Raw genomic sequence first — 56273 nt, forward strand, 5'->3', positions numbered from 1 at the left:
GTCGGTTGAAACGACCGCAGCGCCGATGCCGTCGAGCCTCGGTCCGAATTCCGTCTTCCGCATGACGGGCGGACAAAGCGTCGATACCGGCAATACGCCGCCGCAGACAGGCGACTTCAGCCAGACCGGACCGGGGACGATCGATACAGACGAGGTCGATCCCGTTGCCGAAGCCGACGTCTATATGGCCTACGGGCGCGATACCCAGGCCGAGGAAATCCTGCTCGAGGCATTGCAGAAGGATCCCCAGCGCACGGCGATCCACGCCAAGCTCCTGGAAATCTATGCCAACCGGCGCAGCCTGAAGCAATTCGAGACGCTCGCCAGCGAACTCTATGCGCAGACCGCCGGCGTCGGACCGGATTGGGAGAAGGTGGCCCTGCTCGGCGCCGCACTCGATCCCGGCAATCCGCTTTACGGCGGCTCCCCGTCGCCGGCTGCGGCTGTCGACAGCCTGCTGTCCGAACCCGAGGCCGTTCCCGAAATCCCCTCCCTGCCGGAGAGCTTTGCCGCCGAGCCGGTTGTCGAAGCGGTGCCGCCGTCCGAGGACTTGCCGGATGCGCCCGTTGACGAGCCGTCCGCTGCGCTTCACGAGATCGGATTCGCCGACGGCGTCGAGCGGGATACCATGGTCATCGCCAAGGAACCGCTCCAGCCCGGCCTGGCGAGCGAGCCGACCCCGGTCGTCGACAATCCGGCCGACAACGTGGATGGCATGACCCTCGACTTCGATCTGGGCGAGGCCACGGTTGCTCCGGAATTCAGCGAATCCAAGGAGGCTTCGGCGGAAGAGGCTGCGCTGCAGGGCGGCGATGCGCTCGATTTCGATCTGGCTGCCGAGTTTGGCGAGCCGGAGCCGCAAGTGCAGCCGCTTGCGGAACCCGAGCCGGTCGCGCTGGCCCGGGACGAATCGCCGGCGGATTCCGACGCCATCGATTTCGATCTGAACATGCCGGAAGAGTCCTTGCTGGAGCAGTCGTCCGCCGATGTGCCGGCGCCTGATTTCTCGCCGGAGGGAACGCTGGTGATGCCGTCGGCTTCGGTCTCCGAGGACTTCGATGTCGGCCTGGGAACCTGGGTCGGCGTCGAGGGGCAGGGGGTTTCCGTGGATACCACGGAAAGCGCCGATGCAGCCACGGATCCTTCGCTGACGCGCACGGTGGTCAATTCGCTGGCCGGCACGGATACCTTCGTCGGCGGCGAGGATCTGCTGAATTTCGGTCGCGAGAGCTCGCCCGAGAATCTGACCAGCACGGTCGTCAATACGGGCATGGTGGATAGCGATGCGCTGGAGTTCGACGTCAAGCTGAGCGAGTCCGTCTTCCTGGGCGAGCCGATGACGCCTCCGGAGTTCGATATCGGCTCGATCAATCTCGACCTCTCTGCCCAGCCGGAGCCGGTACCCGAAGCGCCGGCCGCTCCGCTCGCCGAACCGGCGGCGCCGTCGGCCGCTGCGGCACCGGTGCAGGATGCGCAGTGGGAGGAAGTCAATACCAAGCTCGACCTGGCCAAGGCCTACGAAGAGATGGGTGACCTCGAAGGGGCGCGCGAGTTGTTGCAGGAGGTCGTCAGCGAGGGGCCGGTGGATCTGGTCGAACAGGCGAAAACCATCCTCGGCCGCATAGCCGGGTAGAATCCGGGTTTGCGAATGGCACATGGCCCCGCGAGGGGCCATGTGCATTTGGGGAGCCTGAGTTTGCATCCATCCTGTGCCTTGATCGTCTGGCTGGCCGCTGTCGTCGGTGCGCAGTTCGTCGGCTATGCCGGCCTGGCGCTGCTGGCCGTGGCGGCGCTGGCCCTGGCGCCGCGCAGTGCGTATCGCTGGCTGGGCTATGTGCGCCGGGCCAGATGGTTGCTGCTGACGCTGTGGCTGATCCTGGCCTACAACGCGCCGGGCGAGGCCTGGCTGGACAAGCCCTGGGCGCCGACCTACGAAGGCATGGCCGAAGCCGGCTTGCAGGCGGTTCGCCTGCTGGTCATGCTGCTCTGGCTGGCCTGGCTGTTCACCGTCCAGGGGCGGGACGGGATGGTCAGCGGTTTGTGGGGGCTGCTTCGTCCCTGGGGCAGGTTCGGCGGCAAGGCCGAGCGCCTGGTCGTTCGCCTGTCGCTGGTTCTCGACAACCTGCAGGCGCCCCAGGAAAAAGGGGCATGGCGGCGCATGCTGCTGGCCGGCGCGCACCATGCCGAGGGGCCGTCCAGCCTCGGTTTTCTTGTCGTGCCATGGGCGCCCCGGGACAGCCTGGCGGTGCTGGGGTGTATTGCGGGGCTAGTCGGAGTATGGATGTGGTGAGAGTTGCGCTTGGGGTTGAATACTGCGGCACGAATTTTCGCGGCTGGCAGAGCCAGGCCGGTGGCGGGACGGTGCAGGATGCGCTGGAGCATGCCCTGCGCCAGATCGCCGGCGTGCCGGTCGGGGTGCTTTGCGCCGGACGCACCGATGCCGGGGTGCACGCCACGCAGCAGGTTGTCCATTTCGATACCGATGTCGAACGGCCGCTGAGCGCCTGGGTGCGCGGCGTCAATTCCAACCTGCCGGACGGGGTGGCGGTGCGCTGGGCCATGCCGGTGAGAGATGAATTCCACGCTCGTTTCAGCGCCCGTGGCCGGCGTTACCGCTACCTGCTGCTCAACCGGGCGCAGCGCCCGGGCTTGTGGCAGGGCCGGCTGGGCTGGTTCCATCTGCCGCTCGATGTCGCCGCCATGCAGCAGGCGGCCGCCCGCCTGCTCGGCGAGCACGATTTTTCGGCCTTCCGGGCGGCCGAGTGCCAGGCCAAGTCGCCGGTCAAGACGATGACCCACGCGTCGGTGCGCCAGTTCGGCAGCATGCTCGTCTTCGACTTCGAGGCCAGCGCCTTCCTGCACCACATGGTGCGCAACCTGGTCGGCACCCTGGTCCACATCGGCAAAGGCGCCCAGGCGCCCGGCTGGGTCGACGAATTGCTGGGCATGAAGGACCGCAAGCTGGCGGCGCCGACCTTTTCGCCGGACGGGCTGTATTTCCGCGGCCCGGTCTATGAGGCGCACTGGGGCCTGCCGGACCCGGCGGACGATTTTCTCGATGGGATACTGACATGAGAACCCGTATCAAGATCTGCGGACTGACCCGCGAGGCGGATGTCGATGCGGCCGTGGCGGCGGGCGCCGACGCCATCGGCTTCGTGCTCTATCCGCCCAGCCCGCGCTATGTGACGCCGCAACGGGCGGCCGAACTGGCACGGCGCATTCCGCCCTTCGTCGATGTCGTCGGGCTGTTCGTCAACGAGGCGCCCGACGTCGTCAGGGCTGCCTGCGATGCCCTGCCGATCAACCTCCTGCAGTTCCATGGCGACGAAGACGCAGCCTATTGCCGCCAGTTTTCAAGACCTTGGCTGCGGGCGGCACGGGTGAGGCCGGGCCTCGATCTGGTAGAATTCGCCCGCTCGTTTCCCGAAGCCCGGGGCTTGCTGCTCGATGCCTTCGTCGAAGGCTATGGCGGCGGTGGCCACGTCTTCGACTGGACGCTGATTCCGCCCGGTTTGCCCGGTTACCTGGTGCTCTCCGGCGGTCTGAACGCGGACAACGTCGGCGAAGCCATCCGGCGCGTCAGGCCGGTGGCGGTCGATGTGTCGTCGGGAGTGGAAATGGGCAAGGGCATCAAGGATCACGCAAAAATCGCTGCCTTCGTGGCGGCCGTACGGAAAGCCGATGAGTCAATATAACTTCCCCGACGCCAAGGGCCATTTCGGCCCCTATGGCGGTGTATTTGTCGCCGAGACGCTGTTTGGCGCGCTCGACGAACTGAAGGCCGCCTATGCCGCCGCCCAGGCCGATCCGGCTTTCCGCGCCGAATACGAATACGAGTTGAAGCACTTCGTCGGCCGCCCGTCGCCGATCTACCACGCCAAGCGCTGGTCCGACCTGCTCGGCGGCGCGCAGATCTACCTCAAGCGCGAGGACCTGAACCACACCGGCGCCCACAAGGTGAACAACTGCATCGGCCAGGCCATGCTCGCCAAGCGCATGGGCAAGCCGCGCGTCATCGCCGAAACAGGCGCCGGCCAGCACGGCGTCGCCACGGCCACGGTCGCCGCCCGCTACGGCATGGAATGCGTGGTGTACATGGGCAGCGAGGACGTCAAGCGCCAGGCCGCCAACGTCTATCGAATGAAGCTGCTCGGCGCCACCGTCGTGCCCGTGGAAAGCGGCTCGAAGACCCTGAAGGACGCGCTGAACGAAGCGATGCGCGACTGGGTCACCAACATCCACAACACCTTCTACATCATCGGCACGGTCGCCGGGCCGCACCCGTACCCGATGCTGGTCCGCGATTTCCAGAAGATCATCGGCGAGGAATGCCTGACGCAGATGCCGGAAATGGCCGGGCGCCAGCCGGATGCGGTGATCGCCGCGGTCGGTGGCGGTTCCAACGCGATGGGCATCTTCTACCCCTACATCGATGTCGAGGGCGTCCGCCTGATCGGCGTCGAAGCCGCCGGTTCCGGTCTCGCGACGGGCAAGCACTCCGCCTCGCTGACCGCCGGCGTGCCGGGCGTGCTGCACGGCAACCGCACCTACCTGCTGCAGGACGAGGACGGCCAGATCATCGAGACGCATTCGATTTCGGCCGGCCTCGATTACCCGGGCGTCGGTCCGGAACATGCATGGCTCAAGGACATCGGGCGTGCCGAGTACCAATTGATCGACGATGCCGAGGCTCTGGAAGCCTTCCACAACCTGTGCCGCCTCGAAGGCATCATCCCGGCGCTCGAATCCAGCCACGCCCTGGCCTATGCCGCCAAGCTGGCGCCTCAGCTTTCCAAGGACAAGATTCTGCTGGTCAACCTCTCCGGCCGGGGTGACAAGGACATGCACACCGTGGCCGAGAAGTCGGGGATCGTATTTTGATGCCCCCACGCTCATTTCATTCGCTGCCCCCCGCGGGGGCGCCGGCCTCCTTTGGGGCGGCCCGGCAGGAGTCCGTTTGATGTCGCGCATCCAAAAAGCTTTCGAACGCCTGAATGGCGAGGGCCGCAAGGCGCTGATTCCCTTCATCACCGCCGGCGACCCGAATGCCGACCTGACCGTGCCGCTGATGCACGCCCTGGTCGAAGCCGGCGCCGACGTCATCGAACTGGGCGTGCCGTTCTCCGATCCGATGGCCGACGGCCCGACCATCCAGCGCGCGTCCGAGCGCGCCCTGGCGCGCGGCATGACGCTGCGCAAGGTGCTGCAGCTGGTGAGCACTTTCCGCACGGTCGATGACAAGACGCCGGTGGTGCTGATGGGCTACGCCAACCCGATCGAAGCCATGGGGCTGGAGCGTTTCGCCGAAAAGGCCGCCCAGTCCGGCGTTGACGGCGTTCTGGTGGTCGATTACCCGCCCGAGGAAGCCGAGGATTTCGGCGCCGCGATGAGGGCGCACGGCCTCGATCCGATCTTCCTGATCGCGCCGACCTCCAGCCCGGAGCGTATCGCCCACGTGGCGACCATCGCCAGCGGCTATGTCTATTACGTGTCGCTGGCCGGGGTGACCGGTTCCGGCGCCCTGAATGTCGATGCCGTGGCCGAGCGCCTGCCGGCCATTCGCGAGAAGACCGGCCTGCCGGTCGGCGTCGGTTTCGGCATCCGCGATGCCGCCACGGCCTCGCGCATCGCCGCCTTTGCCGATGCCGTCGTCGTCGGCAGCCGGATTATCGAAGAAATTGAAAAATCCACGCCGGAAACCGCATGTGCCAACGTCAAGGCACTGGTTGCGGATATCCGGCGCGGTGTGGATGAGGTGAAAAAATGAGCTGGCTGACCAAACTGCTGCCCCCGAAGATCAAGCGCGAGCAAGGCCCGCAGCGCCGCGGCAATCTGCCGGAAGGCCTGTGGAGCAAGTGCCCGTCGTGCGAGGCGGTGCTCTACGCGACCGATCTTGAAAACAACATGCAGGTCTGCCCCAAGTGCGGCCATCACAACCGCCTGAATTCGCGCCAGCGCCTCGACATGCTGCTCGATGCCGAAGGCCGTTTCGAGATCGGCGCCGAAGTGGTGCCGGTGGACAGCCTGAAGTTCAAGGATTCCAAGAAGTACCCGGATCGCCTGATGGAAGCCAACGTGGCGACCGGCGAGAGCGATTCCCTGGTCGTCCTGCAGGGCGCCATCAAGACCATCCCGGTCGTCGCCGCCGCCTTCGAGTTCGAATTCATGGGCGGCTCGATGGGCTCCGTGCTCGGCGAGCGCTTCGTGCGCGGCGTGCAGAATGCCGTCGAACAGAAGATGCCCTTCATCTGCATCACCGCTTCCGGCGGCGCCCGCATGCAGGAAGGCCTGTTCTCGCTGATGCAGATGGCCAAGACGACGGCCGCCCTGACCAAACTGTCGGAAGCCGGCCTGCCCTTCATCTCCATCCTGACCGACCCGACCATGGGCGGCGTTTCGGCCTCCTTCGCCTTCGTCGGCGACGTGGTGATCGCCGAGCCCAAGGCCCTGATCGGCTTCGCCGGCCCGCGCGTCATCGAGCAGACGGTGCGCGAGAAACTGCCGGAAGGCTTCCAGCGTTCCGAGTTCATCCTCGAAAAGGGCGCCATCGACATGATCGTCGACCGTCGCGACATGCGCGAGCAGGTCGCCCGCGCGCTGGCGCTGCTGCTCAAACTGCCGGCGGCAGCTTGAGCAAGTTGTTAGTAGTTAGTCGCTAGTTGTTAGCTAGCAACTAACGACTGGCAACTAACGACTGGCAACTGATGACTAAAGAAGACTGGCTGCAACACCTCGAAGGCCTGCATCCGAAAGGGCAGGCCGGCATCGAACTGGGGCTGGACCGCATCCGCCTCGTCAAGGACACGCTCGGGCAGACGCAGCACTGCCCGGTGATCATCGTCGGCGGCACCAACGGCAAGGGCTCGACCTGCGCCTACCTCGAAAGCATCATCGCCCGGGCCGGCTACAAGGTCGGCTGCTACACCTCGCCGCATCTGCTGGCCTATAACGAGCGGGTCCGCCTCGATGGCCGCCCGGTGAGCGACGCGGCCCTGTGCGCCGCCTTCGCGCGTGTCGAGGCGGCGAGGCAGAAGGCCGGCGATGTGGCGCTGACCTATTTCGAATTCGGCACGCTGGCCGCCTGGGAAGTGTTTGCCGAGGCCGGTGTCGAGGCGGCGGTTCTCGAGGTCGGGCTGGGCGGGCGCCTGGATGCCGTCAATGCCTACGAACCGGACGTTTCCGTCGTCACCACGGTGGCCCTCGACCACACCGACTGGCTGGGGCCGGATCGCGAGGCTATCGGCTTCGAGAAAGCCGGCATCTATCGCGCCGGCAAGCCGGCTTTGTACGCCGATCCCAATCCGCCGCAACGCCTGCTCGATCACGCGGCAGCCATCGGCGCCGACCTGCGCCTGATCGGCCGCGACTTCGGTTTCGAACGCCCGGCGGCGGAAAGCAACGAAAACCGCCTGCAATGGCGCTGGTGGTGCCGTTCCGGCGACCAGCTGATCAAGCGGGCGCTGGCCTATCCCGGCCTGCGCGGGCCGACCCAGCTGTTCAACGCCGCCGTCGTGCTGGCCGCGCTGGATGCCATTGCCGACAAGCTGCCGGTGACCATGCAGGCCATCCGTCCTGGCCTGATCGAGACCGAACTGGCCGGCCGCTTCCAGGTCGTTCCGGGCAAGCCGGCGATCGTGCTCGATGTCGGGCACAACCCGCAGGCGGTCAAGGTGCTGGCCGACAACCTGTCGGGCATGGGCTTCTTCGACCGCACGCTGGCCGTCGTCGGCATGCTCGGCGACAAGGATATCGCCGGGGCGCTGGCGCCGCTCAAGGGCAAGGTCGATGTGTGGCATGTCGCCACCCTCGGCGGCCTGCGCGGAACGCCGGCCGACAAGCTGGCCGGGATCATCCTCGCCTCGGGGCTGGGCGGCGAGATCTGCTGTCATGCCTCGGCGCAGGAGGCAATGCAGGCGGCCAAGGGGCAAGCCTCCGAAAGTGATAGAATCCTGGCCTTTGGATCCTTCCACACGGTAGCCGGTGCGCTCGAGGCGCTCGGGAAAACAGTCTGATCATGGACGACAACGACGCTCAGCTGCACCTCAAGAAACGCGCCCGCCGACGTCTGGTCGGGGCGATTTTCTTCGTTTCGGTCGTGGCCATGGTCTTGCCCATGGTGATGGACCACGAGCCGCGCCAGGCCGTGCAGGACGTGGAAATCCGCATTCCGGGGCAGGACGAGAAGCCCTTCGCGCCCAAGTTCGCGGTTGCGCCGGTCGAAAAGGCGCCGGAAAAAGCACCTGAAAAACCGGTTGTCATGCCGTCGGACAAGGCGACGCCTGCCGTGCCGCCCGTGCCCGAGGCGAAGGCGCCCGTCGACCAGGCGGCCAAGCCGACAGCCCGTGTGCTGGAGGTCGTGAAGGAAGCCAAGGCGCCGGAGAAGCCGGCCGAAAAACCGGCCCCGAAACCGGAGAAGGCGTCCGAGAAACCGGCTGCCAAGCCGACCGAAAAACCGGCCGACAAGCCCAAGGCCGACGACGCCAAGCGCGCCGCCGCCATCCTGGCCGGCCAGTCGGCTGCCGACGGCAAGCCGGCGGCCAAGGGCGGAGAATTTCTGGTGCTGATTGGCGCATTTTCCAACGAAGGCAATGTCAAAAACCTGAAGGACAAGTTGTCGGAGCAGGGCATCAAGACTTTCAGCGAGCCGCTGGACACGCCGCAGGGCCGGAAAACCCGCGTGCGTGCCGGTCCCTTCCCGAATCGCGAAGCGGCCGAGAAGGCGCTGGAGAAGATGCATCGCATCGGCGTTTCCGGAGTCGTGTCGGCCAGGCCATGACCGGATTCGACTACGTTGCCCTCGGCATCGTCGGCGTCTCCTTGGTCTTCGGTCTGTGGCGGGGCGTGGTCGGCGAGATCATTGCGCTGGTCGCCTGGGGCCTGGCGATCGTCGCGGCGGTGGAGTTCGGCGCGCTGGTTGGAACCTCCGTGTTCGCCGGCTTGTCTGACCCGGCGCTGCGCACGCTGGCCGGGTGCGTGGTGATTTTTGTTGGGGTGCTGGTGGTCATGTCGCTGTTCAGGATGCTGGTTGGCAGCATGGTCAAGGCCCTGGGGCTGTCCGTTTCGGACCGCATCCTGGGCATGCTCTTCGGTCTGGCGCGCGGCGTGCTGGTGTGCATGGTGCTGGTCGGTCTCGGCGGCATGACATCGGCGCCGACCCAGCCCTGGTGGCGGCAGGCAACCCTGTCGGCGCCTCTGGAAACAGCTGTCTTGGCAACCAGGTCCTGGTTGCCGGACGATTTGGCAAAACGAATTCGATTTAGCTAGGCAGGAAAAAATATGTGCGGGATTCTCGGTGTAATGGCGACAACGCCGGTCAACCAGTTGCTTTACGACGGCCTGATGGTGCTCCAGCACCGCGGCCAGGACGCCGCCGGCATTGCCACGGCGGAAGGCAATACCTTCCACCTGCACAAGGGGCCGGGGCTGGTGCGCGACGTTTTCCGCACCCGCAACATGCGCGCCCTGCCGGGTAACTGGGGCATCGGCCACGTCCGCTACCCGACCGCCGGCTCGGCCTACAACTTTGCCGAGGCGCAGCCCTTCTACGTCAATTCGCCGTTCGGCATCGTGCTCGGTCACAACGGCAACCTGACCAACGCCGAGCAGCTCAAGGAGGAGATGTTCCGGATGGATCGCCGGCACATCAACACCAATTCCGATTCGGAAGTCCTGCTCAACGTGCTGGCGCACGAGCTGCAGTCGGCAGCGCACGGCTACGAACTGGACGTCGACAGCATCTTCCAGGCGGTGGCCGGCGTGCATCGTCGCTGCCGCGGCGCCTACGCCGTGGTCGTGCTGATCGCCGGCTACGGGCTGCTCGCCTTCCGCGACCCGCACGGCATCCGCCCGCTGGTCTACGGCCAGAACGAAACGCCGGAAGGCATGGAGTATCTGGTGTCCTCCGAGTCGGTCGCCCTCGATACCCTGGGCTTCCAGATGGTTCGCGACATCGAGCCGGGCGAGGCCATCTTCATCGACCTCAACCACCAGCTGCATGCCCGCCAGTGCGCGCAACAGCCGATGTACGCCCCGTGCATCTTCGAATACGTCTATCTGGCCCGTCCGGATACCGTGATCGACGGCGTTTCCGTCTACGAAGCCCGCCTGGCCATGGGCGAGCTGCTGGCCGAGAAGGTCAGGAAGCAGATTCCGGTCGAGGAAATCGACGTCGTCATCCCGATTCCCGATTCCAGCCGGCCGTCCGCCATGCAGCTGGCGCAGGCGCTGGGCATCCCGTTCCGCGAGGGCTTCGTCAAGAACCGCTACGTCGGCCGCACCTTCATCATGCCGGGCCAGGCCATGCGCAAGAAGTCGGTGCGCCAGAAGCTGAATACCGTTGGCCAGGAGTTCAAGGGCAAGCGCGTGCTGCTGGTCGATGACTCCATCGTGCGCGGCACGACCAGCCACGAGATCGTCGAGATGGCGCGGGCCGCCGGCGCGGTCAAGGTCTATTTCGCTTCCGCCGCGCCCCCGGTGCGCTTCCCGAACGTGTACGGCATCGACATGCCGACCCGTGCCGAACTGATCGCCACCGGCCGTACCGACGAGCAGATCGCCGCCGAGATCGGCGCCGACGCGCTGGTCTACCAGGACATCGAGGCGCTGAAGCAGTCGATCACCACCCTGCGTTCCGACCTGACGGTGTTCGACGCGTCGTGCTTCGACGGTTGCTACATCACCGGCGACATCGACAGCTATTACCTCGATGCCGTCGAGGGCAAGCGCGGCGGCAAGCCGGCGAAGAGCAGCGACGACGACGGCGACAGCCGTTCGTCCGAGCAGATGGTGCTCGGCCTGGCCAACGGCGGGCAGGAATAATGGCCAAGTTCGACGCCGCGTCGGGATACCGCCCGGAAACCCTGTCCGTGCGCGCCGGCCAGGAGCGCAGCCAGTTCGGCGAGCATGCCGAGGCGCTGTACCTGACCTCCAGCTTCGTCTTCGAGAGCGCGGCGCAGGCCGCCAGGCGCTTCTCCGGCGAGGAGGAGGGCAACGTCTACGCCCGCTTCTCCAACCCGACCGTGAGCATGTTCGAGGAGCGCCTCGCCGCCCTCGAAGGCGCCGAGGACTGCGTGGCCACGGCCAGCGGCATGGCGGCGATCATGGCCGCGGTGCTGGCGCACCTCAAGCAGGGCGATCACATCGTCGCCTCGAACAGCCTGTTCGGCGCCACCGTGCAGCTGTTCAACAACATCCTGTCGCGCACCGGCATCACCACCACCTTCGTGTCGCACACCGATCCGGCGGCCTGGGAAGCGGCGATCCGCCCGGAAACCAGGCTCTTCTTCCTGGAAACGCCGTCCAACCCGCTGACCGAGATCGCCGACATCCGCACGCTGGCCGCCATCGCCCACGCCAAGGGCATCCTGGTCGCCGTCGACAACTGCTTCTGCACGCCCATCCTGCAAAAGCCGCTGGAAATGGGCGCCGACCTGGTGATCCACTCGGCGACCAAGTACATCGACGGCCAGGGCCGCGTGCTGGGCGGTGCCGTGTGCGGCCCGAAGAAGCTGACCGATGAAGTCTTCAAGTACCTGCGCACCGCCGGTCCGACGTTGTCGGCCTTCAACGCCTGGGTGCTGCTCAAGGGGCTGGAAACCCTGAAGCTGCGCGTCGAGGCGCAGGCCGCCAACGCCGCCCGGCTGGCCGCCTGGCTGGAGGCGCACCCGAAAGTGGCGCGCGTTTTCTATCCCGGCCTGCCGTCGCATCCGCAACACGAACTGGCCAAGGCGCAGCAGAAGAACGGCGGCGGCATCGTCTCCTTCGAGGTCAAGGGCGGCCGCGAGCAGGCATGGACCGTCGTCGATCATTGCCAACTGCTGTCCATCACCGCCAATCTCGGCGACACCAAGACCACCATCACCCATCCCGCCTCCACCACGCACGGCCGCATCACCCCGGAAGCCCGGGCCGCCGCCGGCATCAACGAAGGCCTGCTGCGCATCGCGGTCGGCCTCGAAGCGGTGGAAGACCTGCAGGCCGACCTCGAGCGCGGCTTCTCACTGATCTGATTCTTGCGTGGCGCCCGGCTCCGGCCGGGCGCTTCGCTTTGGAGTACTCCCCATGCATTTTTCCGACCTCGGCCTGAAGGCCGAAATCCAGCGCGCCGTTGCCGAACAGGGCTACGACACGCCGACCCCCATCCAGCAGCAGGCGATTCCCGCCGTCCTCGCCGGCCACGACCTGATGGCCACGGCCCAGACCGGTACCGGCAAGACGGCCGGCTTCACGCTGCCCATCCTGCATCGCCTGGCCTCCGGGTCGAACGACCGCCTCACCCGCGTCGCCCGCACGCCGCGCGTGCTGGTCCTGACGCCGACCCGCGAACTGGCCATCCAGGTCGAGGAAAGCGTGCGCACCTACGGCAAGCACTTGCCGATCAATTCGCTGGCCGTCTTCGGTGGCGTCGGTATCAATCCGCAGATCGCCAACCTGCGCCGCGGTGTCGACATCCTGGTCGCCACGCCGGGCCGTCTGCTCGACCACGTCCAGCAGCGCACCGTCGACCTGTCGGCGATCGAGATTTTCGTTCTCGACGAAGCCGACCGCATGCTCGACATGGGCTTCATCCGCGACATCCGCAAGGTCATCGCGCTGCTGCCCAAGGAGCGCCAGAACCTGATGTTCTCGGCCACCTTCTCGCCGGAAATCCGCGAGCTGGCCTCCGGCCTGCTGAACAACCCGGTGTCGGTCGATGTCGCGCCGCGCAACACGGCGGCCGAGACGGTGACGCAGAAGGTCATCGAGACCGACCGTGAGCGGAAGAAGGAACTGCTCTGCCACCTGTTCGCCACGCGCGGCTGGCACCAGGTGCTGGTCTTCGCCCGCACCAAGCACGGTGCCGACGCGCTGGCCCGGACGCTGGAAAAGGCCGGCATCAAGTCGGCGGCGATCCACGGCGACAAGTCGCAGGGCGCCCGCACCCGCGCCCTGAGCGAATTCAAGGACGGCAAGCTGGTGGCCCTGGTCGCCACCGATATCGCGGCGCGCGGCATCGACATCGACGCGCTGCCCTACGTCATCAACTACGAACTGCCCAACGTCCCCGAGGACTACGTGCACCGCATCGGCCGCACCGGCCGGGCCGGCATGGAGGGCGAGGCGATTTCGCTGGTCTGCCACGACGAGCGCAGCAACCTTAAGGACATCGAAAAGCTGATCAAGCGCAACCTGGAGCGCGTGGTGATCGAGGGCTTCGAACAGTCGGCCGTTGCCGCGCCGCGCCCGCCGCAGCAACCGCGCGGCCCGCGCAAGCCGCAGCACGGTGCGGCACAGCCGAAAACCCAGGCCCAGAAAGCCGGCAAGGGCTCCGGACGCCCGGCGCAACATCACAACGGCAACCGCCATCGCTGATTTGCAATTGTTTACCCCGCCGCTTTGAATGGCGGGCTTGTCGCAGCCTCCAAAAACGTCTACTGTGGAAACTATTTCATTAACTTCATATTGTTAGTGAGTTTTCTTAAGGCGTTTTGGAGGTTGGGATGCCCCCCCCGCAAAAAATCCGGCTTGGCGACCTGCTGATCCAGCAGGGCCTGCTGACCGATGAACAACTGAAGATCGCGCTCGACGAGCAAAAGCGCACCGGCCGCAAGCTCGGGCGCGTGTTCGTCGAGAGCGGCTATGTCACCGAGGCCGGCATCTCGCAGGCGCTGGCCCGGCAGTTGCAGATTCCCTTCGTCGACCTCAAGAGCTTCACCCCCAAACCCGACCTGATCAAGCTGCTGCCCGAGGCGCCGGCGCGGCGTTTCCGCGCGCTCGTCCTGGCCCAGTTGGCGGACGGCCGCCTGCAGATCGGCATGTCCGATCCGACCGACCTCCAGGCCTACGACGAGATCACCCGCCTGGTGCGCCGCGAGATCGACCTTGCCGTGGTCACCGAGAGCGAACTGCTGGCCATGGTCGACCGCGTCTACCATCGCGGCGAGCAGATCACCGGCCTGGCCAAGGAACTGACGGCCGAACTGGGCGACGTGCCGATCGAATTCGGCGACCTGCTCGGCCTCAACCCCGGCGCCGAGGATGCGCCGGTCGTCAAGCTGCTGCAGACGGTGTTCGAGGAAGCGATGCGCCTGCGCGCCTCCGACATCCACTTCGAGCCGCAGGAAAGGTCGCTGCGCATCCGTTTCCGCATCGACGGCGTGCTGCACATCCAGACCGAGGCCGACGCCAAGATTTCCTCGGCCGTGGCCCTACGCCTGAAGCTGATGTCCGGCCTCGACATTTCCGAGAAGCGCCTGCCGCAGGACGGCCGCTTCAACATCAAGGTGCGCGGCAACCCGGTCGACGTGCGTATCTCCACCTTGCCGACGCAATTCGGCGAGTCGGTGGTCATGCGTCTGCTCAACCAGAACACCGGCCTGCTCGAACTCGACAAGATCGGCATGCCGCCGCGCGTGCTCGAGCGTTTCCGCCATGCGCTGAAACGGCCGAGCGGCATGGTCCTGGTCACCGGCCCGACCGGCTCCGGCAAGACGACGACGCTGTATGCCGCGCTGAACGAGCTGAACAGCCCGGAAAAGAAGGTCATCACCGTCGAAGACCCGGTCGAATACCGGCTCGGCGGCCTGAACCAGGTGCAGGTGCACGAGAAGATCGACCTGTCGTTCTCGCGCGTGCTGCGCACCGTGCTGCGCCAGGATCCGGACATCGTGCTGATCGGCGAAATGCGCGACCAGGAAACCGCCGAGATCGGCATGCGCGCCGCCATGACCGGCCACCTGGTGCTATCCACGCTGCACACCAACGATGCCATCTCGACGCCGATCCGCCTGCTCGACATGGGCGTGCCGCGCTACATGGTGGCGCTGTCGGTGCACATGGTGGTGGCGCAACGGCTGGTCCGCGTCATCTGCGGCAACTGTCGCGAACCCTACACGCCGACGCCCAGCGAACACGAGTGGCTGCGCTTCGAGCTGGCCGACCAGGTCGACAGCCATGCCTACCACCACGGCCGGGGCTGTGCCCATTGCGCCAATACCGGCTACCAGGGGCGGACCGGGGTGTACGAGTTCCTCGAAATGAGCGACAGCGTGGTCGAGGCCATCAACCACGAAGACCCGGGCGAATTCATGCGCGTCGCACGCCAGCAGATGGCGGGCGAAACCCTGCGCCGGGACGCGGTGCGCCTCGCCCTGGCCGGCCGGACCAGCATCGCCGAAGCCATGCGCATCAGCAACCAGTTCGAGGAATAAGGGGCAGTGGCCAACTTTGCCTACAAGGGGCGGGATGCCGGCGGCAAGCTGATCGAAGGCGTGCTCGAAGCGGCTTCGTCCGGCGGTGTCGCCGACCTGCTCCTCGGGCGCGGGATCACGCCGGTTTCCATCAGCGAGGCAAAATCCCAAAAGGCGGCGATTGCGGTCGATTGGTCGCTCTTCAAACCGAAGGTCGAGCACGTCGACATCCTGCTTTTTTCGCGGCAACTCCACACCTTGCTCAAATCCGGCGTGCCGATCATGCGCGCCCTCAGCGGCTTGCAGGAGTCGGCCACCAATCCGTCGATGAAGGAAGTCATTCGCGACGTGCGCGAAAGCCTCGAGGCGGGGCGCGAGCTGTCGGTGTCGCTGGCCCGCCATCCCAAGGTATTCAATCCTTTCTACATTTCGATGGTGCGCGTCGGCGAGGCCACCGGCCTGCTTGACGAAATCTTCCTGCGCCTGTTCGAGCACATGGAATTCGAGCGCTTCATGCGCGAGCAGGTGAAATCGGCGCTGCGCTACCCGATGTTCGTCGTGCTGGCCATGGCGGTTGCCATCGTGGTCGTTAACCTCTTCGTCATACCGGCCTTCGCCAAGGTGTTCGAGGGTTTCGGTGCAGAGCTTCCGTTCATGACGCGGCTCCTGCTCGGCTTCTCCAATTTCATGGTGGCCTGGTGGCCGGTGCTGCTCGGCGGCCTGGTCGCCGCCATCGTCGCTTTCCGCTCCTGGGTCGCTACGCCAGCCGGGCGGATGCAGTGGGAAGCGATCGCCCTGCGTTTCCCGATTGCCGGCAAGATAGTGCGCAAGGCGGCGATGGCCCGTTTCGCGCGCAGCTTCGCCCTCGGCATGCGCAGCGGGGTGCCGGTCATGCAGGCGCTGACCAATTCATCGCAGACCGTTGACAACAGCTATATCGCCGCCAAGATCGAAGGCATGCGCGACACCGTCGAGCGTGGCGAGAGCGTCTTGCGCGCGGCCATCGCTTCCGGATTCTTCACGCCGGTCGTGTTGCAGATGGTCGCTGTCGGCGAGGAATCGGGCGCCCTCGACGACATGCTCGAAGAAGTCGGCCAGATGTACCAGCGCGAAGTCGAATACGAACTCAAGACCCTCGGCCAGCAGATCGAACCGATCCTGATCGTGTCGCTCGGCGTGCTGGTCATGATCCTGGCGCTGGGGATCTTCCTGCCGATGTGGGACCTCGGCAAAGTGGCCATCAAGCGATGAGCGGCGATGCGACGCTATTACGAATTCGCCATCGCCATTGCCCTGATCGGCGTGGTGTCGCTGTTCCTGCTCGCATCGCTGGACTCGGTTCGCAGCGACATGGAGGAGGCCCTGGTGCAGTCCGAGGCGGCGAGCATGCGCCTGGAACTCGCCGAGGCCGTGGTGCATCGCGTGGCATCCAGTGGCGGCTTGCCGCAAAGCGACAACCCGGTGGATTGGGTGGCGAGCAAGCCGGCCAATTACCGCGGCGCGCTGGATGCGCCGCCGGAGGAGCGCTCGGTCTGGTATTTCGACCGCCACGCCGGCGAGCTGGTTTATCGCTTTCACGACGGTCATGGCGCCCGCTTTCGTCTGGGACGGGGTGACGGCAGTGACGGACGGCTTGTTATTTCCGGTATTTCCTTGCAGCGCCTGGATAAACGGTAGGAATAAATGTTGAGGAGGAAGGCTGATATGGCTAAAGTAATAAAATTCCCGGTCGATATTGGATGCATGGACATCAAACCAATACGGCGGTCGGCGTCGCAGCGTGGTTTTACCCTGATCGAACTGATCGTGGTCATCATCATTCTCGGCCTGCTGGCGTCGATAGCCCTGCCGCGCTTCGTCAATCTGCAGCGCGACGCACGCATTGCCAAGCTGCAGGCCGCTCGCGGCAGCGTCGGTGCGGCATCCGCGCTGGCGCATGCCACGGTACTGGCGCGCAGCGGAGTGGTCGATGTTACGGCATGCACCGGCGGCGCCACGGCCTCGAACGCGACGGGCGCCACCGGCACCTTGTGCACCGAAAACGGCCTGGTCAACCTGGTCTTCGGCTACCCCGAGGCAACCGCCATCGGTACGCCCGGAATCCTCTCGATGGCCGGCCTGACCGGGGTGTTCAATCCCTCCGCCGCCAACCTGCAGGATGAAGGCTATACCTACACCGTCGCCGGGGGCGTAGCCACTTTCAGCATTAGCGGCGCCACCACCCCGGCTACTTGCACCTTTACCTATACCCAACCCACTGCGGCCAACCAGGCAGCCCTGATCGGTCCAGTGACCACCACCGGATGCTGATTTTTAATATTTTTAGGAGCACACCATGAAAGCAATGCAAAAAGGTTTCACCCTGATCGAGCTGGTTGTTGTCATCGTCATCCTGGGCATTCTTGCGGCTACCGCGCTGCCGAAGTTCGTCGATTTGTCGAGCGATGCACGCAAGTCGGTCATCAAGGGCGTATCCGGTTCGATGACTTCTGCCAACGCGATGATCTACGCCAAAGCCCAGGCGGCGGGTACTCTTGGGGCCGCAGGCTCTCCCGCCACGGTAACGATCAGCGGCGCAAGCGTATCTGTCGAATATGGCTTTGCCAACAGCGCGGCTGAACTGGCAAAGGTGATGGACCTGACCCCGCCGGGTGACTTCGACAGCGCAGCTGTTCCGGCCGAAATTCAAATGAAAAAGGCCCCGACGCCGGCTAGCTGTAAGGTTGCATACACCAAGGCTACTGCTTCAGCCGCACCGAGCTACGTGATTACCGACGGAGGTTGCTGACAGCCGGTTTGGTTGATGTGTGCGACAACCAAGGGCCTGGTCTTGCAGCCGGGCCTTTTATTTTGCTGCGGTCCATGAATCGTATGTCAGCCGGCCGCGATGGCGGTTTCAGCCTGGTCGAACTGATCGTCGTCATCGTCCTGCTTGGCATCGTTGCCGCCGTCGCGGTGCCGCGCTGGCGTGGTGGCAGCGGCTTCGAGGAGCGCGGCGTGCGCGATCAGGTCGTCGCGGCCCTGCGCTATGCCCAGAAGTCGGCAGTCGCGGCCCGGCGGACGGTGTGCGTCACTTTTTCCTCCTCGCCGTCGCGGGTTGATTTCAATATTTCCAGCGCTTACCCGTCGGCCAACTGTACTGGCGGTTCCGTGTTGGTCGGACCGGATGGCACGGCCCTGAGCGTGCTGGCACCGGGTTCGATCAGCTTCGCCAGTTCGACGGCCAGCCTGAGCTTCGATGCGGCGGGGCGGGCGAGCACCGCCGCCACTGTCACGGTGGCCGGCCTGGCGATTACCGTCGAAAACGAGACCGGCTATGTTCATTGAGCGGTCGACCAGGCTGCAGCGCGGATTGTCGCTGATCGAAGTGCTCATCTTCATCGTTATCGTCGGTGTCGGGGTGGCCGGGCTGGTGTCGGTGATGAATCCCACGCTCCGCCACAGTGCCGACCCGATGCGCACCAAGCAGATGCTGGCGATTGCCGAGGCGCTGCTCAACGAAATCCTGCATCAGCCCTTTACCTGGTGCGATCCGGACGATCCGGCGGTATCGACGGCGCAATCCTATGCCGGATGCGCAACGCCGCAGAATACGGGCACTTTCACGGCCGGTGAAAGCCGCCTGGGCGGGACCTTCGATAACGTGGACGACTACGGCGCCTATTCGATGGCCAACGTGACCGACGTGTCGGGAGGCAACGCAATGACCGGCTATACCGCGTCGGTTCTCATCGCGCGCGCCGGTACCACCCTGGGGCTGGCCGACAATACGGCGGCGCTCAGCGTGACGGTGACTGTCTCATTCGCTGGCGCCGACAATTTTTCCCTGACCGGTTACCGTTTCCGCTATGCGCCGCGCTACTGACCGCTCTTTCCACGGCTGGCGCCAGCGGGGATTCACGCTGGTCGAGATCATCGTCGTCATCGTCATCACCGGGGTGTTGCTGGGCATCGTCGGCATGTTCGGGCGCCGGCAGATCGACGCCTACATCGATACCGGCATTCGTGCGGAATTGACCGATGCGGCCGATACCGCCGTGCGCCGCATCGCGCGCGACCTGCAGGGCGCCCTGCCCAACAGCGTGCGGCAGTCCGGCAATTTCCTCGAGTACGTTCCGATCAACGATGCGGGGCGTTACCGGGCGGAGCTGACCGGCACCGGGACCGGCAATCCGCTCGACTTCACCAGCAATACCGACAACAGCTTCGACGTGCTCGGCCCCACCGTGAATATCGCGGCGGGCGACCAGCTGGTCGTTTTCAACCTCGGGCAGACCGGTTCCGATGTGTATGCGGGAACCAGCCGGCGGGCGGCGACGGCCGGCAACGCATTGTCCACGGTGACCTTTGCGCCTGCCGGCACGCAATTCCCGCTGGCCTCGCCGCAAAACCGCTTCCAGATCGTCGGCGCCCCGGTGACTTACGAATGCGCGGCAAATGCCGCCTCGCCGCAGTCCGGTACGGTCATCCGGCGCACCGGCTATGGTTTTCAGTCATCCGTGGCGAGCGCTCCCTGGTCGCAGGGTGGCACTTCCGCCGTTCTGGTTTCCGATGTGGCCTTCTGCTCGTTCATCTACCTCCCCGCTGTGCTGCAGCGCAACGGGCTCGTCGTCCTGCGCCTGACGCTGAGCCGCAACGGCGAGTCGGTGGAGATCATGCACCAGATCGATGTGCTGAATACGCCATGAACCGTCATTCGTTTTCTCTGGCCTGTCGTTCGCGTCAGCGCGGACTGTCGATCATCACCGGGATTTTCCTGCTGCTGCTGATGGCGACATTGGCGGCGGGTATGGTCAGCCTGACGTCCACGTCGCATGTGAATATCGCCGCCGACATCGGCGGGGCGCGGGCCTACCAGGCGGCGCGGGCCGGCGCGGAGTGGGGGATGTACCAGCTCGACCCGGATGCCCAGTTTGCTGCCTTGCCGCCCTGCGTGAGCGGCAACCCGCCGATCCCCGGCCATCAGGTCAATGTCGCTTGCCAAAGCTGGGATACCACCGAGGGCGGGCGGCAGGTTCGCATCTACCGGATCAGTTCGCGGGCCACGGCCAATGGCGCCAAGGCGCCGGGCATCGAGCGGCTGGTCGAGGTGACGGTCGAGAAATGCCGCGATGCGACGATAGTCGCTGCCCCTTATGACTGCTGAAAAGGCTACCCATGACCTGGATTGACGGGATGAAACGCCTCGGCTCACCGTGCGGCCTGTCCGCCCGTTTTTTCCGGACTGTCGGGGTGGGCGCATTGCTCGGCGTGGCGGCGAGTTTTGGTGCCAGCGCGGCGGTCGTGCAGTTGAATTCCTCCGGTGGCACGAGCACCACGGACGGGTTGCGCATCTATATCGAAGACACCACGAAGATGCAGGTCATCCGGCGCAACAGCAGTGGAACCTCGGCCGGTCAGCTGTACAGCCCTTCGGCTACGCCGCCGAGCAACAGCCTGGACAACGGCATATTCCTGCGCGCCAACGGCACGATATATGGCCCTTCCCATAGCGTGGGCAACGGTATTTCGCCGACCAACTACAGTACGCGCAGCGTGAGCGGCCCGACCCCGGCCAATCCCATCGCCAACGGAACGACTCAGACGGCAACGGCGAACTACGGGATTACCAACGGGCCACAGATGTCGATCGAGTATCGCTACCTGCGGCCTTATGACTTCGTGACCATCAGCGTCACGCTGGTGATTCCCAGCGGGTATGCCGTCAATGCCGGCAACCCGGTGCGCTACTACCACGCGATCGATACCTATCTCGGGGGGAGCGACAACGGCTGTGGCGTGACCTATGTGGATGCCGCGGGGAGCCGGGTGGTCGGCACCTATCCGCCGGCATCCGGGACGAGCTGCCCGTCGAGCACCAGCATTCCGTCCGGGGTCAGTATCGTCGAGTCTTTCCGCGAGCGTAGCGGCGGGGCGTTTTCCCGCTACTGCACGTCGCTGTGGAGCGATTTCTGGGATACCTCGAATCCGTATGCGGCCTGTTCGATCTTCAACCCGACCAGCCTGCCCAATACGGTTTCCACCTCGTACCAGGATACCGGGGTGGCCATCGAGTACGATTTCACCGCGGCCGGTACCTACACCTTCTCGTATGACTTCGTGATCGGCTCGCCGGCTGTTCCGCCTTACGACCACATCGAACTGCAATACACCCCGGGCGGCAATCTGTGCACCTTTCCCGTGAAGGTGCTCGGGTGCACCTCGGGGACTGTCCCGTGTCCGGCCGGCAGCGAAGTCAATGCCAACCTGACGGGGACGCTCACTGCCAGCGGCGGCGGTGGCGTCACCTGGACGCCGTCGGCCAATTTCACGATCGTTTCGGGAACGCCGACGGCAACCGTCAATGCCCAGCCGCTGGCGCCGGGCGGAACGATCACCCTAGGGGCGACCGGGCTCAGCTCGGTGCCGCTGAATGGCGTCAAATGCTGGGATGGGAGCGGCACGAGCTGTACCTTCACCTTGCCCAATATCGGCTGCTTCGCCTCGGACCTCGATGCCTGCAGCAACCTGACGGGCAGCCCGGCGCGTTGCGCGGCGACCGGGAACCGCCTCTACACCAAGGTGGTCGGGCAGGCGATGAGCTTTGATCTGGTCGCGCTGACCGGTTCGCCGAAAGCGGTCGATAGCAGTTTCAACAGCGGGTCGGGGAATCCGGTCAGCGTCGACCTGGTCAGCAGCAGCGGGACGGCGATCAACGCGACGACCCGCTGCCCGACCGCCTCGCCGACCACGGTAGCCGGGGTGGCGGGGCAGACCATCGCTTTCACGTCGGGGCGTCCGGCAACGGCGACTACCTACACGGTGCCGGCGGGGCAGAACACCCAGGCCCTGCGCAATGTGTGGGTCCGCTTCAATCAGGGGGCGGGCGGCACCTTCTGCTCGAACGACCGCTTCGCCATCCGGCCGGCCGACTTCACGTCGATTACGTCGTCCAATGCCAATGCCGACGGCACCGGGGCCAGCGCCACGGCCACCCCCATCGTCAAGGCGGGCGCCGCTTTCTCGCTCACCGCGAATACCGGGGCGCCCGGCTACGACGGTACGCCGGGGGTCTCGCCGAGCCTGATCGAATGGATAGGCATGCCGGTGCGGGTCGGTACGCTGGCCGGCTCCTTCACGAGCGCCGCCAGTGTTTCTACGGGCGACGGGGCGTCCGGCTCGGCCTTTACCTACGACGAGGTCGGCTATTTCCGCTTCCAGCCCTACGGCGTGTACGACGCGACCTTCACCAGCGCCTACCAGGACGCGTTGGATACGGTGTGCGTCAACACGGCGCCCAACGATTTTGCCAATACGCCCAATGCCGCCGGCAAGGTCGGGTGCAAGTTCGGCAATACGGCGGCCAGCGGCTATGTCGGCCGTTTCTATCCGGATCATTTCGACACGACGGTGACCCAGGCCTGCGTGGCGGGGGCCTTCACCTATTCAGGCCAGCCCTTCACCGTGCAGGTGGCGGCCCGCAATGCGGCCGGGGCGACCACCATGAACTACCACGGCACGACGGCAACGGCGTTCTCCAAGGCCACCACCCTGTCGGCTCGGGATGCGGGCGATAGCGCGGCCAATCCGGGGCCGGGCAGCTTCACGGCGGGGAGCAGTATGGCGGCAACCCTGTTCGCCAACGGCGTGGCGACGACGACCTTGCCGACTTATCAATTCACCGCGGCGAACACGGTCCCGACGGTTGTCCGGGTGCGCGCCATTGATGCAGAGGGCGTGAGCTCGCTGCGCACGGCGCCGGCCACGACTGTCGAGGGAACGACGAGCGTGCGTAGCGGCCGCCTGCTGTTGAGCAACGCCTACGGCAGCGAACTGCTGCCCCTCGCCGTGCCGGCAAGGGTGCAGTATTGGTCGAGCAATGGCTGGATGGTCAATGCCGCCGACAGCTGCACGACCTTGACCGTGCCGACATCGGCCAATAACGGCCTGACCAACACCTTGCGCACCAAGACCACGGCCACCCTCTCTTCGCCGCTGGTGGCCGGCGATTCGCGCCTTCGCCTGTCGGCGCCGGGTGCCGGAAATGCCGGTCTGGTCGATGTTTCCGGCAATATCCTGCGGGGTGCCAGCACCTGGCTGACCCTGCCGGCACCGACGGCGCGTGCGTGTTTCGGTTCCTGTGGTCCGCGCTCCACGGTGATCTATTTTCGCGAAAGCTATTGAGCAAAAAAACCATTGAAAAATAATGCGTTGCTGGCTATCCTTCTGAAAAAACTTAAGGTATTTGGAGCATGTGGCCGAATTTAGGGGCAAAACGTGTGGAAGGATGGATGTCGGTTGTCCGCACGGGCGATCGCATCGATCTTGCGCATGTCATTTTTCCCGTCGGCAAGCGCCCGGAAATCCGTTTGTGCGAATCCTTCAGGGTCGAAGGCGCCGAGGGCGATGCGCTGGCGCGCCTGGCGCAGAGCCGGGGCTTGAAGCGCTATCGTTGCGCTTCGCTGCTCGGCGAAAACCAGTACCGCATGGCGCAGCTGGAGTCTCCTGCCGTGCCGCTTGAGGAGCGGGTTCAAGCCCTGCGCTGGCGCTTGAAGGACATGGTCGACTTCCCGGTCGACGGCGCCGCCATCGCGGTTGCCGATATCCCTACCGAGGGCGGGCGGCAGGCCAACGTATTCGCCGTTATCGCCCCCCAATCGGTGGTTGCCGGGAAAATGGCCGCTTTCCATGCGGCCCGCGTGCCCCTGGAGGCGATCGACATCCCGGAAATGGCCGTGCGCAACGTGGCGGCACTGTTCGAGGAGCCCAACCGGGGCCTGGCGTTTTTGGTCATGCAGGCTGGCGAAAGCCTGTTGACCATCAGTTTTGGCGGCGAACTCTACCTTTCCAGGCAAATCGAGGTCTCGGCCCAGGGGCTGGCCGATGCGGACACCGAACGCCGGCAGCAGATGCTCGAGCGCCTGGCACTCGAGCTGCAGCGCACGCTCGACAATTTCGACCGCCAGTACGGTTTCATTTCCGTGTCGCGCCTGCTGGTCTGTTCGGAATTCGATACCGATGGCACGGTGGCCGCGCTGGCGCAGAATCTCTATTTGCCGGTCCAGGCCGCCAATCTGTCCATGGTGGCCGCCTTCGACGGCATTCCCGAACTGCGTTCGAGCGAGCGACAGGCGCAAAGCCTGCTGGCCATCGGTGCGGCCCTGAGGGGCGACGCGTGAGCCAGCAGATCAACCTGCTGCTCCCCGAGCTGAAGCCGCGCTTTGACTGGCTCGCCTTGCCGGTCGTGGCGGGCGCCGGATTGCTGGGTTTGCTGGCCGTCGTGGTGCTGGCGAGTGCGGCGGCGTGGCGGCTCGATGCCCTGAAGGCGCGCGAGGGAGCCTTGCGCGGCGAGTTGGCGACGCTGCAGCAACAGGTTCAATCGCTCGGCCAGCGTCTGGGCGAGCGCAAGGGCGATGCCCTGCTCGACCAGCAGCTGGAGTCGGCCAGGACGGGCGTTGCCCAGCGCCAGCAGGTGTTGACTATCGTGGCCGAGGGCGACCTGCCGGCCAGCCAGGCGTACTCCGGCCTGTTCCAGGGCTTTTCCCGCCAGGTGGTCGAGGGCGCCTGGCTGACCGGCTTCGGCTTTGCCGAAAAAGACATCGAGATTCGGGGGCGTTTGAGCGATCCGGCCCTGCTGCCCGCCTACATCGGCCGTCTGAATGGCGAACCGGCTTTTGCCGGGCGGCGTTTCGCAACGCTCGACATGAAAGCGGTTGATCCGGCCGCCGAACGGCGCGATGCCGCGCCCGGAATCCCGCCGGCGGCGAACGCGCCCGTTCGCCCGGCGTTGCCGCGTTACACCGAGTTTGTGTTGCGTACCGCAGCGGAGAAGTCGCCATGAGCTTGCGCCAGTCCTGGTCGCGCCTGAACGATCGCTACGTCGCCATGACGCAGCGCGAACGCCTGCTGGTTGCATTGGCGATCGTCTTCGGTCCGTTGCTGATCGGCTACACCCTCTTCGTCGATCCCCCGAGGGCGCGGGCCAGGGGGCTGGAAACGACGCTGGCCGGCGAAAGCGCCAGCGCGGCGCGCCTGCAGGCCGAGGTGGCGGGCATGCAACAGCAGTTGGCCATCGACCCCGACGCCGGTCGCAAGGCCGACCTCGCTGCCTTGACGGCCGAGCGCGGCAAGCTGGACGAGCAGCTGCGCCAGTTCAGTTCGGTTCTCGTCCGTCCCGAGCAAATGAACGGTCTGCTGGAAAGCCTGCTGTCCCGCCATGCCGGCTTGCGCCTGGTCAGCCTGAAGACACTGGCGCCGCAAAGCGTCCTGCCGGTCGCGGCGCCGAAGGAAGGCGAAGCCAGGCCGGCCGAACGCAGTTTCGACCTGTTCCGGCACGGCGTCGAAATCCGGCTGGAAGGAAACTACGGGCAGTTGCAGGCCTATCTGGGCCAGCTCGAGAAGCTGCAGCAGAAGCTGCTCTGGGGACCGCTCAGCTATCGCGTGATCGACTATCCGCGTGCCGAAATGACCCTGGTTGTCTATACCCTGAGTCCCGACAAGACATGGCTGGCCTTATGAGACTGTTCGCCCTGGCCTGCATCGCCTTCTGCTCGGCGGCTCATGCCCAGTCGGCCGACCCGACGCGCCCGCCGGCCAACTGGCTGGCTCCGCAGGAGGGGGCGGCCGGCGACGGCGACGGCAATGCCGGCGGCCTTCGCCTGCAGTCGGTGCTGATGCCGCAGGGCGGCAGGCCCGTGGCGGTAATCGGCGGCAAGACGGTGCCCTTGGGCGGCAAGCTGGGCGGCGCGACCCTGATCCGCCTGAACGAACGCGAAGCGGTGTTGCAGGGAGTGGATGGCGTGACCCATCTGTATCTGACGCCCGATGTCCAAAAACAGATGATTGTGATGCCTGCTGCCGGCAAGGCGGCCAAGTCAGGGCAAGTAAAGGGGCTCCCATGAGCAAGATATTGATTGTGGTCATGTCGGCATTGCTGCTGGCCGCGTGCAGCAACCAGCATGCGCGGCGCGGTGACGTTTTCGACCGGGCTGGCCAGGATGTGGGAGCGGCGGTCAACGGCAAGTCGGCGCGTGCCCCGAGCGATGCGGTCGGGCAGGCGATGGTGCCGCCCCTGCAGATCGAGCAGCCGGTGCCCGCCAAGCCGGAGCCGCGCTTCAACCTGGCGGTCAACAATGCGCCGGTTGCCCAGGTGCTGAATGCCCTGGTCTCGGGAACGCAATACAGCGTGCTCTTCCCGCCCGATCTGTCGGGCACGGTCAGCCTCAACCTGAAGAACACCACGGTGCGCGAGGCGCTCGATACCCTGCGCGATGTCTACGGCTATGCCTACCGCGTCCAGGGCAATCGTATCTTCGTGCAGCCGAATACGGTCCAGACACGGATGTTCAAGATCAATTACCTGGCCAACCGTCGGGTGGGTTCCAGCGACATGCGCGTGACCGGCAGTTCGCCGACGACCTCGAATCCGATGGCGAACCAGACGGGGACGAGCACGGCGCCGGTGGTGCCGGGCGGCACGACCGGCGGCATGACGCAGCGCGCCGTGGATAGCGCACGGGTGCAGACGACCTCGGATTACGATTTCTGGAAGGAACTCGGCCTGGCGCTGAATACCATCGTCGGCAACCTGGATGGTCGCAACGTGATCATCAACCCGACTTCCGGCGTCGTCCTGGTCAAGGCCTCGCCGGCCGAACTGAAGGGCGTCGAGGATTACCTGAAGGCCACCCAGCTGGTGGTCGAGCGCCAGGTGATGCTGGAAGCCAAGATCATCGAGGTTTCGCTCAACGATTCGTACCAGACCGGCATCAACTGGAGCCAGTTCGGCGGTGTCGCCAATCGCTTCTCGCTGGGCGTCTCGGCGCCCAACGCGGTGCTGGCCGGCTCGGGGACCATCGGTGCCTCGGCCACCGGCATCACCGCCGGGACCGCGGTGGCGGCCCGTCCCGGCAGCAATGGCGCGCTGGCCACCGGGACGACGGGCAACGGCTTCTTCGGCCTGACCTTCCAGTCGAACAATTTCGCCGCCCTGCTGTCCTTCCTCGAAGGGCAGGGCGACGTGCAGGTACTGTCCAGCCCGCGTATTGCGACGACCAACAACCAGAAGGCCGTGCTGAAAGTGGGCACCGACGATTATTTCGTCACCGGCATCAGCACCAACGTGACCACCGGCACGGCCGGCGGCAGCAACGTCGTGACGCCGAACATCACGCTGCAACCCTTCTTCTCGGGCATCGCGCTGGACGTGACGCCGCAGATCGACGACGACGGCAACATCATCCTGCATGTCCATCCGCAGGTCAGCGTCGTCGCGGAAAAGACCAAGAACGTGAACCTCGGCGACCTGGGGACCTATACCTTGCCGCTGGCCTCGAGCACCATCAACGAGACCGACAGCATCGTCCGCGTCCAGGATGGCAGCATCGTCGCCATCGGCGGCCTGATGAGCCAGGAGCAGACCACCAGCCGCAACGGCCTGCCGGGGATCAGCGGCGTGCCGGGGGTTGGCGCGCTGTTCGGCCAGAAGAGCGTGGTGAACCGCAAGCGCGAACTGGTCATCCTGATGCGCTCGACCGTCATCAAGGGCGAGGAATCCTGGCGGACCGCCGCGGGCGACGCCCAGGAACGCATGCAGGCGCTCGATCCGCGCCAGCAACGGAATTTCGAATGGCAGTAAGCGTCAGCGGGGGCGGTCAGCGTTGTATCTCGATCATTTCGGGCTGACCGAGCTGCCCTTCAGCATCACGCCGGATACCAGCTTCACGGTCATCACGCGCAGTCATCAGGAAGCGCTCAATACGCTACTCGTCGCGCTGAACAGCGGCGAGGGCTTCATCAAGATCACCGGCGAGGTCGGCACCGGCAAGTCGCTGCTGTGCCGGCGCCTGCTGCAGGCCCTGCCGGAAGGCAGCGTTTCCGCCTACCTGCCCAATCCCTACCTGGCGCCGCGCACCCTGCTGCTGGCCCTGGCCGAGGAACTGGGGGTCGCGGTCGATGCCCAGGCCGACGACTACCATCTGCTGAAGAGCGTCAACCTCGCCCTGCTCGGCCATGCCGCAGCCGAGCGGCAGGTCGTCGTCTGCATCGACGAGGCGCAGGCCATGCCGCTGGAGACGCTGGAGTCCCTGCGCCTGCTCTCCAACCTGGAGACGGAAAAGCGCAAGCTGCTGCAAATCATTCTTTTCGGTCAGCCCGAACTCGACCGCAAGCTGGCCGAACCCTCGGTACGCCAGCTGCTTCAGCGCATCGCCTTTCATTACCGGCTGGGCGGGCTCGCCCGCGAGGAAGTGGCGAATTATCTGGCGCACCGGATGCGGGTGGCCGGCTATCGCGGCGAAAGCCTGTTCGGCCCGCGCGCCGTCCGCAGCCTGCACCGGGCCAGTCGCGGCACGCCGCGCCTGCTCAACATCCTGGCGCACAAGGCGCTGCTGGCGGTCTATGGCGAAGGCAAGCATGCCGTCGGCGCCAGGCACGTACGGCAGGCGGCCGGCGATACCGAGGGTGCCGCGTCGACCGGATGGTGGTGAAATGAGCCTGATCAACGACATGCTGCGCAATCTCGAGGCCAAGCGCCCCGACGACCTGGCGCGCCAGAGCCTGCAGCGGGAAATCCGCTCGCTGCCCCCGGAAAAAAAGGGGCAAGGCAAAAAACTTCTGCTGCTCTCCGTGGGCGGGCTGGCGGTGGCGGGGGCCGTTGCCGTCCATCAGGCCGGGCTGCTGGACACCGCGCCGCCGGCGGTCGCACCACCGCCGCCGCCACCGGCCGTGCTGGTCGCGCCGCCGCCGCTTGTCGCACCGACGCCTGCGCCGCAAGCCACGCCGGGCGATGCCGCCATGCCGGCCGACGAGAATCTTAGGCTTTCCTCCAACCTGGCCGTCGTCCCGCTGCCCGCGGCGCCCGTGCTGGGCGTGCCCGATCCCGTCGCCCCGTCGCCTCCCGCCGCACCGGCCAAGGCCGAACCGGCTCCGGCCTCAGCGCCGGCCGGTCCGGTCCGGATCGAGAAAAGCCCGGTTGCGGCCACGCCGCGCGATCGGGCCGATGCCGAATACCGCAAGGCCGAAACGGCGCTCGCCTCCGGGCGCAGCGGCGAAGTGCTCGACGGCATGCGGGCCGCGCTGAAGATCGACCCGGCCTATGTCCAGGTACGCCAGGCATTGCTCCGCCAATTGCTCGACATGCGACGCATGGACGACGCGATGGCCGTTCTGCAGGAGGGCGTCGATCTGATGCCGGCGCAGACCGGCTGGGCGATGTCGCTGGCTCGCCTGCAACTGGAGCATGGCGATCTGGCGGCGGCCGACCGTACCCTGGCCCGCTCCCAGGCCTATGCCGAGGCCAATGCCGACTACGCCGGTTTCCAGGGGCATCTGAAATCCCGTCTTGGGGCGCATCGGCAGGCTGCCGCGCATTACCAGCGAGCCTCCCGCCTGGTGCCCAACGAAGGGCGCTGGTGGCTGGGCCTTGGCCTGGCGCTCGAGGCCGACGGCCGGGTGCCCGAGGCCCGGGACGCGCTGCGCCGGGCATTGGCCGCCGGGTCGCTGAATGCCGAGCTGTCGGCCGTCGCCGAGCAGCATTTGCGCTAGGCCGGGCCGGTCGGCCGTGCGCCATGACGGCGGTTTTTTCCGGTTGCCGTGAATTTGCTCACGGACTGACATTGTCATTTTTTGCTATAACGTCGGAAGTTCAGGACCGATGCATCGCCGCCGGGTGGCGTGTCGATCCGTGACATTCCTTGCAACCCAACCTGGCTGCCGGATTGTCGCTTCCGCCAGGCGGAACCGACGGATCGCGGCGGCGCAAACCAGCGAAACGACAACATGACCCAACTTCCCTTCAAGCTGCGCTCGACCATGCTGGGCCTTGCCCTGGCCACGGCATCGATCGCCGCGCAAGCCGCATTGATCACCTACGAGGTGCGCGGCATCAGCAACGCCTCCTTCGGCGACTATCGTGCCGGATGGTCGGCGCAGGGTTCGAGCATCGCCAGTACCACGCCGGGCAATTTCTCCGGCCTGGTCGGCGCCAACAACAGCTACGACCACCTGCGCGTCGATTTCTCTGTCGGCAGCGCCTTCGCCGGCGGTGCGCTGGCCTTCCAGCTGGCGCCTGATGCCGCTTACGGCGGCGCCTTGTACTTCGACGGCGTACTGCTCGGCGCCAACGCCACCGACCTGTGGTGGGGCGGCAACTGGAATGCCTTGTCCGAACTCCTGGTGGGCAGCGTGACCAATCTGTCGGCGGGCAATCACACGCTGGACGCATATTGGGCCGAGGGCTGCTGCAATGGCGGGCAGGCCGGTCGTTTCAGCGTGAATGGCGGCGCCTGGCAGAACCTGTCGGTCGCCAACCTCGACCGTCTCGCGGTGCCGGAACCGGGTTCGCTGGCCTTGTTCGGTCTGGGCATTGCCGGACTGATGGCCGGGCGCCGGGCTCGTCGCCAGGCGTAAGCGCCGGGTATGGCGGCGGCCGCTCTGCCGTCGCCGCAGCCTGCGTCATACCCCTTGAAGTGCCCGCAAGTGAAAGCTTGCGGGCATTTTGCCGTTTGTCCGGACGATCAGTCGCGGGCGGTAAGGCGGGCCAGTTGCCGGTCGTGCATGCCGCTCAGCAGGGCGATGGCGCTTGTCGAGCCGATCAGGGCCATGAACATGTCGGACTGGGTGTCCCACGGGTCGCCCTGGGTGCCGAGAAACTCGTCGGCGCCCTGGCCCATGATCAGGGCCGCGGCCCATTCGATCAGTTCGTAGCTGGCGCTGATCGCCATGGCGATGCAGACGCACAGGAATGCCGTCATCCGGCGGCCGGCCACGTGCTGCCCGCGTATCAGTATTTCCCGGGCGATCAGTGCCGGCACGAAGCCCTGCATGAAGTGGCCGATCTTGTCGTACGGGTTGCGCGCGGTCCCCAGGAGATCCTGCAGCCAGAAGCCGAACGGCACGTGGGCGTAGGTGTAGGCGCCGCCGGCAATCAGGACCAGCGCGTGGAGGGCGATCAGGACGGCGAGCAGCATGGTCAGCGGGTAGCTGCGCCGGGTCAGGATCAGCAGGGGCAGGGCGATGATGACCGGGGCCACCTCCATCAGCCAGGTCGGCCGGTCGTGGGGGGCGATGCCCGAAACCAGCAGCGCGGCGACGACGAGGGCGGCGAGCGCGGCGTTGAGCGTATCGCGCCGCATCGTATCAGCCTTCGTTGCGGATCAGGTCGAGCAGTTCCGCGCCGTAATGCTCGATCTTGGCGCTGCCCATGCCGGTGATGCTGGCCAGCAGGCCGTGGCTGGTCGGGCGTACCTCGGCCAGCTCGCGCAGGGTCTTGTCGTGCAGGATGACGTAGGCGGGAACGCTTTGTTCGCGGGCCGTATCGGCGCGCCAGCGGCGCAGCAGCTGGAACAGGGCGTCATCGGCCGCCGACAGGTCGCTGACCGCGGTGCGGCTGGTTTTCGAGGAGGTCGCCTTGCGTCGCAGCGGACGGCGCAACTGCACGCTGCGTCCTCCCTTGAGGACTTCGCGGGCGGCCTCGGTGAGTTGCAGGGCGCCATGCTCGGCCATGTCGACATGGACCAGTCCGGCGGCCGCCAGCTGGCGGAAGACGCTCTTCCAGGCGTGGTCGTCGAGGTCGCCGCCGACGCCGAAGGTCGGCAGCTGGTCGTGGTTCCACTGCTTGACCTTGTCGGTTGCCTTGCCGCGCAGGATGTCGGTCAGATGGGCGACGCCGAAACGCATGCCGGTGCGGAAGATGGCCGACAGCGCCTTCTGCGCGGCTTGCGTGCCGTCCCACAGTTCGGGCGGGTTGTCGCAGACGTCGCAATTGGCGCAGGGCTGGCGCTCCTCGCCGAAGTAGTTGAGCAGCACCTGGCGGCGGCAGCGCGGCGCTTCGCAGTAGGCGAGCAGGGCGGTCAGGCGCTGCGATTCGAGGATCTTCTGGCCTTCCGCGGCGGCGGATTCGGCGATGCGCGCGTGCTGCAGGGCGACATCCTGCATGCCGTAGGCCATCCAGGCTTCCGAGGCCTCGCCGTCACGGCCGGCACGACCGGTTTCCTGGTAGTAGGCTTCGATGCTCTTGGGCAGGTCGAGGTGGGCGACGAAGCGGACGTCCGGCTTGTCGATGCCCATGCCGAAGGCGATGGTGGCGCACATGATCAGCCCCTCCTCGCGCAGGAAGCGGCGCTGGTTGGCGGCGCGCTCGGGGGCCGGCAGGCCGGCATGGTAGGGCAGTGCCGGGTAGCCCTGGGCGGAAAGCCATTCGGCAGTTTCCTCGACCTTCTTGCGCGACAGGCAATAGACGATGCCGGCCTGGCCCTGGCGGCCGGCCAGGAAGCCGAGCAGCTGCTTTTTTGCGTTGTCCTTTTCCACCACGGTGTAGCGGATGTTCGGCCGGTCGAAGCTGGACAGGAAGACGCGCGCTTCGGCAAGCCCCAGGCGCTGCAGGATCTCGCTGCGCGTCGCCTGGTCGGCGGTGGCGGTCAGGGCGATGCGCGGCACGACCGGGTAGCGTTCGTGCAGGGCGGACAGCTGCAGGTATTCGGGGCGGAAGTCGTGGCCCCATTGCGACACGCAGTGGGCTTCGTCGATGGCGAAAAGCGCCAGCTTGCCGGCCTCGTACAGGGCGTCGAGCATGGACAGGGTGCGCTCGAGCAGCAGGCGTTCGGGGGCGATGTAGACGAGGTCGAGGCTGCCCGAGAACATGGCCTGCTCGATGGACTGCGCTTCCTGCCAGGTCAGGGTCGAGTTGAGGCAGGCCGCCTTGACGCCAAGCTGGGTCAGGGCATCGACCTGGTCCTGCATCAGCGCGATCAGCGGCGAGACGACGATGGCGCAGCCGGGGCGGAGCAGGGCGGGAATCTGGTAGCACAGGCTCTTGCCGCCGCCGGTCGGCATGAGGACCAGGGCATCGCCACCGCCGGCGACGTGGGCGATGATCTCGCCCTGCTCGCCGCGGAAGGCGGGGTAGCCGAAGACGTCGCGAAGGACGTCGAGGGCGCGGGAGGATGAGGGCATGCTCAGTTTTCCGGCAGGATGGCCACGCGGTTCAGCGTCTCGCCGTCCCAAAGCAGGGCTTCGCCACGATCTTCGTGCCAGTCGGCGAGCACCCAGCGCTCGACGTGGATGCCGTCGACGATGTGGTCATGGGTCGCGGCGCGGTGAGTGTGGCCGTGGATGAAGGTGGTGTAGCCGTGGTCGCGCAGGAAGTCGTCGGTGGCGGCCGCTTGCAGGTCGGCGTAGATGTAGCTGTCGTCGCGTTTGCGGCGGCCGCTGCGCCAGCGGATATAGCGGCCGAGCAGGCTGCGCAGGAAGCGCGGCTTGGCGCGCATTTTCCGCTGCCATTCGGGGTCGCGGACCTTGGCGCGATAGGCCTGGTAGGCCAGGTCGTCGAGGCACAGGGCGTCGCCGTGGGAGAGCACGAACGACCATTCGGGCAGCGCCAGGTCGTAGGGGTCGGGCAGCAGACTGGCGCCGGCGGCCTGGGCGAACTGTTCGCCGAGCGCGAAATCGCGGTTGCCGTGCATGATGAAGATCTTCAGCCCGGCATCGCTGGCGGCGCGCAGCGCGGCGGTGATCGTGTTGTGGTACGGATCGTCGATGTCGTCGCCGACCCAGACCTCGAACAGGTCGCCGAGGATGTACAGGGCCTCGGCCTGGCGGGCGCGGCCGGCCAAAAAGCGGAGGAACAAAGCAGTCGCCCCGGGTGACCGGGGCGACAGGTGCAGATCGGAGATGAAGAAGATCAAACGATCTCGGCCTTCTCGATGATCACGTCTTCCTTCGGCACGTCCTGGTGGAAGCCCTTGTTGCCGGTGGCGACGGCGCGGATCTTGTCGACCACGTCCAGGCCCTCGGTCACTTCGCCGAACACGCAGTAGCCCCAGCCCTGGCCGGACGGCGCCTTGAAGTCGAGGAAATCGTTGTCCACGACGTTGATGAAGAACTGGGCGGTGGCCGAGTGCGGATCGTTGGTGCGGGCCATGGCGATGCTGCCGCGCTTGTTCTTTAGGCCGTTGGCGGCCTCGTTCTCGATCGGTGCCTGGCATTCCTTCTGGTTCATGCCCGGCTCCATGCCGCCGCCCTGGATCATGAAGTTCTTGATGACGCGGTGGAAGACGGTGTTGTCGTAGTGGCCGGCTTCGACGTAGGAGATGAAGTTGGCGACCGTCTTCGGCGCTTTTTCGGCGTCCAGCTTGAGGGTGATGGCGCCGTGGTTGGTGGTCAGTTTGACTTGGGACATGGTTGGTGAGCCTTACTTTTCAGAGATGATCTTGACGTTCTGGATGACGACCGGGGTGGTCGGCACGTTTTCGTAGTAGCCAGCGTTGCCGGTCGGCACCTTGGCGATCTTGTCGATGACTTCCATGCCCTGCGTGACCTTGCCGAAGACGGCATAGCCCCAGCTGCGGCCATCGGCCGGCGAGCGATGGTTGAGGAAGTCGTTGTTCTTGAGGTTGACGAAGAACTGCACCCGCGCCGAGTGCGGGTCCTGCGTGCGGGCCATGGCGACGGTGCCGCGGTCGTTGGTCAGGCCGTTGGTCGCTTCGTTCGGCAGGGCCGGGGTGCGGGTCTTCTTTTCTTCCATCGACGAATTGAAGCCGCCGCCCTGGATCATGAAGCCGTCGATCACGCGGTGGAAGACGGTGGCTTCGTAGAAACCGTGCTTGGCGTTGTAGAGGAACATCTCGACGGTCTTCGGCGCCTTGTCCGGATACAGCTCGAGCGTGAACTTGCCGAGATTGGTGGTCATCTCGACCGTCGGATTGGCCCAGGCGAGGGCCGAGGCGAGCAGGCCGGCGGCGAGCAGGGAGACTTTCTTCAACATCAGGCACTTCCTTCGTAAATGATTTTCCACTTGCCGTCTTCGCGCAGCCAGTACTGGCGCTTCTTCATCTGGTTGTCGAGGTTGTTGCTGCGATAGTCCTGGTCGAAAGTGACCACGACCACCTCTTCCTTGCCCGGATTGCGGAGGACGGAGAGGTTGTTGACCTTGACCTTGATCCATTCCTTGCTGGCGTTGACCTGCTTCTTCTGGGTCGAGAACTCGTCGAAATTCTGGTCGCCGGACTTGAAGCGCTTCGAATAATGGCTCAGGTAACGGCCGGTATCGCGGCTTTCCCAGTCGGCGCGCCAACTGTCGATGGTCTTGTTCAGCTCGTCGCGTTCGCGGTTCCAGTCGTCGAGCGACAGCCACTCGACGGAATCGCTGATGATCACCGGCGTCAGGCCGACCTGCAGGTTCCTGGCGACGACATCGAGATCCTGGTTGGTCAGCACGACGCAGCCGTCGGAGGCGCGCGGCGGGCGGGCGAAGGTGTCGGACGGCGTGCCGTGCAGCCAGATGCCGCTGCCGCCGCGCCCCTGGCGCTTGTCCCATTCGTTCGGGTAGTTGAGCGGGTAGGCGCCGCTGCCGTAGAGGTCGGCCAGCTTCTGCCTGGGCAGGTTGGCGGTGACGTGATAGACCCCGATCGGCGTCTTCTTGTCGCCTTCGACCTGCTTCTCGGCGCCCAGCTTGCCTTGCGTGACGTAGTAGTCGGCGACGAAGCGCGGGCGGCCGCCGTTCTTGCGGTCGTTTTCGTAGAGATAGAGGCGCGAGCGCTTGGTATCCACAACGATGGCGTAGCGCTGGCCCTGTTCCATCTGCAGCAGGTAGCGCGGCACGAAGTCGGCCGGCGGCTTTTCGCGGTAGGCCTTGAGGCGGACCAGCGCCTCGGCGCGCAGGTCGGCGACCTTGTCGGCCGGCGCATCGCTGAGCGCGCCGAAGGTCTGGATCGGGTGGGCCTTGGCCAGCAGCAGGTCGCCCTTGATCAGGTTGGCCAGGCGGTAGTTCGGGTGCTGGCGCAGCAGCGCCTCGGTCAGCTGCAAGGCGTTGCCGAGCCGGTTGGCTTCGATTTCGGCGAAGATGCGGGCCAGCGTTTCCTCGGGGCCGGCATCGGAAACGACGGAGGCGAACGGCGAGGTGGCGTTCAGCGCATCGGTCGCATTGCGTGCCAGCGCATTGGCGGCCGCCGGCGCGTTGCCGGACGGCCTGGAATCTCCCGGTTTGTCGGACAGCTTGGCCACGGCTCCCGCGGTGACGGTCGCTGCCAGGGTCAGCAGGAGATAGCGCAGCTTGATTCTCACCGGGCGATTTCTTCCTTGATCAGCCACTTGCTACCCGAGCGGACGAGCACCAGCGTCTTGGTCGTCGAACTCGACAAGCCGGTGGCCTTGTAGTGCTGGCGGAACTTGGCGGTCGCCTTGTCGCCGTTGATGGCGATCTGCGGGGCGTCGACCGAGACGGAAATCTTGCCGCCCTTGCCGGCGATGCGCTGCTCGCGCTCCTGCTCCCAGGCCTTGCGGCTCATGCCCTTGGGCGTGTCGAAGTCGTTGGCGTAGGCGCCGAGGTAGGCCTTCATGTCCTTGCGCGACCAGGCGTCGGCCCAGGCGTTGACGGCCTTGGCCACGTCCTCGCTGCCGTTGGCGGCTGCCGCCGGCTTGCTCGGGGCGGGAGCCGCAGCGGCCGGAGCGGGGGCCGGGGTGGCTGCCGAGGCGGCGGCGCCCGCGGTGGCGGCGACTACCGTGGCCGTGGTCGGGGTTGCCGGCTTGGCGGCAACCGGGGCTGGCGCCGGCTGGGGCGCGGGTGCCGCGGCGACGGGGGCCGGTTGCGGCTTGACGTTGCCCTTGCCCGAGGTGGTGATCAGGTCGCGGATCAGGGCCAGCTTGTTCTGGGTGGCCGAATTGGAGTTGTCCAGCTGGAGGGCCTTGTCGTAGGCCTGGCTGGCCAGCTTGGCATAGACGTCGCCGAGGTTCTCGTAGGCGATGGCGTAGGACGGGTGGGTGCGGATGGCCATTTCCAGCGCCGTGCGCGCCTTGTCGTACTGTTTCTGCTGGGCGTACAGCACGGCGAGGTTGTTGTAGGGTTCCGGCAGTTCCGGGTAATCCTCGGAAAGCTTGGTGAACACGGCGATCGCGTCGGCCGGCTTGTTCATCTCGGTATAGATCAGGCCCTTCAGGAAGCGGCCCTGGGCATCCTTGGGGCGGCTGCTCAGGTAGGCATCGACCTTTTCCATGGCTTGCGGGAACTGGCCCTGCTTGATCAGGCGCTGGACTTCCGGCAGGTTGTCGGCGAAGGCCGGGGCGGCAAAGCCGATGGCCAGTCCGATTGCCAGTGCGCGCAAGGTCTTGAGTTGCCTGAAACGGGGCTGGAGCAGGGAGGTCGAGGTCATCGCTATGCTATACTTTTCGAGGTTATACGATCCTTTGATTCTACCAAAAACGCCGGTGAATCCATAGTTTTGAGCATCCCGGCGTACCCTGAAAACGTCCCCGCATGCTAAAGATCTACAACTCGCTGAAGCGCGAAAAACAAGTATTTACCCCCATCGAAGCGAACAAGGTTCGCATGTACGTCTGCGGCATGACGGTGTACGACTATTGCCACCTCGGCCACGCCCGGGTGATGGTGGTTTTCGACATGGTTTACCGCTGGCTGCAGGCCTCGGGCTACGACGTGACCTATGTCCGCAACATCACCGACATCGACGACAAGATCATCAAGCGCGCCATCGAAAATGGCGAAACGATCCAGCAGCTGACCGATCGCTTCATCGCCTACATGCACGAGGATGCGGATGCGCTGGGCGTGCTGCGCCCGGACCACGAGCCGCGGGCGACCGAATACGTGACGGAGATGCAGGAAATCATCCGCAAGCTGGAAGGCAACGGCCTGGCTTACCAGGCGACGGATGGCGACGTGAACTACGCGGTCCGCAAGTTCCCGGGCTACGGCAAGCTGTCGGGCAAGTCGCTCGACGACCTGCGCGCCGGCGAACGGGTCGAGGTCGATTCGGCCAAGCAGGACCCGCTCGATTTCGTGCTCTGGAAGCACGCCAAGCCGGGCGAGCCGGCCTGGGCTTCGCCGTGGGGTGAAGGGCGCCCGGGCTGGCACATCGAGTGCTCGGCGATGAGTTCGTCGCTGCTCGGCAACCACTTCGACATCCACGGCGGCGGCCAGGATCTGCAGTTCCCGCACCACGAGAACGAGATCGCCCAGTCCGAGGGGGCCAACTGCTGCAGCTACGTCAATTACTGGATGCACAACGGCTTCGTGCGGGTCGACAACGAGAAGATGTCCAAGTCGCTGGGCAATTTCTTCACCATCCGCACGGTGCTCGAGCAGTTCGACGCCGAGGTGGTGCGCTTCTTCATCCTGCGCGCCCACTACCGCAGCCCGTTGAACTACTCCGATGCCCATCTGGACGACGCCAAGCGCAGCCTGGACAGCCTGTACTTCACGCTGCGCGACGTGCCGGCGGCCGCGGTGGCGATCGACTGGACGAAGGATTTCGCCGCCCGCTTTGCCGCGGCGCTGAACGAGGATTTCGATTCGCACGGCGCGATTTCGGTGCTGTTCGAACTGGCGGCCGAAGCCAATCGCCAGAAGAGTGCCGAACTGTCCGGCCTGCTCAAGGCGCTGGGCGGGGTGATCGGCCTGCTCGAGCGCGAGCCGATGGCCTATCTGCAAGGCGGGGCCGGGGCCGGCGGCCTGGACGAGGCAGCCATCGGGCAGCTGATCGAAGCCCGTGCGGCGGCCAAGAAGGGCCGCGATTTCGCCGAGGCCGACCGCATTCGCGACGAACTGAAGGCAGCGGGCATCGTGCTCGACGACAGCCCGCAAGGAACTACCTGGCGGCGCGCCTGAACGAAAAAAAGCCCGTCGCAAGACGGGCTTTTTGCTGGAGCGGGGCGCCCTACTTGATGACCTTGCCGCCGGAGCCGACGACGGTCAGTTCGACGAAGCGCGATCCCAGTCGGCTGCCCGGGCCGTAGCTCACCTTGAAGCCGCCGAGATCGAAGTTCTGCAGGCCTTCCAACGCGGCGACCAGCTTTTCGCGGCTGACGTCCTTGCCCATCTTCCTGATCCCCTCGGCGACCAGGCGGGCGGTGATATAGCCTTCCAGGCCGTAGTACGAGAACTTGTCCTTCTGCTTGCCGAGCAGCTTCTGGTATTCGCGGACGACGCCGATGGTGTCGTTCCAGGGGTAGGGAACGACCTGCGAGATGCCGATGCCGCGGGCTTCGTTGCCCAGCTCCTGGGCCAGCACCTCGCCGCCGACCGGCGACAGGGTCAGGAACATCGGGAACTGGCCCTGTTGCTTCATGGCCTTGACGAAGGCGGCGGTCGGCTTGTAGAGCGTGACCATGACCACCGCCTGCGGGTTGGACTTGCCGATCGCCTCCGTCGCCTTCGCGACGTCGAGCGAGTTGCGCTCGACGGTGCCGACGGCAACCGGGGCGAGGTTGGCGCGCTTCATCGCGTTGCTGACGCCCTCGAGGCCCGACTTGCCGAAACCGTCGTTCTGGTAGAACACGGCGATGTTTTTCAGGCCCAGGGACAGGATCTGGTCGACAATCGCCTCGGCCTCGTCGGCATAGCTGGCGCGGATGTTGAACATGTAGCGGCTGTTCGGGTTGGCCGATACCGGTTCGCGCAGGCTTCCGGCGCCTGAAATCGTCCCGACCAGCGGCACCTTGGCCGGGCCGAAAACCTTGTTCATCGCCTCGGTGGTCGGCGTCGAGCCGTAGTAGCCCATCAGCGCGAAGACACGCTTGTCCTGGATCAGTGTCTTGGTATTGGCGACCGTGCGGTCGGTTTCATAGCCGTCGTCGATGGTGATCAGCTCGATCCTGCGGCCGTTGATGCCGCCGCTTTTGTTGAGCTGGTCGAAATAGGCGGTGATCGCCTCGCGCATCTGCATGCCGTAGACCCCATTGGGGCCGGTGAAGGGGGAGGACATGCCGAGGGTGATGCTGGAGTCCGTCACGCCGTCCTCGGCATGGGTCTGGGTCATGCCCAGCGCCAGCAGGCAGGCGAGCAGTGCGGTGCGTAGTGCTTTCATGGTCTCCGTGGCTTTCCGAAAGAGTAATTTTGGGCCAGCTTGGAGGATGGTCCCGCTAGCTGACATTCTCCTTACAGTGTGACAGGGGGAGGCCGGCCTTACTTGACCAGCTTGCCGCCGGCACCGATGACGGTCAGCTGGACGAACTGGGAGCCGGCCCGGCTGTTCGGCGCGAAGGCGACCCGGTAGCCGCCGAAGTCCTGGTTCATGCCTTCGAGCGCGGTCACCAGCTTCTCGCGCGACAGGTCCTTGCTGCCGGCCTTGCGCAGCGCATCGACGGCCAGCTTGGCGATGATGAAGCCTTCCATGCTGGTGTACGAATAAGGGCCCTGCCTGCCGATGAAGTGCTGGTATTCCTTGACCACGGCGACCGTGTCGTTCCAGGGGTAGGGCATGACCTGCGAGATGCCGATGCCGCGCGCATCCTTGCCCAGTTCCTGCGTCAGCTGCTCGGCGCTGACCGGCGACAGGGTCATGAACATCGGGCTCAGGTTCGCGTTGCGCAGCGCCTTGACCATGGCTGCCGTCGGCTTGTGCAGGGTGACCATGACCACGGCCTGCGGATTGACCTTGGCAATGGCCTCGACGGCCTTGCCGATATCCTCGGAGTTGCGCTCCACGCTGCCGGTCGCCGACGGGGTCAGGTTGTGCTTCTTCAGCGCGTTGCCCAGCCCTTCCAGCCCGGCCTTGCCGAAGCCGTCGTTCTGGTAGAACACGGCGATGTTCTTGAGGCCGAGCGTGGCGAGTTGGGTGCCGATGGCTTCCGCTTCGTCGGCATAGCTCGCCCGCTGGCTGAACATGTAGCGGTTGTTCGGGTTGGCGGCGGGCGGCTGGCGCAGCGACATGGCGCCGGAGATGCCACCGATCATCGGCACCTTGGCCGGGCCGAAAACCTTGTTCATGGCGTCGGTCATGGCCGTCGAGCCGTAATAGCCGAGCAGCGCGAAGACCTTGTCGGTCTCGATCAGGGTCCGGGTGTTGGCCACCGTTTTTTCCGGATCGTAGCCATCGTCCATGACGGTCAGCTGGAGCTTTCGCCCGTTGACGCCGCCATTCTTGTTGACCTGGTCGAAATAGGCGGCAATGACCTTCTTCAGCTCCTGCCCCTGTGCGCCGGCGGGGCCGGTGAGCGGCACCGACATGCCCAGCGTGATCGCATTGTCGGTGACGCCGGTTTCGGCGAAGGATGCCTGGAGAGCGCCGGCGAAGATCAGGCAGGCTGACAGGATGTGGCGAATCGCTTTCATGGATTTCTCGCTATCGAGTGCCGTAATAATCTTTTCATTATATGGCCGGAAACCTCGGCCGTTGCTGGAAAGACCGGTGAAACGAGGCTTTCCGGCGGCGGGCGTTGCATTTTGGGAACGCGGGCCTCCCCGGGATTTTTCCAGGCGAAAAAAAGCGACCCGGGATGGCTCGCGGATCGCTTTCGGGTCTTGCTGGCGCAAGGCGGGGGGGATTTATTCCCCGAAGAACTCCCGGACCTTGTCCATCCAGGACTTGGAGCGCGGGTTGTGCTTGGCGCTGTTGTCCTTGCTCGATTCCTCCAGTTCGCGCAGCAGTTCCTTCTGGCGGTCGGTCAGGTTCACCGGGGTCTCGACCACGACGTGGCACATCAGGTCGCCATGGGTGTGGCTGCGCACCCCCTTGATGCCCTTGCCGCGCAGGCGGAAGACGCGGCCGGACTGGGTTTCCGGCGGAATCTTGATGGCTGCGGCGCCATCCAGCGTCGGAATCTCGATCTCGCCGCCGAGGGCAGCGGTGGTGAAGGAGATCGGCATCTCGCAATGCAGGTCGTTGTGGTCGCGCTGGAAGACGGCATGCTGCTTGAGGTGGATCTGCACGTACAGGTCGCCCGGCGGGCCGCCATTGACGCCGTGCTCGCCTTCGCCGGCCAGACGGATGCGATCGCCCTCGTCCACCCCGGCCGGAATCTTCACCGCCAGGGTCTTGTGCTGCTTGATGCGTCCGGCGCCGCCGCAGGGCTTGCAGGGGTCGGCGATGAAGCGGCCGGTGCCGTGGCACTTGTGGCAGGTCTGCTGGATCGAGAAGAAGCCCTGCTGCAGGCGAACCTGGCCGGAGCCGTTACAGGTCGGGCAGGTCTTGGGCTGCGTGCCGGCCTTGGCGCCGGAGCCGTGGCAGACCTCGCATTCCTCCATGGTCGGGATGCGGATCTTCGTTTCCGTGCCGTGGGCAGCCTGTTCCAGCGTGATTTCCAGGTTGTAGCGCAGGTCGGCGCCGCGATAGATGTTGGAACGGCCACCGCCGCCCCCACCGCCGCCGCGGCCGCCGAAAATCTCGTCGAAGATGCCGCCGAAGGCATCGGCAAAACCGCCGCCACCGCCGCCGAAACCGCCGCCCATGCCGGCTTGCGGGTCGACGCCGGCGTGGCCGTACTGGTCGTAGGCCGCGCGTTTCTGACCATCCGACAGGATTTCGTAGGCTTCCTTGGCTTCCTTGAATTTCTCCTCGGCCGCCGGGTTGTCCGGATTGCGGTCCGGGTGGTGCTTCATGGCCAGCTTGCGGTAGGCCTTCTTGATCTCGTCATCGCTGGCGTCCCGATTGACGCCAAGGATTTCGTAAAAATCACGTTTTGACATAACTGTTCCCGACTGATGCTGCGGAAAGGCCGGATCGAGCGGCGCGTGCGCGTCCGCTTCGATCCGGCCACTTAGAACGGCGCGTCAGCGACCGTTTTAAGCCTTCTTGTCCTTGTTCACTTCCGTGAATTCGGCATCGACGACATCGCCTTCGACGGTCTTTTCCTTCGGCTGTTCGCCGCCTGCGGCGCCGGCACCGGCGGCTGCGCCTTCGGCCTGCTGCTGGGCGTACATCTTTTCACCCAGCTTCTGGGCGGCGGCGGACAGGGCTTCGGTCTTGGCGGTGATGACTTCCTTGTCGCCGTCGCGCAGCACGTCCTCGACATCCTTGATGGCGGTTTCGATGGCGGCCTTCTCGCCGGCATCCAGCTTGTCGCCGTACTCGGTCAGCGACTTCTTGACCATGTGCACCATGCCGTCGGCCTGGTTGCGGGCATCGGCCAGCTCGTGCGCCTTCTTGTCCTCCTCGGCGTGCAGCTCGGCGTCCTTCACCATGCGCTGGATTTCTTCCTCGCTCAGGCCGGAGTTGGCCTTGATGGTGATCTTGTTTTCCTTGCCGGTGGCCTTGTCCTTGGCGGTGACGTGCATGATGCCGTTAGCGTCGATGTCGAAGATGACTTCGATCTGCGGGGCGCCACGCGGGGCCGGCGGGATGCCTTCGAGGTTGAACTGGCCGAGGCTCTTGTTGCCGGTCGCCACTTCGCGCTCGCCCTGCAGCACGTGGATGGTCACTGCCGACTGGTTGTCGTCGGCGGTCGAGAAGACTTGCGAGGCCTTGGTCGGGATCGTGGTGTTCTTCTGGATCAGCTTGGTCATGATGCTGCCCAGGGTTTCGATGCCGAGCGACAGCGGGGTGACGTCGAGGAGCAGCACGTCCTTGACTTCGCCCTGCAGCACGCCGCCCTGGATGGCGGCGCCGACGGCGACGGCTTCATCCGGGTTCACGTCCTTGCGCGGCTCCTTGCCGAACACTTCCTTGACCTTTTCCTGCACCTTCGGCATGCGCGACTGGCCGCCGACCAGGATCACGTCGTCGATGTCGCTGATCTTGCAGCCGGCATCCTTGAGCGCGGTGACGCACGGGGCGACGGTGCGCTCGATCAGTTCGTCGACCAGCGACTCGAACTTGGCGCGGGTGATCTTCAGCGCCAGGTGCTTCGGGCCGGAGGCATCGGCGGTGATGTAGGGCAGGTTGATTTCGGTCTGCTGGCTGGAGGACAGCTCGATCTTGGCCTTTTCGGCGGCTTCCTTGAGGCGTTGCAGGGCCAGCACGTCCTTCTTCAGGTCGACGCCGGATTCCTTCTTGAATTCCTCGATGATGTAGTCGATCAGGCGCTGGTCGAAGTCTTCGCCACCGAGGAATGTGTCGCCGTTGGTGGCCAGCACTTCGAACTGCTTTTCGCCATCGACGTCGGCGATTTCGATGATGGAGATGTCGAAAGTGCCGCCGCCGAGGTCATAGACGGCGATCTTCTTGTCCTTGCCGGACACCTTGTCCATGCCGAAGGCCAGTGCAGCGGCGGTCGGCTCGTTGATGATGCGCTTGACTTCCAGGCCGGCGATGCGGCCGGCGTCCTTGGTTGCCTGGCGCTGGCTGTCGTTGAAGTAGGCCGGCACGGTGATGACGGCTTCGGTGACTTCCTCGCCGAGGTAGTCTTCGGCGGTCTTCTTCATCTTGCGCAGCACTTCGGCGGAAACCTGCGGCGGGGCGATCTTCTTGTCGCGCGCTTCGACCCAGGCGTCGCCGTTGTCGGCCTTGACGATGCGGAACGGCATCAGGGCGATGTCCTTCTGCACTTCCTTCTCTTCGAAGCGGCGGCCGATCAGGCGCTTGACGGCGTACAGCGTGTTCTTCGGGTTGGTCACCGCCTGGCGCTTGGCCGGGGCGCCGCACAGGATTTCGCCGTCTTCGGTGTAGCCGATGACGGACGGCGTGGTGCGCGCGCCTTCCGCGTTTTCGATGACTTTCGGCTGGCCGCCTTCCATGATGGCGACGCAGGAGTTGGTGGTGCCGAGGTCGATACCGATGATCTTGCCCATGATGTTTTTCCTAAAGTGAATTGCCGATGTTCGTGAGTTGGGGGCCATGCCCCCGATTTCAAGTGTTTATTTGCCCTTGGCGACCATGACCAGGGCCGGGCGCAGCGTGCGCTCGGCGATGGTGTAGCCCTTCTGCAGCACGGTGACCACGGTGTTGGCTTCCTGCTCGGAATCGACCATGCCGATGGCCTGGTGCTTGTGCGGGTCGAACTTCTCGCCGAGCGGATTGACCTCGTTCAGCGCGTTCTTCTCGAAGGCCGAAACCAGCTGCTTGAGGGTCAGCTCGACGCCGGACTTGAAGCTGTCGACGGTCTGCTCCGGCACGGCCAGCGCGGCTTCCAGGCTGTCCTTGACGGCCAGCAGTTCGCCGGCGAATTTCTCGACGGCGAACTTGTGGGCCTTGGAAATGTCTTCCTGGGCGCGGCGGCGGATGTTCTCGCCTTCGGCCTTGGCGCGCAGCCAGGCGTCGTAGTGCTCGGCGGCCTTCAGTTCGAGGGCCTTGAATTGCTCCTCGACGCTGGGAATGGTGTCGATGTTGTCGGCCGGCGCGGCTTCCGCGGCGGCTGCTTGCTCGGGGGCGGGTTCGCTGCCCAGCATGGCTTCCTGGGCGTTTTCGGGGTTGGACATGCAGGTTTCTCCAAAAAATCTTTTCGCTATCTGGAGACGTTTTCCCCGGTTTCAAGTCCACCGCGCCAAATTTCTTTACAGTTGAAACTGCCGCCGGGCGAATGCGCCCGTGCTACGATCATTCCCTGTGTTTTTCTCAGATATCGAGAATGGAAACAATCGGCAAGTACCGCGTGATACGGGAGTTGGGCAAGGGGGCGACCGCCACGGTCTACCTCTGCGACGATCCCGATCTCGGTCGCCAGGTTGCCGTCAAGGTGATTCAGTTCGGGAAGGATGCCGGCGCCATGTCGCGCCGGATGCGCAAGCTCTTCCAGAACGAAGGCATGGTGTCGAAGCGGCTGAACCACCCCAATATCGTTCAGGTCCATGAAGCGGTGGTCCAGTCGGACTACGCCTACCTGGCGATGGAGTACGTCGAGGGCTTCTCGCTGGAGGAGCACACGCGGATCGACCGGCTGCTGCCCATGCACCGGGTCATCGGCATCATCTTCAAGTGCTGCATGGCGCTCGACGCCGCCTACCGCCAGGGCATCATCCATCGCGACATCAAGCCGGCCAACATCATGGTTGCCGCCGGCGACGAGGCCAAGATCGCCGACTTCGGCCTGGCGCTCAACATGAACAAGGATCTCGACCGGGATTCGACCTTCATCATGGGCGTCGGCTCGCCGGCCTACATGTCGCCGGAGCAGATCAAGAGCTACCCGCTCAACCAGAAGACCGACCTGTACTCGCTCGGCGTGCTGCTCTTCCAGCTGCTGACCGGGCGCCTGCCGTTCCGCGCCAACAACCAGGCGACGCTGATCTATCGCATCGTCAATACCGATGCCCCGTCCGTCACCTCGCTCCGTCCCGACCTGCCGGAAGGGCTGAACGCCATTCTCAAGCGGGCGCTGGAAAAGGACCTCTACAACCGCTACCGGAACGGCGCCGAAATGGCCAAGGATCTGTCGGCGGTTCGCTACCAACTGGTCGACGAGGATTCGACGGTCGAGGATACCCGGCACTTCGAAACCCTGCGCAAGCTGGAGTTCTTCACGGAGTTCGAGAACATCGAGATCTGGGAGGTGCTGCGCGTCGGCGTCTGGCGCGAGGTATCGCCGAACGTGGCGCTGATCCGCGAAGGCGATCGCAGCAAGTTTTTCGGCGTCATCGTCTCGGGTTCGGTCGAGATATCGCTCGAAGGCAAGGCGCTGTGCCGCCTGGGGACGAGCGAACCGGTCGGCGAGGTGGCTTTCCTGCATCCGTCCAGCGATTTGCGCTGCGCCACGGCCGTCACGCTGGAACCGACGCTGTTCCTGGAGATCAACGCGGCGGCGCTGGCGCTGTCTTCCGAGGAGCTGCTGGAGCGCGTGCGCAATGCCCTGCTCGGCCGGATGATCAAGCGCCTGCGCGAAGTCAACCGGATCGCCGCGGCCCAGGGGCTGCCGGCGGTGCAGAGCCTGTCGGCGTCGCAGGCGGGCGGTCCGTCCAGGCTGGGCGGCGGGCTCGACCTCGAGCTGGCACCGATGTGAGGCTAGTCGTTAGTCGGTAGTTGCCAGCAACCAGGGACTACCAACTAGCGACTCATCAGACCTTGAAGCGTCCGACCAGCGAGGCCAGGCCGTCGGCCAGGCGCTTGAGGTCGTGGGCCGCTCCGGCCGTCTGCTCGACTGTTCCCGAGTTCTCGCGCGCCATTTCGGCGATCGATTCGATGCTGCTTTCGACGTCCCCGGAGAAGCGGCGCTGCTGCTCGGTGGCCGAGGCAATGGTGTCCAGGCCGTGGCCGACTTCGGCAACCGAGCCGTTGGTCGCTTGCAGCACGTTGGAAACCGAGGCCACGGCTGCCTGGCTGGTTTCCAGGTGATCCAGCCCTTCTTCGATGCTGCGGCGGACCGAGACCGACTGGGCGCTCAGGTTGGCGGTGATGGCGTCGATTTCGCTGGCCGAGCGGGATGACTTTTCGGCCAGCTTGCGGACCTCGTCGGCGACGACGGCGAATCCGCGCCCCTGCTCGCCGGCGCGCGCCGCTTCGATGGCGGCATTGAGGGCCAGCAGGTTGGTCTGTTCGGCGATGTCCTTGACCTCGCGGGTCATCATCGTGATCGATTCGGTGTTGCGGACGAAGTCATTGACTGACTCGGCCATTTCCTTGACCGCGCGCTCGACGACGTTCATTTCGCCGAGCAGTGTCTGCAGGTTGCGGCTGCCTTCGTTGGCGCGGGCCAGGCTTTCCTGCGACTGGTGCTGGACGTGCTCGGCGCTCTGCGCGATCGAGGAGATGCTCGATACCAGCTGCTCCACGGCGGTGGCGGCGAGATCGGACTTTTCGTTCTGCTGGTGGGAGCTCTGGGTCACGCGGTCGGCGTTTTCGGAGAGCGCGGTGACGCGGGCCGATACCTGGCTGGCGGCATCGCGGACCTGGCGCACGAGCTGGTTGAAGTTGTCCATCATTTCGTTGAAGACCTGGGCGGACTGGCCGACTTCGTCCTTGCCCTTGACCGGCAGGCGGCGGGTCAGGTCGCCCTCGCCGCGGGCGATGTCGCTCAGGCCCTTGCGCAGCTCGTCGAGCGGCGCGGTGACGAAATGGTGGGTGATCAGGTAGATGAGAACGAGCAGCACGCCCAGGGCGGCCAGCGCAACGCCGGCGATCTTCAGGCGGAACGCGGCGACCTCGGATTCGACGGAATCGAGCGAGACCTTCATGCTGACGATGCCGAGAACCGTGCCTTCAGTCGTTTGATGGCAGACCAGGCAGTCCTTGCCGAGATAGTTCTTGGAAGCCTTGGTCGGGTTGATCACCTGCAGGTAGGAGCTGCCGTTTTCCTTCTCGACCGAGACATGGGGGGTGCCCGAGGACATCACCTGCTGTTCCTTGGCATCCAGCTGGCGGTTGCTCTTGGTGTCGGGGCCGTACAGCTTGGCCACGGTTTCGCTGCGGGCGACGTGCAGGTCCTTGATGATGGATAGCTGCTTGATCTGGTCCAGGAACACTTCACGCTGTCCGACCGTGCCGGTGATCATCATGCCGGTCAGGCCGGCCATGGTCATTTCGTGGATGCTTTGCGAGAAATCCTGGGCCTGGCGGATGGCGGTTTCGCGGTTGACCTGGGTGGTCCAGACGATGGCTCCTGCCCAGATAATGGCCAGAACGACCCAGATCGCGGCGGTGAGCCGTATCCAGATCTTCAAGTCGGCGATGCGCGGCATTATTGTTCTCCCTTATGACTCCCGACTTGTGTCGGGCCGTCAGATCGATTTGCGGGATTGTGCCAGTTGCGCCGCTTTCCGGCAAAACTATTCCAGAATTGCAAACTTCGCCGAACGGAAGCCGTCGGCGCTCAGGGCTGGCGTAGATGCGGCTGCAGCCAGCGTTTCAAGGTGGCGAGATCGACCGCTCCGCTGTGGCGGGCGACTTCGCGCCCCTGCACGAAGACCGCCAGTGTCGGAATGCTGCGAATGTTGAAGCGGGCGGCGAGCTGTTGTTCGGCTTCGGTGTCGACCTTGACCAGGCGGGCCTGCGGTTCGAGCTCGATGGCCGCCTGGTGGAAGGTCGGGGCCATCGTCCGGCAGGGGCCGCACCAGGGCGCCCAGAAGTCGACCACCACGGGCAGGTCGCTGCGCGCAATATGCCGGTCGAAATCGGCTTGTCCCAGCGCCAGCGGTTCGCCGGTGAACAAGGGCCGTTTGCACTGGCCGCAGCCGGGAGCGTCGCCCAGCCGGGCGGCGGGAATGCGATTGACCGCCGCGCAGTGCGGGCAGACGACGTGCAGGCTGTCGGACATCTCGGGCTCCAGAGGGATCAGATTGTTCCGATGTATGGGCGAGTGCCGGCAATTCAAGCCTGGCGGCGCCGGATCAGCTGCGGGCGCCGCTCCTGATGGCCAGGCTGGCGCTGCTTTCCAGTTGCCGGGGATCGATGGCCGCCGTGCTTGGCCAGCCGGCCAGGTGCTGCTCGGCGAGGTCGGCCAGGGCCTTGATCCAGGCGTCGTCTTCGTTGAGCGCCGGAATGTAGTGGTATTCCTTGCCGCCGGCCTTGAGGAAATCGTCGCGGCCTTCCTGGGCGATTTCCTCCAGCGTTTCGAGGCAGTCGGCGACGAAGCCGGGACAAATCACGTCCACCCGGTGGATGCCCCGGGCGCCCCATTCGTGCAGCGTGGGGGCGGTGTAGGGCTGCAGCCATTCGGCCTTGCCGAAGCGCGACTGGAAGCAGATCTGGAACTGCTCGGGCTTCAGGTTCAGGCGCTCGACGAGCAGGCGCCCGGTCTTCTGGCATTCGCAGAAGTACGGGTCGCCGAGATCCAGGCTGCGCCTGGGCAGGCCGTGGAAGCTGATGAGCAGGCGGTCGTTGGCGCCGAGCGGGCCGTTGGCCTGCCAGTGCCTGCGCACCGATTGTTCGAGCGCCGCCAGGTAGCCTTCCCGGTCGTGGAAATTGCGCACGAAGCGCATCTCGGGCTGGTTGCGGGTCTGCAGCAGCCACGCCGAGCAGGCATCGACCACGGTCGCCGTGGTGCTGGCGGCGTATTGCGGGTACATCGGCACGATCAGGATGCGGCTGGCGCCCTCGGCCTTGAGGTGGGCGAGCACGTCGGGAATCGACGGCGAACCGTAGCGCATCGCCCAGGTCACGGTGACCTGATGGCCGCGCTGGCCGAGCAGGCCCCGGAGCAGCTTGGCCTGGCGCTCGGTGTGCACGCGCAGCGGCGAGCCTTCCGGCATCCAGACCGTGGCGTACTTGGCGGCCGATTTCTTCGGGCGCAGGTTGAGGATGATGCCGTTGAGGATCGGCCACCACAGCAGCTTGGGAATTTCGACGACGCGCGGGTCGGAAAGGAACTGCTTGAGGTAGCGGCGGAGCGCCGGCGCGGTCGGGGCATCGGGCGTGCCGAGGTTGACGAGGACGACGGCGGTGCTCGCCGGCGTGCCATGGCGGTGCGGCGGCTCGGGAAGAAAACGGAACATCAGTTATCCGGTTTGGTGGAGAGGGCGCTGGAGAGCAGGCGGGCGGTGATGTCGACGATGGGAATGACCCGCTCGTAGGCCATGCGGGTCGGGCCGATGACGCCGACCGAACCGACCACCTGGCCGTCGACGGCGTAGGGGGCGGTGACGACGCTGCATTCGTCGAGCGGGGCGATGCCCGATTCGCCGCCGATGAAGATCTGCACGCCCTCGGCGCGGTTCGACACGTCGAGCAGGCGCATCAGGCTGGAACGCTGCTCGAACAGGTCGAACAGTTCGCGCAGGCGCTTCATGTTCGACGACAGTTCCTCGACGTCGAGCAGGTTCTTTTCGCCGGAAATCACGTAGGGCGTGGCGCTTTCCGACATGGCCGCGTCGCCGGCCTCGAGGGCCAGGGTCATCAGCGGCTTGATGTCTTCGCGCAATTGCCGGATTTCCGCCGACAGGTGATGGCGCATCTGCTCGAAGTCCAGGCCGGCGAAGTTCTGCGTCAGGTAGTTGGCGGCGCTGACCAGTTCGGCGGGGGTGTAGGCCTTTTCGGTGGAAATGATGCGGTTCTGCACGTCGCCGTCGGCGGTCACGATGATCAGCAGGATGCGCCGCTCGGACAGGCTGAGGAACTCGATCTGCCGGATGCGGCTGCTCTGCCGGCGCGGCGCGATGACGACGCCGGCGAAATGCGTCAGGCTCGACAGCAGCTGCGAGGCGCTGGAAATGATCTGGCTGGACGGCCGGCCGTGCAGCGCTTCCTCCATCCGGCCAAGCTGGCTGGCTTCCAGGGTCTGCACGGTGAGCAGGCTGTCGACGAACAGGCGGTAGCCGCGCGCCGTCGGGATGCGGCCGGCCGAGGTGTGCGGGCTGGCGACGAAGCCGGCCTCCTCGAGGTCGGCCATCACGTTGCGGATGGTGGCCGGCGACAGGTCGAGGCCGGAGAACTTGGACAGCGCACGCGATCCGACCGGTTGCCCGTCGGCGATGTAGTGTTCGACCAGCGTCTTCAGCAGGGTACGGGCGCGTTCATCAAGCATGTCCGGATTGTACAAAAAACCGGAGGCCGCGCTACAGGCCATTTTTATGCAAGAATTCAGCCCCATGAACCGAGGCTTCACATCCTACCGCTCCCCACGGACCATCGCGCTGGTCGGCAAATACCACAGCCAGGAAATTGCCGAGTCGCTGCGCCGGCTGGCCGAATATCTCTATGAGCGCGGCGCCTCGGTCTTCATCGAGCGTGAAACCGCCGAAAACATCGGCAAGAAGGTCGACCTGTCGCGCTGGGTGACCTGCGGCTTCAACGATATCGGCGCCCATGCCGACCTCGCCATCGTCCTCGGCGGCGACGGCACCATGCTCAACGCGGCGCGCCGCCTGGCCCGCTACTGCGTACCGCTGGTCGGGGTCAACCAGGGGCGTCTCGGCTTCATGACCGACATCGCCCGCGACGACATGCTGACCTGCATGGACGACCTGCTGGACGGCCGTTTCGCGCCGGAAAACCGCATGCTGCTGGCCGCCGAAGTGACGCGCGACGGCAAGGAGATCGCCTCCAACATGGCGCTCAACGACGTTGTCGTCGACAAGGGGGCCATCGGCCGGATGATCGAGTTCGAGCTGTTCATCGACGGCGAGTTCATCTACAACCTGCGTTCGGACGGCCTGATCGTGTCGACGCCGACCGGGTCGACCGCCTATTCGCTGTCGGCCGGCGGCCCCATCCTCAATCCGACGCTGACCGGCATCGCGCTGGTGCCCTTGTGTCCGCATGCGCTGACCAACCGGCCGATCATCGTCAACGACAACACCGACATCGAGCTGCGTATCGCCACCGCCGACGACCCGCGCGTGCACTTCGACGGCCAGGTCACGCTCGACCTGCTGCCCGGCGATTGCGTCCGTCTGCGCCGCTCCGAACACACCATCTGCTTCCTGCATCCGCCGGGCTACAGCTATTTCGCCATGCTGCGCCAGAAGCTGCAGTGGAGCGAACGGCCGAAAGGGCCCTGATGCTGCTCCACCTGACCATCAAGGATTTCGTCATCGTCGACCGGCTGGAACTCGAGTTTTCGGCGGGCTTCGGGGCGCTGACCGGGGAAACCGGGGCTGGCAAGTCCATCCTCATCGATGCCCTGGCGCTGGCGCTGGGCGAGCGAGCCGATGCCGGTGTCGTCCGTTCCGGCTGCGACAAGGCCGAAGTGGCGGCCAGCTTTGACGTCGCTGCCTTGCCAGAGGTCGGCGCCTGGCTGGCGGCCAACGATCTCGACGCCGGCAGCGAGCTGATGCTGCGCCGCGTCGTCGATGCCGGCGGCCGCTCCCGCGCCTACATCAACGGTTCGCCGGCAACCGTCCAGCAGTTGCGCGAAGTCGGCGAATGGCTGGTCGATATCCATGGCCAGCATGCCCACCAGTCGCTGCTCCGGGCCGATGCCCAGCGTGCCTTGCTCGACGCCCATGCCGGGCTGGGCGCGACGGTGCGCGAGGTGGCGACGGCCTGGAAGACCTGGCGCGATGCCGAACAGGCCCTGCGTTCCGCCAGCGAAGGCGTCGAGGCGCTGCAGCGCGAGCGCGAGCAGTTGCAATGGCAGGTCGGCGAGCTCGATGCACTGGCCTTCGGCGACGACGAATGGGCGACGCTCGATGTCGAACACCGTCGCCTGGGCCATGCGGCCAGCCTGATCGAGGGCGCGCAGTACGCCCTGGCCGTGCTGGCCGAGGACGATGCCGCCTGCGAGCGGCAGATCGACAGCGTCGCCGACCGCCTGGCCGGCCTGGCCGAATACGACCCGGCGCTGGCCGGAGTGGCCGAGTTGCTCGGTTCGGTGCAGGCCGAACTGTCCGAAGCGGTATCGACGCTGCGCCGTTACGCCGACCGCGTCGATCTCGATCCGGGCCGCCTGGCCGAAGTCGAGCGCCGCATGGACGCAGTGATGGCCAACGCCCGCAAGTTCCGCGTCCAGCCGCCGGAACTGCCCGGCCTGCTGACCGGCTGGCGCCAGCGCCTGGCCGAACTCGACGAATCGGCCGATCTCGCGGCGCTGGAGGGCAAGGTGGCGGCCGCTCAGCAGGTTTATCGCACGCTTGCCGGCAAGCTGTCGGCCGGCCGCAAGAAGGCCGCGACCGAGATGGGCAAGGCGGTCAGCGACGTGATGCGCCAGCTGGCTCTGTCCTCCGGTCGTTTCGAAGTGGCTTTGCCGGCCGTCGAGGGCGGCGCCGTCTATGGCCTGGAGCAGGTCGAGTTCCGTATCGGCGGCCTGGCCGGCAACGAAGCCAAGCCGCTGGCCAAGGTGGCCTCGGGCGGCGAATTGTCGCGCATCAGCCTGGCCATCCAGGTGCTGACCTCGCGTTCGGCCAGCGTGCCGACCCTGATTTTCGACGAGGTCGATGTCGGCATCGGCGGCGGCGTGGCGGAAATCGTCGGCCGCTTGCTGCGCGAACTGGGCAGCGAGCGCCAGGTACTGTGCGTCACCCATCTGCCGCAGGTCGCGGCGCAGGCCAACTGGCAGTGGCAGGTGAGCAAGGCGACGCGCAACGGCGCCACCTTGAGCGCCATCCGGCCGCTCGACGACGATGGCCGCGTCCAGGAAATTGCCCGCATGCTGGGCGGGGTCGAAATCACCGACATCACGCTGCAGCATGCCCGGGAGCTGCTCAATCCCAAGGCTTTGGCCTGAGTCGGCCGGCGCTCGGGATCAGATCAGGCCGAACAGGCGCAGCGCGGCGAGTAGCGCCAGCAGCAGGAAAAACACGCCGCTGACCCGGTGTATCCAGTGCAGCGGCAGCTGTTTCAGGAAGCGGCGGCCGGCGTAGACGCCGAGCACCGATGTCGTGGTCAGGGCCAGCGTGGCGCCGACCCAGGTCGCCATCGGTGCGGCGGTGCTGCCCATGCCGGCGACGGCAATCTGCGTCTTGTCGCCGAACTCGGCGAGAAAGATCATCAGGAAGGTGGTGGCGACGATGCCGTGGCCGGGCTTTTCCTCGATTTCCTCGTCATCGTCCTCTGCCTCGAAGCGCAGGGACTGCACGCCGAAAAAGGCGAACAGCACGGCGACGGCCAGTGTGACGACCCATTCCGGGAGCCAGGCGGCGACGGCCGCGCCGAACAGCACGGCGAGCAGGTTGAGGATGGCGAAGGCCGAGACGGCGCCGATCACCACCGGCAGCCCGCGATGGCGCGCGGCCAGGGTCATGCAGACGAGCTGGCTCTTGTCGCCGAACTCGGCGAGGGCAATCAGCAGGTAGGTTGCGCCGGCCGAGGAAAGCCAGCTCGCCGCGTTGGCGGGCAATAACTCGGACATGCGCCGGCCGTCAGGCTTTCTTGCTGCCGCACTCGGCGCAACGACCGTAGATGTACAGGGCGTGATCCTGGATGGTAAAGCCGCGTTCTTCGGCGACCGTGTTTTGCCGCTTTTCGATTTCCGGGTCGAAAAACTCCTCGACCTTGCCGCATTCGACGCACACCAGGTGATCGTGGTGCTTGCCGCGATTGACTTCGAATACCGCCTTGCCGGATTCGAAGAAGTGGCGTTCGAGCAGGCCGGCCTGCTCGAACTGGGTCAGTACGCGATAGACCGTCGCCAGGCCGATGTCCATGTTTTCGGCGATCAGCATCCGGTAGACGTCTTCCGCCGTCATGTGCCGCATCGTGCTTTTTTCGAAAAGCTCAAGAATCTTCAGGCGGGGAAAGGTGGCCTTCAACCCCATGTTCTTGAGGCTTTGCGGATCGCTCATTACGGATTTTCCAGAAATAGTTCAAACAAGGCGGGATGCCGATTTCGGGTATGATATACCGCTTCAAAGCCGATTCAAAAATCCGGAAATCCCGAATGCGCCGTTCCCGTCTCATGCTCGTTGCTGTCTCCAGTGTGCTTATTGCAGCCTGTTCCTGGAAGCCCGGCTTCATCAATGAATACAAGATCGACATCCAGCAGGGCAATGTCCTGACCCAGGAGATGGTCGCCCAGCTGAAACCCGGTCAAACCCGCGATCAAGTGCGCTTCGTCCTGGGAACGCCGATGGTTGCCGATATTTTCCACCAGCAGCGCTGGGACTATGTCTATAGCTACCGGAACGGCCGGACCGGAACCGTCGAGGGGCGCAAGTTCACCGTGTTTTTCGATGCCGATGGCCGTCTGGAGCGGGTCGGAGGGGATGTCGCCGTTGCCGAAGTCGCCGAGCTGACCACGCCGCAGAGCAAGAGCCGCCTGGTCGATCTCGGGACGCTGTCGGGCGAGGCCGCAGACACACCGCTGCCGCCCCGCGAGGAGCCGGGCTACGTCCGGCGCTTTTTGAGCATGTTTGGATTCTAGGAATGAACGCAACACGTATTGGCATCGTCGGTGCCGGCGGCCGCATGGGCCGCATGCTGATCGAAGCAACCCTGAAGGGCGAGGGCGTCGCGCTCGGCGCCGCTTTCGACGTGCCGGGCAGCCCGGCGATCGGCCGGAATGCCGGCGAACTGGTCGGCATGGCCTCGCCTGTCGTCGTCGGCGATGACGTGGCGGCGGGCCTCAAGGATATCGACGTCCTGATCGACTTTACCCGCCCGCAAGGCACGCTGGTGCATCTCGAGCTCTGTCGCCAGGCCGGCGTCGGCATGGTGATCGGCACGACCGGTTTCGAAGCCGACGGCAAGGCGGTCATTGCCGAGGCGGCCAGGGATATCCCGGTGGTCTTCGCGCCGAACATGGCGGTCGGCGTCAACGTGGTCTTCAAGCTGCTCGACATGGCCGCCCGCATCATGAACGAAGGCTACGATATCGAGGTTGTCGAGGCCCACCATCGCATGAAGATCGATGCGCCGTCGGGTACCGCCCTGCGCATGGGAGAGGTTGTCGCCTCGGCCCTTGGTCGCGATCTTGACGAGTGCGCCATCTACGGCCGCGAGGGTGTGACCGGTGAGCGCGATCCGTCCACGATCGGCTTCGCGACGGTGCGCGGCGGCGATATCGTCGGCGATCATACGGTGATGTTCTGCGGCATCGGCGAGCGCGTCGAGATCACCCACAAGGCCGGCAGCCGCATGCCCTATGCGCTGGGCAGCCTGCGCGCGGCCCGCTTCATGGCCGGCCGCAAGAACGGCTTGTTCGACATGCAGGACG

55 protein-coding genes (2 of these 55 only partly in view) are annotated in these 56273 nt (G+C 65.4%); 37 read left to right on the top strand and 18 right to left on the bottom strand.

The window, feature by feature from the left end; all coding sequences use genetic code 11:
- The 31 genes from Q0P59_RS02085 to Q0P59_RS02235 all read left to right on the top strand — a co-directional run.
- Positions 1–1633 carry the 3' portion of a FimV/HubP family polar landmark protein gene (locus Q0P59_RS02085; protein WP_295002991.1) on the top strand. The gene continues 1364 nt to the left of window position 1, outside the view, so only the last 1633 of its 2997 coding nucleotides appear in the window; its start codon lies off the left edge, out of view; it ends in the stop codon at positions 1631–1633.
- Between the two features lie 63 nt (positions 1634–1696).
- Positions 1697–2290, top strand: coding sequence for a hypothetical protein (locus tag Q0P59_RS02090; protein ID WP_295002994.1), 594 nt, complete (start codon positions 1697–1699; stop codon positions 2288–2290).
- Positions 2287–3075: a tRNA pseudouridine(38-40) synthase TruA gene (truA, locus tag Q0P59_RS02095; RefSeq protein WP_295002996.1), complete on the top strand. Its 789-nt coding sequence runs from the start codon at positions 2287–2289 to the stop codon at positions 3073–3075. Before Q0P59_RS02090 ends, truA begins: the two co-directional genes overlap by 4 nt.
- Positions 3072–3698: a phosphoribosylanthranilate isomerase gene (locus tag Q0P59_RS02100; protein ID WP_295002998.1), complete on the top strand. Its 627-nt coding sequence runs from the start codon at positions 3072–3074 to the stop codon at positions 3696–3698. Before truA ends, Q0P59_RS02100 begins: the two co-directional genes overlap by 4 nt.
- Complete coding sequence (gene trpB / locus Q0P59_RS02105) at positions 3685–4884, top strand: tryptophan synthase subunit beta (protein ID WP_295003000.1); 1200 nt, start codon at positions 3685–3687, stop codon at positions 4882–4884. Before Q0P59_RS02100 ends, trpB begins: the two co-directional genes overlap by 14 nt.
- Positions 4885–4963: 79 nt before the next feature.
- Complete coding sequence (trpA, locus tag Q0P59_RS02110; RefSeq protein WP_295003002.1) at positions 4964–5770, top strand: tryptophan synthase subunit alpha; 807 nt, start codon at positions 4964–4966, stop codon at positions 5768–5770.
- On the top strand, positions 5767–6636 hold the full coding sequence (accD, locus tag Q0P59_RS02115; protein ID WP_295003004.1) for an acetyl-CoA carboxylase, carboxyltransferase subunit beta: 870 nt from the start codon (positions 5767–5769) through the stop codon (positions 6634–6636). The genes trpA and accD overlap by 4 nt, the downstream gene beginning before the upstream one ends.
- Before the next feature lie 71 nt (positions 6637–6707).
- Complete coding sequence (gene folC / locus Q0P59_RS02120) at positions 6708–8015, top strand: bifunctional tetrahydrofolate synthase/dihydrofolate synthase (protein ID WP_295003006.1); 1308 nt, start codon at positions 6708–6710, stop codon at positions 8013–8015.
- A gap of 2 nt (positions 8016–8017) precedes the next feature.
- Entirely contained in the window at positions 8018–8779 is a 762-nt protein-coding gene (locus Q0P59_RS02125; RefSeq protein ID WP_295003008.1) for an SPOR domain-containing protein, read from the top strand.
- The gene (locus Q0P59_RS02130; protein ID WP_295003009.1) at positions 8776–9267 is read left to right on the top strand and encodes a CvpA family protein; all 492 of its coding nucleotides are present in this window, start codon (positions 8776–8778) and stop codon (positions 9265–9267) included. The genes Q0P59_RS02125 and Q0P59_RS02130 overlap by 4 nt, the downstream gene beginning before the upstream one ends.
- A 12-nt stretch (positions 9268–9279) precedes the next feature.
- A complete protein-coding gene (gene purF, locus Q0P59_RS02135) occupies positions 9280–10821 on the top strand; it encodes an amidophosphoribosyltransferase (protein WP_295003011.1) in 1542 nt (513 codons plus the stop codon).
- The gene (locus tag Q0P59_RS02140) at positions 10821–12011 is read left to right on the top strand and encodes an O-succinylhomoserine sulfhydrylase (RefSeq protein WP_295003013.1); all 1191 of its coding nucleotides are present in this window, start codon (positions 10821–10823) and stop codon (positions 12009–12011) included. The genes purF and Q0P59_RS02140 overlap by 1 nt, the downstream gene beginning before the upstream one ends.
- Before the next feature lie 52 nt (positions 12012–12063).
- Complete coding sequence (locus tag Q0P59_RS02145; protein WP_295003014.1) at positions 12064–13353, top strand: DEAD/DEAH box helicase; 1290 nt, start codon at positions 12064–12066, stop codon at positions 13351–13353.
- Between the two features lie 128 nt (positions 13354–13481).
- Positions 13482–15191 carry a GspE/PulE family protein gene (locus Q0P59_RS02150; protein WP_295003016.1) on the top strand — a complete coding sequence of 570 codons (1710 nt, stop codon included), beginning with the start codon at positions 13482–13484 and terminating at the stop codon, positions 15189–15191.
- 6 nt (positions 15192–15197) lie between these two features.
- Complete coding sequence (locus Q0P59_RS02155) at positions 15198–16421, top strand: type II secretion system F family protein (protein ID WP_295003018.1); 1224 nt, start codon at positions 15198–15200, stop codon at positions 16419–16421.
- Between the two features lie 6 nt (positions 16422–16427).
- Entirely contained in the window at positions 16428–16847 is a 420-nt protein-coding gene (locus Q0P59_RS02160; RefSeq protein WP_295003021.1) for a hypothetical protein, read from the top strand.
- Positions 16848–16913: 66 nt separating this feature from the next.
- Positions 16914–17480 carry a prepilin-type N-terminal cleavage/methylation domain-containing protein gene (locus Q0P59_RS02165; RefSeq protein WP_295003023.1) on the top strand — a complete coding sequence of 189 codons (567 nt, stop codon included), beginning with the start codon at positions 16914–16916 and terminating at the stop codon, positions 17478–17480.
- A 25-nt stretch (positions 17481–17505) separates the two neighbouring features.
- Positions 17506–17958 carry a type II secretion system protein gene (locus tag Q0P59_RS02170; protein ID WP_295003025.1) on the top strand — a complete coding sequence of 151 codons (453 nt, stop codon included), beginning with the start codon at positions 17506–17508 and terminating at the stop codon, positions 17956–17958.
- Positions 17959–18032: 74 nt separating this feature from the next.
- Positions 18033–18497 carry a GspH/FimT family pseudopilin gene (locus tag Q0P59_RS02175; protein ID WP_295003026.1) on the top strand — a complete coding sequence of 155 codons (465 nt, stop codon included), beginning with the start codon at positions 18033–18035 and terminating at the stop codon, positions 18495–18497.
- A complete protein-coding gene (locus tag Q0P59_RS02180) occupies positions 18487–19035 on the top strand; it encodes a prepilin-type N-terminal cleavage/methylation domain-containing protein (RefSeq protein WP_295003028.1) in 549 nt (182 codons plus the stop codon). Before Q0P59_RS02175 ends, Q0P59_RS02180 begins: the two co-directional genes overlap by 11 nt.
- Entirely contained in the window at positions 19019–19858 is an 840-nt protein-coding gene (locus Q0P59_RS02185; protein ID WP_295003030.1) for a prepilin-type N-terminal cleavage/methylation domain-containing protein, read from the top strand. The genes Q0P59_RS02180 and Q0P59_RS02185 overlap by 17 nt, the downstream gene beginning before the upstream one ends.
- A complete protein-coding gene (locus tag Q0P59_RS02190; RefSeq protein WP_295003031.1) occupies positions 19855–20316 on the top strand; it encodes a hypothetical protein in 462 nt (153 codons plus the stop codon). The genes Q0P59_RS02185 and Q0P59_RS02190 overlap by 4 nt, the downstream gene beginning before the upstream one ends.
- Positions 20317–20327: 11 nt before the next feature.
- The gene (locus Q0P59_RS02195; protein WP_295003033.1) at positions 20328–23333 is read left to right on the top strand and encodes a DUF6701 domain-containing protein; all 3006 of its coding nucleotides are present in this window, start codon (positions 20328–20330) and stop codon (positions 23331–23333) included.
- Between the two features lie 107 nt (positions 23334–23440).
- Entirely contained in the window at positions 23441–24328 is an 888-nt protein-coding gene (locus Q0P59_RS02200) for a hypothetical protein (protein ID WP_295003035.1), read from the top strand.
- Positions 24325–24990: a PilN domain-containing protein gene (locus Q0P59_RS02205; protein WP_295003037.1), complete on the top strand. Its 666-nt coding sequence runs from the start codon at positions 24325–24327 to the stop codon at positions 24988–24990. Before Q0P59_RS02200 ends, Q0P59_RS02205 begins: the two co-directional genes overlap by 4 nt.
- Complete coding sequence (locus Q0P59_RS02210) at positions 24987–25667, top strand: type II secretion system protein GspM (RefSeq protein WP_295003038.1); 681 nt, start codon at positions 24987–24989, stop codon at positions 25665–25667. The genes Q0P59_RS02205 and Q0P59_RS02210 overlap by 4 nt, the downstream gene beginning before the upstream one ends.
- Complete coding sequence (locus Q0P59_RS02215) at positions 25664–26050, top strand: hypothetical protein (RefSeq protein ID WP_295003040.1); 387 nt, start codon at positions 25664–25666, stop codon at positions 26048–26050. The genes Q0P59_RS02210 and Q0P59_RS02215 overlap by 4 nt, the downstream gene beginning before the upstream one ends.
- Complete coding sequence (gene mshL / locus Q0P59_RS02220; protein WP_295003043.1) at positions 26047–27786, top strand: pilus (MSHA type) biogenesis protein MshL; 1740 nt, start codon at positions 26047–26049, stop codon at positions 27784–27786. The genes Q0P59_RS02215 and mshL overlap by 4 nt, the downstream gene beginning before the upstream one ends.
- A 22-nt stretch (positions 27787–27808) precedes the next feature.
- The gene (locus Q0P59_RS02225) at positions 27809–28636 is read left to right on the top strand and encodes an AAA family ATPase (RefSeq protein ID WP_295003045.1); all 828 of its coding nucleotides are present in this window, start codon (positions 27809–27811) and stop codon (positions 28634–28636) included.
- A gap of 1 nt (position 28637) precedes the next feature.
- Positions 28638–29693, top strand: a complete 1056-nt coding sequence (locus Q0P59_RS02230; RefSeq protein ID WP_295003047.1) for a tetratricopeptide repeat protein — start codon at positions 28638–28640, stop codon at positions 29691–29693.
- Positions 29694–29927: 234 nt separating this feature from the next.
- A complete protein-coding gene (locus Q0P59_RS02235; protein WP_295003050.1) occupies positions 29928–30557 on the top strand; it encodes a CCXG family PEP-CTERM protein in 630 nt (209 codons plus the stop codon).
- A 107-nt stretch (positions 30558–30664) separates the two neighbouring features.
- Here Q0P59_RS02235 and Q0P59_RS02240 read toward each other — a convergent pair whose 3' ends face one another.
- From Q0P59_RS02240 to Q0P59_RS02270, 7 genes are read right to left on the bottom strand one after another with little or no spacing between them, the layout of a single operon-like run.
- Positions 30665–31282 carry a DUF2238 domain-containing protein gene (locus tag Q0P59_RS02240; RefSeq protein ID WP_295003055.1) on the bottom strand — a complete coding sequence of 206 codons (618 nt, stop codon included), beginning with the start codon at positions 31280–31282 and terminating at the stop codon, positions 30665–30667.
- Between the two features lie 4 nt (positions 31283–31286).
- Positions 31287–33101 (bottom strand): DNA helicase RecQ, encoded by a 1815-nt coding sequence (gene recQ / locus Q0P59_RS02245; RefSeq protein WP_295003057.1) that lies wholly within the window; start codon positions 33099–33101, stop codon positions 31287–31289.
- A 2-nt stretch (positions 33102–33103) separates the two neighbouring features.
- Positions 33104–33832 carry a UDP-2,3-diacylglucosamine diphosphatase gene (locus Q0P59_RS02250; protein WP_295003059.1) on the bottom strand — a complete coding sequence of 243 codons (729 nt, stop codon included), beginning with the start codon at positions 33830–33832 and terminating at the stop codon, positions 33104–33106.
- Entirely contained in the window at positions 33829–34326 is a 498-nt protein-coding gene (locus Q0P59_RS02255) for a peptidylprolyl isomerase (protein ID WP_295003061.1), read from the bottom strand. The genes Q0P59_RS02250 and Q0P59_RS02255 overlap by 4 nt, the downstream gene beginning before the upstream one ends.
- Before the next feature lie 12 nt (positions 34327–34338).
- Entirely contained in the window at positions 34339–34911 is a 573-nt protein-coding gene (locus Q0P59_RS02260) for a peptidylprolyl isomerase (RefSeq protein ID WP_295003064.1), read from the bottom strand.
- The gene (locus Q0P59_RS02265; RefSeq protein ID WP_295003067.1) at positions 34911–36209 is read right to left on the bottom strand and encodes a L,D-transpeptidase family protein; all 1299 of its coding nucleotides are present in this window, start codon (positions 36207–36209) and stop codon (positions 34911–34913) included. Before Q0P59_RS02265 ends, Q0P59_RS02260 begins: the two co-directional genes overlap by 1 nt.
- Positions 36206–37294 carry a tetratricopeptide repeat protein gene (locus Q0P59_RS02270; RefSeq protein ID WP_295003069.1) on the bottom strand — a complete coding sequence of 363 codons (1089 nt, stop codon included), beginning with the start codon at positions 37292–37294 and terminating at the stop codon, positions 36206–36208. The genes Q0P59_RS02265 and Q0P59_RS02270 overlap by 4 nt, the downstream gene beginning before the upstream one ends.
- Before the next feature lie 104 nt (positions 37295–37398).
- Here Q0P59_RS02270 and cysS point away from each other — a divergent pair, with 104 nt between their 5' ends.
- Complete coding sequence (gene cysS, locus Q0P59_RS02275; RefSeq protein WP_295003071.1) at positions 37399–38769, top strand: cysteine--tRNA ligase; 1371 nt, start codon at positions 37399–37401, stop codon at positions 38767–38769.
- A 49-nt stretch (positions 38770–38818) separates the two neighbouring features.
- On the opposite strand, the gene Q0P59_RS02280 is transcribed toward cysS, so the two are convergent.
- From Q0P59_RS02280 to grpE, 5 genes are all read right to left on the bottom strand, one after another.
- On the bottom strand, positions 38819–39967 hold the full coding sequence (locus Q0P59_RS02280; protein WP_295003072.1) for an ABC transporter substrate-binding protein: 1149 nt from the start codon (positions 39965–39967) through the stop codon (positions 38819–38821).
- Between the two features lie 98 nt (positions 39968–40065).
- A complete protein-coding gene (locus Q0P59_RS02285) occupies positions 40066–41214 on the bottom strand; it encodes an ABC transporter substrate-binding protein (RefSeq protein ID WP_295003074.1) in 1149 nt (382 codons plus the stop codon).
- A gap of 213 nt (positions 41215–41427) precedes the next feature.
- The gene (dnaJ, locus tag Q0P59_RS02290; RefSeq protein ID WP_295003077.1) at positions 41428–42567 is read right to left on the bottom strand and encodes a molecular chaperone DnaJ; all 1140 of its coding nucleotides are present in this window, start codon (positions 42565–42567) and stop codon (positions 41428–41430) included.
- A gap of 96 nt (positions 42568–42663) precedes the next feature.
- A complete protein-coding gene (gene dnaK / locus Q0P59_RS02295) occupies positions 42664–44607 on the bottom strand; it encodes a molecular chaperone DnaK (RefSeq protein ID WP_295003080.1) in 1944 nt (647 codons plus the stop codon).
- Between the two features lie 66 nt (positions 44608–44673).
- Positions 44674–45234, bottom strand: a complete 561-nt coding sequence (grpE, locus tag Q0P59_RS02300; RefSeq protein ID WP_295003082.1) for a nucleotide exchange factor GrpE — start codon at positions 45232–45234, stop codon at positions 44674–44676.
- A gap of 149 nt (positions 45235–45383) precedes the next feature.
- Between grpE and Q0P59_RS02305 the strand changes: the two genes are divergently transcribed.
- On the top strand, positions 45384–46751 hold the full coding sequence (locus tag Q0P59_RS02305; protein WP_295003084.1) for a protein kinase: 1368 nt from the start codon (positions 45384–45386) through the stop codon (positions 46749–46751).
- 55 nt (positions 46752–46806) lie between these two features.
- On the opposite strand, the gene Q0P59_RS02310 is transcribed toward Q0P59_RS02305, so the two are convergent.
- The 4 genes from Q0P59_RS02310 to hrcA all read right to left on the bottom strand — a co-directional run bounded on the left by Q0P59_RS02310 (position 46807) and on the right by hrcA (position 51206).
- Positions 46807–48426: a methyl-accepting chemotaxis protein gene (locus tag Q0P59_RS02310; RefSeq protein ID WP_295003086.1), complete on the bottom strand. Its 1620-nt coding sequence runs from the start codon at positions 48424–48426 to the stop codon at positions 46807–46809.
- 131 nt (positions 48427–48557) lie between these two features.
- Positions 48558–49001 (bottom strand): thioredoxin TrxC, encoded by a 444-nt coding sequence (gene trxC / locus Q0P59_RS02315; protein WP_295003088.1) that lies wholly within the window; start codon positions 48999–49001, stop codon positions 48558–48560.
- A gap of 73 nt (positions 49002–49074) precedes the next feature.
- A complete protein-coding gene (hemH, locus tag Q0P59_RS02320) occupies positions 49075–50178 on the bottom strand; it encodes a ferrochelatase (protein ID WP_295003090.1) in 1104 nt (367 codons plus the stop codon).
- Positions 50178–51206, bottom strand: coding sequence for a heat-inducible transcriptional repressor HrcA (gene hrcA / locus Q0P59_RS02325; protein ID WP_295003092.1), 1029 nt, complete (start codon positions 51204–51206; stop codon positions 50178–50180). The genes hemH and hrcA overlap by 1 nt, the downstream gene beginning before the upstream one ends.
- A 46-nt stretch (positions 51207–51252) precedes the next feature.
- Here hrcA and Q0P59_RS02330 point away from each other — a divergent pair, with 46 nt between their 5' ends.
- Both Q0P59_RS02330 and recN read left to right on the top strand, forming a co-directional pair.
- Positions 51253–52182 carry an NAD kinase gene (locus Q0P59_RS02330; RefSeq protein WP_295003094.1) on the top strand — a complete coding sequence of 310 codons (930 nt, stop codon included), beginning with the start codon at positions 51253–51255 and terminating at the stop codon, positions 52180–52182.
- On the top strand, positions 52182–53846 hold the full coding sequence (gene recN / locus Q0P59_RS02335) for a DNA repair protein RecN (protein WP_295003096.1): 1665 nt from the start codon (positions 52182–52184) through the stop codon (positions 53844–53846). The genes Q0P59_RS02330 and recN overlap by 1 nt, the downstream gene beginning before the upstream one ends.
- 18 nt (positions 53847–53864) lie before the next feature.
- On the opposite strand, the gene Q0P59_RS02340 is transcribed toward recN, so the two are convergent.
- Both Q0P59_RS02340 and fur read right to left on the bottom strand, forming a co-directional pair.
- Positions 53865–54470 carry a TMEM165/GDT1 family protein gene (locus Q0P59_RS02340; protein WP_295003099.1) on the bottom strand — a complete coding sequence of 202 codons (606 nt, stop codon included), beginning with the start codon at positions 54468–54470 and terminating at the stop codon, positions 53865–53867.
- Positions 54471–54480: 10 nt separating this feature from the next.
- The gene (fur, locus tag Q0P59_RS02345) at positions 54481–54903 is read right to left on the bottom strand and encodes a ferric iron uptake transcriptional regulator (protein WP_295003101.1); all 423 of its coding nucleotides are present in this window, start codon (positions 54901–54903) and stop codon (positions 54481–54483) included.
- 95 nt (positions 54904–54998) lie between these two features.
- On the opposite strand from fur, the gene Q0P59_RS02350 reads away from it, so the two are divergent.
- Both Q0P59_RS02350 and dapB read left to right on the top strand, forming a co-directional pair.
- Entirely contained in the window at positions 54999–55481 is a 483-nt protein-coding gene (locus tag Q0P59_RS02350; RefSeq protein ID WP_295003104.1) for an outer membrane protein assembly factor BamE, read from the top strand.
- 2 nt (positions 55482–55483) lie between these two features.
- Positions 55484–56273, top strand: the 5' portion of a protein-coding gene (gene dapB, locus Q0P59_RS02355) for a 4-hydroxy-tetrahydrodipicolinate reductase (RefSeq protein WP_295003106.1). Its footprint extends 17 nt past the window's final position; only the first 790 of its 807 coding nucleotides appear in the window; the start codon lies at positions 55484–55486; its stop codon lies off the right edge, out of view.

This window comes from uncultured Dechloromonas sp. (genome assembly GCF_945957265.1).
GTDB lineage: Bacteria > Pseudomonadota > Gammaproteobacteria > Burkholderiales > Rhodocyclaceae > Azonexus.

Excerpts from the sequence above, each read along its gene's own strand:
- Q0P59_RS02100 (WP_295002998.1), top strand. The coding sequence starts at position 3,072 with ATGAGAACCCGTATCAAGATCTGCGGACTGACCCGCGAGGCGGATGTC.
- trpB (WP_295003000.1), top strand. The coding sequence starts at position 3,685 with ATGAGTCAATATAACTTCCCCGACGCCAAGGGCCATTTCGGCCCCTAT.
- trpA (WP_295003002.1), top strand. The coding sequence starts at position 4,964 with ATGTCGCGCATCCAAAAAGCTTTCGAACGCCTGAATGGCGAGGGCCGC.
- accD (WP_295003004.1), top strand. The coding sequence starts at position 5,767 with ATGAGCTGGCTGACCAAACTGCTGCCCCCGAAGATCAAGCGCGAGCAA.
- folC (WP_295003006.1), top strand. The coding sequence starts at position 6,708 with ATGACTAAAGAAGACTGGCTGCAACACCTCGAAGGCCTGCATCCGAAA.
- Q0P59_RS02125 (WP_295003008.1), top strand. The coding sequence starts at position 8,018 with ATGGACGACAACGACGCTCAGCTGCACCTCAAGAAACGCGCCCGCCGA.
- Q0P59_RS02130 (WP_295003009.1), top strand. The coding sequence starts at position 8,776 with ATGACCGGATTCGACTACGTTGCCCTCGGCATCGTCGGCGTCTCCTTG.
- purF (WP_295003011.1), top strand. The coding sequence starts at position 9,280 with ATGTGCGGGATTCTCGGTGTAATGGCGACAACGCCGGTCAACCAGTTG.
- Q0P59_RS02140 (WP_295003013.1), top strand. The coding sequence starts at position 10,821 with ATGGCCAAGTTCGACGCCGCGTCGGGATACCGCCCGGAAACCCTGTCC.
- Q0P59_RS02145 (WP_295003014.1), top strand. The coding sequence starts at position 12,064 with ATGCATTTTTCCGACCTCGGCCTGAAGGCCGAAATCCAGCGCGCCGTT.
- Q0P59_RS02150 (WP_295003016.1), top strand. The coding sequence starts at position 13,482 with ATGCCCCCCCCGCAAAAAATCCGGCTTGGCGACCTGCTGATCCAGCAG.
- Q0P59_RS02160 (WP_295003021.1), top strand. The coding sequence starts at position 16,428 with ATGCGACGCTATTACGAATTCGCCATCGCCATTGCCCTGATCGGCGTG.
- Q0P59_RS02165 (WP_295003023.1), top strand. The coding sequence starts at position 16,914 with ATGGACATCAAACCAATACGGCGGTCGGCGTCGCAGCGTGGTTTTACC.
- Q0P59_RS02170 (WP_295003025.1), top strand. The coding sequence starts at position 17,506 with ATGAAAGCAATGCAAAAAGGTTTCACCCTGATCGAGCTGGTTGTTGTC.
- Q0P59_RS02175 (WP_295003026.1), top strand. The coding sequence starts at position 18,033 with ATGAATCGTATGTCAGCCGGCCGCGATGGCGGTTTCAGCCTGGTCGAA.
- Q0P59_RS02180 (WP_295003028.1), top strand. The coding sequence starts at position 18,487 with ATGTTCATTGAGCGGTCGACCAGGCTGCAGCGCGGATTGTCGCTGATC.
- Q0P59_RS02185 (WP_295003030.1), top strand. The coding sequence starts at position 19,019 with ATGCGCCGCGCTACTGACCGCTCTTTCCACGGCTGGCGCCAGCGGGGA.
- Q0P59_RS02190 (WP_295003031.1), top strand. The coding sequence starts at position 19,855 with ATGAACCGTCATTCGTTTTCTCTGGCCTGTCGTTCGCGTCAGCGCGGA.
- Q0P59_RS02195 (WP_295003033.1), top strand. The coding sequence starts at position 20,328 with ATGACCTGGATTGACGGGATGAAACGCCTCGGCTCACCGTGCGGCCTG.
- Q0P59_RS02200 (WP_295003035.1), top strand. The coding sequence starts at position 23,441 with ATGTCGGTTGTCCGCACGGGCGATCGCATCGATCTTGCGCATGTCATT.
- Q0P59_RS02210 (WP_295003038.1), top strand. The coding sequence starts at position 24,987 with ATGAGCTTGCGCCAGTCCTGGTCGCGCCTGAACGATCGCTACGTCGCC.
- Q0P59_RS02215 (WP_295003040.1), top strand. The coding sequence starts at position 25,664 with ATGAGACTGTTCGCCCTGGCCTGCATCGCCTTCTGCTCGGCGGCTCAT.
- mshL (WP_295003043.1), top strand. The coding sequence starts at position 26,047 with ATGAGCAAGATATTGATTGTGGTCATGTCGGCATTGCTGCTGGCCGCG.
- Q0P59_RS02230 (WP_295003047.1), top strand. The coding sequence starts at position 28,638 with ATGAGCCTGATCAACGACATGCTGCGCAATCTCGAGGCCAAGCGCCCC.
- Q0P59_RS02235 (WP_295003050.1), top strand. The coding sequence starts at position 29,928 with ATGACCCAACTTCCCTTCAAGCTGCGCTCGACCATGCTGGGCCTTGCC.
- Q0P59_RS02240 (WP_295003055.1), bottom strand. The coding sequence starts at position 31,282 with ATGCGGCGCGATACGCTCAACGCCGCGCTCGCCGCCCTCGTCGTCGCC.
- recQ (WP_295003057.1), bottom strand. The coding sequence starts at position 33,101 with ATGCCCTCATCCTCCCGCGCCCTCGACGTCCTTCGCGACGTCTTCGGC.
- Q0P59_RS02255 (WP_295003061.1), bottom strand. The coding sequence starts at position 34,326 with ATGTCCCAAGTCAAACTGACCACCAACCACGGCGCCATCACCCTCAAG.
- Q0P59_RS02260 (WP_295003064.1), bottom strand. The coding sequence starts at position 34,911 with ATGTTGAAGAAAGTCTCCCTGCTCGCCGCCGGCCTGCTCGCCTCGGCC.
- Q0P59_RS02270 (WP_295003069.1), bottom strand. The coding sequence starts at position 37,294 with ATGACCTCGACCTCCCTGCTCCAGCCCCGTTTCAGGCAACTCAAGACC.
- cysS (WP_295003071.1), top strand. The coding sequence starts at position 37,399 with ATGCTAAAGATCTACAACTCGCTGAAGCGCGAAAAACAAGTATTTACC.
- Q0P59_RS02280 (WP_295003072.1), bottom strand. The coding sequence starts at position 39,967 with ATGAAAGCACTACGCACCGCACTGCTCGCCTGCCTGCTGGCGCTGGGC.
- Q0P59_RS02285 (WP_295003074.1), bottom strand. The coding sequence starts at position 41,214 with ATGAAAGCGATTCGCCACATCCTGTCAGCCTGCCTGATCTTCGCCGGC.
- dnaJ (WP_295003077.1), bottom strand. The coding sequence starts at position 42,567 with ATGTCAAAACGTGATTTTTACGAAATCCTTGGCGTCAATCGGGACGCC.
- dnaK (WP_295003080.1), bottom strand. The coding sequence starts at position 44,607 with ATGGGCAAGATCATCGGTATCGACCTCGGCACCACCAACTCCTGCGTC.
- grpE (WP_295003082.1), bottom strand. The coding sequence starts at position 45,234 with ATGTCCAACCCCGAAAACGCCCAGGAAGCCATGCTGGGCAGCGAACCC.
- Q0P59_RS02305 (WP_295003084.1), top strand. The coding sequence starts at position 45,384 with ATGGAAACAATCGGCAAGTACCGCGTGATACGGGAGTTGGGCAAGGGG.
- Q0P59_RS02310 (WP_295003086.1), bottom strand. The coding sequence starts at position 48,426 with ATGCCGCGCATCGCCGACTTGAAGATCTGGATACGGCTCACCGCCGCG.
- trxC (WP_295003088.1), bottom strand. The coding sequence starts at position 49,001 with ATGTCCGACAGCCTGCACGTCGTCTGCCCGCACTGCGCGGCGGTCAAT.
- hemH (WP_295003090.1), bottom strand. The coding sequence starts at position 50,178 with ATGTTCCGTTTTCTTCCCGAGCCGCCGCACCGCCATGGCACGCCGGCG.
- hrcA (WP_295003092.1), bottom strand. The coding sequence starts at position 51,206 with ATGCTTGATGAACGCGCCCGTACCCTGCTGAAGACGCTGGTCGAACAC.
- Q0P59_RS02330 (WP_295003094.1), top strand. The coding sequence starts at position 51,253 with ATGCAAGAATTCAGCCCCATGAACCGAGGCTTCACATCCTACCGCTCC.
- recN (WP_295003096.1), top strand. The coding sequence starts at position 52,182 with ATGCTGCTCCACCTGACCATCAAGGATTTCGTCATCGTCGACCGGCTG.
- Q0P59_RS02340 (WP_295003099.1), bottom strand. The coding sequence starts at position 54,470 with ATGTCCGAGTTATTGCCCGCCAACGCGGCGAGCTGGCTTTCCTCGGCC.
- fur (WP_295003101.1), bottom strand. The coding sequence starts at position 54,903 with ATGAGCGATCCGCAAAGCCTCAAGAACATGGGGTTGAAGGCCACCTTT.
- Q0P59_RS02350 (WP_295003104.1), top strand. The coding sequence starts at position 54,999 with ATGCGCCGTTCCCGTCTCATGCTCGTTGCTGTCTCCAGTGTGCTTATT.